The organism is Nocardia sp. NPDC056564 (assembly GCF_042793755.1).
Classification (GTDB): domain Bacteria; phylum Actinomycetota; class Actinomycetes; order Mycobacteriales; family Mycobacteriaceae; genus Nocardia.
Genome location: NZ_JBHTUR010000023.1, coordinates 1 through 53,377, shown reverse-complemented (window position 1 = coordinate 53,377; position 53,377 = coordinate 1). Strand labels below are relative to the sequence as shown.

The window sequence follows — 53,377 nt, the reverse complement described above, 5'->3', positions numbered from 1 at the left end:
CGCCGGGCAGGTTCTCGTTGAACCCGGGCAGGGTGCGAGCGGTGAAGTCACGCGCGGGCAGCCGCAGGCCGTGGAAGATGTTCTGGCTGATCTGCTCTCGGTTGATCGCCATGGACAGCGCCCGGCGCCGCAGCAGGCCCTCCTGGCCGCCGAAGTGCGGCGCGTTGGTCTGGATGCCGATGGCCGCCTTGTACGCGATCGGCTTGGTGATCGCCCGATCGCCGAGGTCCTTCTTGTAGGTGGCCATCGCGCTGTCCGGAATGACGTCGAGGGTGTCCAGGTTGCCCGCCAGCAGATCGGCGTAGGCGGTCTCGAAGGTCTGGTACATCACGAACCGCAGACCCTTGTTCTTGGCCGGGCGCCCACCCTTGTAGTCCGGGTTGGCGACCAGGTCGATCTGCACATTGTGCTGCCACGCACCGTTTTTCGCGAACTTGTACGGGCCGTTGCCGATCGGGTTCTCGCCGAACGCCTTCATGTCCTTGAACGCGGCCTCGGGCAGCGGGTAGAACGGCGCGTAACCGAGCTCGGTCTCGAAGTCGATCGACGGCTGCTTCAACGCCACGGTGAAGGTGTGGTCGTCGACCACCTTCAACCCCGACATCGTCTGCACCTTGGCGTCTTTCGCCTGCACCTCGTCGAAGCCGGCGATCGGCGCGAAGACGTAGCTCTGCAACTGGGCGTTGCTGCCGAGGGCGCCGTAGTTCCAGGCGTCGACGAAGGACTTCGCGGTCACCGCCGAGCCGTCGGAGAACTTCCAGTCCGGCTTGATGGTGATCTTGTAGTTCTTCCGGTCCGTCGTCTCGATCTTCTGCGCGAGCTCGTCGTGCGCGACACCGTTGGCGTCGTAGTACTTCAGCCCCGAATACAGCCGGTCGACGACGCGTCCGCCCATGTTCTCGTTGGTATTGGTGGGCACCAACGGATTCTGCGGCTCGCCGGCATTGGTGGTGACGATGTCGGCATCGCCGCTGTCGTCCGACGAGCATGCGGTCAGCCCCAGGCTTGTGGCCATGAGCGCCGCCGCGAGCAGCGCACCAGCTCTTGTGAATCTCACGCGTTCTCCCGATTTCGAACAGATCATCGGGACACGCAGAGACACGAACCGTGCCCCACCCCGATCACCTTGGAATGTTCTCGGACAGTAACCATTCCGAGACCCGTTGTCATGGGATCCGCCGATGATCGGACCGGCCGCAGCTCACCGCGGCCGGTAGCCCGTTATGTCCGGCTCTCCAGGCTCTCCTTGACCTTGGCGATGGCGAAGCCCCACGCCTGGTCGAAGGTCGGTTTCGGCGGGACCGAGATCTCGTCGGGGTTGGTGACCACATCGAGGAGCACGGGCCTGCGTTCGGCGAAGGCCGCCGCCACCGCCTCGTCCAGATCCTCGGGATCGGTGACCCGCCGCGATTGCAGGCCCATCGCGGCGCCGACCGCGGCCAGGTCCGGGTTGTCCAGCACGGTGCCGAACTCGGGCAGGCCACCCTCTTCCTGCTCGAGTTTGACCATGCCGAGGCGTCCGTTGTTGAACACCACCAGTGTGACCGGCAGGTCGTAGGTGACCGCGGTGCGCAGGTCCCCCAGCAGCATCATCAACCCGCCGTCGCCGCAGAAGGCGACGACCTGGCGGTCCCGATCGAGGATCTGCGCGCCCAGCGCCTGCGGCATGGCGTTGGCCATGGATCCGAAGTTGTACGAGCCGAGCAGCCGGCGCGAGCCGCGCAGGCTGAGGAACCGGGACAGCCACACCGTGGACATGCCGGTGTCCGAGGTGAAGATCGCGTCGTCGGCGGCGTGCTTGTCCACCGCGGCGGCCACCGCTTCCGGGCGGATCAGCTGGTCCGGGTTGTCCAGGTGCCGGCGGATCCGGCCGAGGAGCTTGCGGTCGTGCTTGGGTTCGGCCAGCCGCTGCTGGAGCCCGGTCCAGCGCTGATACTCGGTCTGCGCCTTCTTCAGGTGCTTGTCGGACGATTTGGTATCCAGTTTGAGCAGCAGTTCACGCAGGGTGGGGCCGGTGTGGCCGACCAGCGCGACATCGACCGGGGTGCGGCGACCGATGTGGTCGAGCCGCGAGTCCAGCTGGATGACCGTCTTGCCGGTCGGATACCAATCGCGATACGGGAAGTCGGTGCCGACCATGAACAGCACGTCGCAGTCCTCGAGCGCCGAATTGGCGGCGGGGTTACCGATCAGACCGGTCTGCCCGACCGCATACGGATTGTCGTGTTCGAGGCCCTCTTTCGCCTTGATGGTGAGCACCATCGGCGCGGAGAGCTGTTCGGCCAGCCGCAGCACCTCGTCGCGGGCTTCCCGCGCGCCGATGCCGACGAGCAGGGTGACCTTGTCCGCCTTGTTCAGCGTCTCCGCGGCCTGCGCGATCTCGGTCGCGCCGGGCACCGTCGTCCGGTCGCGTGCGACGAACCGGGGGCGGACGTCGGTGTCCAGCTTCAGGCCACCGATGTCGCCCGGAATGGTCAGCACGGAGACGCCCTGGCGCGACACCGCCGCGTTCACCGCCTGTTCGAGCAGGCGGGGCAGCTGCGCGGCGCTGGTGACCGTCGCGGTGAACTCCGAGACATCCCGGAAGACCGCGTCGTTGTCGACCTCCTGGAAGTACTCGCTGCCCATCTCGGAGGTCGGTACCTGCCCGCAGATCGCCAGCACCGGGGCGTGGGATTTCTTGGCGTCGTAGAGACCGCCCAGCAGATGGATCGAACCGGGGCCGACGGTGCCCGCGCACACCCCGATGGTGCCGGTGAGCTGGGCTTGCGCACCGGCCGCGTAGGCGGCGACCTCTTCGTGTCGCACGCCGATCCATTCGATTCGATCCTCCCGGCGGATCGCGTCGGTGATGGGGTTGAGCGCGTCGCCGACCACACCCCAGACGTGGGTGACGCCTTCGTCCGCCAGCGCACTGACGATCATTTCCGCAACCGTGGTCATCCTCGACTCCTCCGCGTCATAGTCGGTTCTGCTGGGCGGCCGTGGTCATCGAGAAACTCGGCGGCCGGTGACCAGACCGACCAGGAACAACAGGATCACGGCACCGCCGATGCAGGTGAAGAAGCTGAACCAGAGCCCGCCGCCTTCGACGTCGACGCCGAGCAGCTTCAACAGGAAGCCGCCGAGTAGACCGCCGACAATGCCGACGACGATATTCAACAGAATGCCCTGCTGAGCATCCGTCTTCATGATCTTGCTGGCAATCCACCCGGCAAGGCCGCCGATGATGATCCACCCGATAATCCCGAGACCCAGCATGATGTCCTCCTGTTGGTCGTTCGCGCCCACTGGAAAGGCGCGCTGCGGCGGTCATACCCGCCCGCGCGCGGCCCAAGCAGCCCAGCGAGGTTCACCACATCGAAACTCGCTGTCCGTTTGCCCGGGCCGCCACCGGGTAGCCGCAGGGCATGACCGACTCCCGTCCCCGCGACAGAGTCCGTATTCCGCCTGCCGATCGGCCGGACGCTGTCGATTCCTGTGCCACCGTGTCGCGGATCCTGGTTGTCGTCCCGGTACGCAACGAGGAGCGGCTGCTGCCCGCCTGCCTGTCGGCACTGGCGCGCGCGGCCGGACGGGTCGACGTTCCGGTGCGGGTCCAGTTGGTGCTCGACGCGTGCACCGACGGTTCCGCCGACGTACCCCCGTCGAATGTCGCGGTGATGAAGGTCGACGAGCGCAATGTCGGCGCCGCCCGTGCGCTGGGTTTCGCCCACGCGGGCGCGAACTGCGCGGCCGAGACCTGGTTCGCCACAACGGATGCCGACTCGGAGGTCGACGAGCGGTGGCTGCGGGCCCAGCTCGAATACGCGCACGCGGGCAACGACGTGGTCGCCGGGATCGTCGGCGTGCGCAGCTGGGCCGATCACGCCGCCGGCACCCGGCAAAGATACGAGCAGGAATACCGCACCGGAGACGGCCACATCCACGGCGCGAACCTCGGCTTCCGGGCCGACGCGTACTGGCGAATCGGCGGCTTCCGGCACCTGCGCACCGGCGAGGACGTCGATCTGGTGTCCAGGATGGCGGCCGGCGGTGCGCGCCTCGCGTGGGCCGAGGACGTCCTGGTCACCACCTCCGCGCGCCGGGTCGGCCGCGCGCCCCAGGGGTTCGCTGCGCATTTGCGGCGACTGGAGAACGCCTATCGTGCCGAGAGCAGGAGCGCCTGATGCCGCCCACCGACATCCTGAATACCGCTCCCACCGCGACCGCGAGCGCGCTCCGGCGGCTCGCGGAGGCCGGACGTCTGCAGCTGCCCTATCCCGGATCCGGACGCACCCTCGACCGCTGGCGCTCGCTCGCCGATTTCGCCTTCGGCAATGTGGTGGTCGGGCGGATGGTGGAGGCGCACGCGGATGCCGAGGCGATTCTGGCGGAGCTCGGCGGCGGAGTCGTCGAGCGCGGTCAGCTCTGGGGCGTATGGGCCGCCGAGCCGCCGAAGCCGGTACTGCAGGCGCGATTCGAGGCCGGCCGGTGGACGCTGGACGGGCGCAAGGCGTGGTGCTCCGGAGCGACCATCTGCACGCATGCCCTGGTCACCGCGCGGGCCGGGGACGAGCGCCGGTTGTTCGCCGTCGATCTCGGTCAGCCTGCCGTTCGCCCGGTGCCCGGCACCTGGCATGCCGTGGGCATGGCGGAATCCGACTCCGGCGCGGTGGATTTCACCGACGCGGCCGCCGAGCCCGTCGGCGAGCCCGGCGCGTATCTGACGCGACCGGGGTTCTGGCACGGCGCGATCGGCGTCGCCGCCTGCTGGTACGGCGGCGCCTGCGCCGTCGCCCGCACCCTGCACGATCGCGCCACCGACGAACACGCCCTCGCGCATCTCGGTGCGGTCATGAGCGGATTGCACGCCGCCGCACTGTGTTTGACGGACGCCGCGCGCCAGATCGACGCCGACCCGGACGACCGGACCGGTGCCGCGCGATTGCGCGCCAGGGCCGTGCGGGCGGTGGTCGAGGACGCGGCGTCGGCGACCATCGATCGGGTCGGGCGCGCACTCGGCGCCGGACCGCTGTGCGCGGATGCCGAGCACGCGCGCCGCGTCGCCGACCTCACCGTCTATCTCCGCCAGAGTCATGCGGAGCGAGATCTGGCCGATCTTGGCCGTGACTACGCGGAAAAGGAGTTCTCATGGTTGCCGAACCACTGATCGACCTAGCCGCCCGCGGCACTCCGGAGCGCACCTGGACCCGGTGGCGCAACCGGCGACCGGAGTTATCCCTCACCGGCTGGCGGCGTTTGATCGTCGTCGCCCCGCATCCCGACGACGAGGTGCTCAGCGTCGGCGGCCTGATCGCGCTGGCCCGCGCGCACGGGCTGCCGGTCACGGTCGTCACGGTGACCGACGGTGAAGCCTCGCACCCGGGCTCCCCCACCTGTTCGCCCGCCGAACTGGCGACTCTGCGGGTGGCGGAATCTCGCCGTGCCGCAGCGGAATTAGGGGTCGAACCACCGATTCGGCTCGGCATCGGCGACGGCAAGGTGGCCGCCGACGAGGCGGCGGTGACCGAGGCGCTGTCCCGCATCCTCACCGAGTGCGGTCACGCGGGCGCGTGGTGCGCGACCACCTGGCGGCGGGACGGTCATCCCGATCACGAGGCGGTCGGCCGGGCCGCCGCCGCGGCCTGCGCGGGCACCGCGACCCGGCTACTGGAGTTCCCGGTGTGGATGTGGCACTGGGCAACTCCGGAACATCCGGTGGTCCCCGGCAGTCGCGCCCGGACGTTGACCTTGCCCGGCCCGGCGATCGACGCCAAGCTGCGGGCCATCGCGCAATTCCAGAGCCAGATCCTGCCCATGTCGGAGGATCCCGCCGACCAGCCGATCTTGCCGCCGCACGTGCTGGACCGGTTCACCGGCAACACAGAAACGTACTTCGTATGAGCGAAACCGGGCTCGCCACCGACTATTTCGACGACATGTACGCCCGCGATCCCGATCCGTGGGGCTTCACCACCCGCTGGTACGAGCGACGCAAACGCGCACTCACCATGGCCGCGCTGCCGAAGGCCCGCTACCACAACGCCTTCGAGCCCGGCTGTTCGATCGGCACCCTCTCCGCCGAACTCACCGAGCGCTGTGATCGCCTGGTCTGCACCGACATCGCCGCCCAGGCGCTCGAGTCGGCCGGCCGACGCATCGACCGGCTGCACGAATCCGAGCGCGGCGCAGTCGAATTCCGCCGCTGGGCGCTCGGCGAGCCCTGGCCCGACGAACATTTCGACCTGATCGTGCTCAGCGAGGTCTGCTACTACCTCGACTCGGTCAGCCTGCGCACCGCCTTCACCCACGCCGTCGACCACCTCGAGCCCAACGGCGCCCTGCTCTGCGTGCACTGGCGCCGCAAGGTCCCCGAATACCCGCTCTCCGGCGACCACGTGCACGCCATCGCCCGCACCACCCACGGCCTGTCCGCCCTGGCCGGCTACCACGACGAAGACCTCCTCCTCGACGTCTTCCTCGCCGGCGCCCCCGTCTCCGTCGCCACCACCGAACACATCGAATGAGTGGCCCACCACGCCGAACCGGCCCGGCAGGCACACACCACCGAACATCGGGACCATGGACGCGGTGTGCACAGCCTGCGCCGGGAACCGAGATTCGCCATCGGGCACTGGTCGTTCCTCGCGCGGACGCCGCACGGGAATCTGCTGTGGGATCCGCCCGCCTATATCGACGACGAGATCGTCGCCCTGGTCGGCGAACTCGGCGGCGTAGCGGTCATCGCCGCCAGCCATCCGCACATGTTCGCCGCCCAGGTGAGTTTGGAGCCACGCGTTCGATAAGGCGCCGGTGCTGGTGAATGCCGCGGACCGGGAATGGATTCCGCGGCCCCGACCCGGTACTCGACTTCTGGACGGGCCGCGCCGAGCCGTTGCCCGGCGTCGACCTCATCCAGCTCGGCGGCCACCTGCCCGGCAGTTCGGTCGCGCGCACCGCCGACGGCACCCTGCTCACCGGAGACACCATCACCGGCAGCCTCGCGCCCGGCTGGGTCACGTTCCAGCGCAACTTCCCCAAGCACATCCCGCTCTCAGCGGCCGTGGTGCGCCGGATCGTCGACGGGCTCGAACCGTACTCCTAAGACCGGCTTTACACCCTCGGCGGGCACACCATCGACCAGGACGCCGCGCAGGCCGTGCGCAGGTCAGCCGAGCGGCATATCCGCTGGTTCAGCGGCGAATTCGACCACCTGACCCGATCGCTACGCCATCGCGAAGCGCAGCAGCGCCTGCTTGTCCCCCTGCTTGATCTTGCCCTTGCGGTTCAGCACCTCCAGCTGCCAGGTGCTGCCGGACCGAAAGGCGCGGGCGACGGCGTTGGCGTTGTCCGCGCCGAGCAGCGACGGCCAGATGTCGGCGACCTGCTGGCTGCTGCCGCCGCTGGCGTCGTAGACCTTGAAGCTGATGTTGTTCGCCTTCTCGAACGAGCTCCCCTTCTTGAAGGCGGCCGCGACGAAGATAATGGCGTCGATACCGCCGGGGACGTCGGCGAAGGTCACATGAACCGTCTCGTCGTCACCGGCCGCGGCACCGGTCTGCTCGTCTCCGCTGTGCAGGACCGAGCCGTTGCCCAGCGGGTCGAGGGAGTCGAGGCCGGCGAAGCGGACCGGCTCGGCACCCTGCATGAGGATGGCGATCAGGTCCAGGTCGACGCCTTTCTTCCGGCGTGCCCAACCGAGTGCCCCGCCGCTGGTCCCCGCCGAAGGATCCCAGCTCACGCCGACACTCAGCTTGGTGACGCCGGCGAGATCCGCGGCGCCGTCTTCTTTCTTGAGCGTGATCATGGGTTCAGATTAGCGGGGCTTTCGTAACTCCAAGCGCCAGAAAGATTCTCGCCGATGACCGCGGCGGGGTAGCGAAACATATTGATAGCTAACAGCTCTCGCCGCCGGTCAAGCGGTGGACGTCGCCTTCGCCAGCAGCCGGTGCAGCTGCCGCTGCTCGCGCGCGGACAGCCGGCGCAAGGGCAGATGCTGGGTCATCGCCTCGACCAATTGCTCACGTTGCGCCGCCCCGGCGGCGGTGAGGGCAACCACTTTCACCCGCTTGTCGTCCGGACCGGGTAGTCGCTCGACCGTGCCGCGTTTCTCCAGCTTGTCGATGATGAAGGTGACCGTCGACGGGTCGCTGCAGGTGCGCCGGGCCAGTTCGGACATCGACGGCAGCGCGGCCGCGGGATCGAGGTGCCAGAGCACATTCGCGGAGGGCACGGTGAGATCCAGCTCGCGCAGGACGCTCACCAATGCGGCGTCCAGCTGGTCGGATACCGTGCGGAGCTCGGCGAGCAGGCGATAACCCAGGTCCGCTTCAGGCAGGTCCGCTGTCACGGACCACAGTGTAGCCAGCTACTTGAAGTCTCCTATGAAGTTACTTTGACACTCAAATTTCGACGAGGTGATTTCGGCGGGCGCACGGTCCGGCCGAGGGCCCCAGATCAGCTGCCGCTTCGGCGTGCCGCGGTCCGGCCGGACCAATCACCTTGGCCGACTGGCTATTTACAAACAGGGCCGGGGCGCGGTTCGGTGGGGCATGGGTGATCCGCTGAACGAACAGGACCTCGCGGCGCAGGCGCTGGCCTTGGTGCACCGGGCGGCGGGGCCGTACCTGGAGAGCCTGCCCGAGCGGGTGGTCCGCGACGCCGCCGCCGACCCGCTCATCGATGAGCTCGGCGGGCCACTGCCGGAGCAGGGCGGGGGCGCGCTGGCCGCGATCGAGGAGTTGCTCGCGGTCGGGACGCGGGCGTCCGTGCACTCCACCGGACCGCGCTTCTTCCATCTCGTGGTCGGCGGGGCGACCCCCGCGGCGATGGCCGGCGACTGGGCGACCGCGCTGCTGGACCAGAACGCCGGACTGTGGGTCACCTCGCCGCTCGCGTCGCGCGTCGAGACCGTCGTGCTCGGGTGGTTGAAGGATCTGTTCGGGCTGCCGCGGGACTTCGGCGGAGTGCTCACGCCCAGTGCCACTTTCGCGAATCTGACCGGATTGGCGGCGGCGCGCTACTGGTGGGCCGATCGGCACGGAGTGGACGTGGTCGCCCAGGGGCTGCTGGGGCTGCCGCAGATGCCGGTGCTGACCAGCGGATACGTTCACGCCAGCACACGTAAGGCATTGCAGGTCATCGGCTGTGGCCGAGATACCCTGCGCACCTATGTCCGTGACGAGACCGGACGGATCGATCTGGTCGCGCTGGAGCGGGCGCTGATCGAACTCGACGGTGCGCCGGCGGTGATCGTCGGCAACCTCGGCGAGGTGAACGCCGGTGATTCCGACCCGATTCATGAGCTGGCCGATCTGGCCGAGCAGTACCGCGCCTGGCTGCACGTCGACGGCGCGTTCGGCCTGTTCGCGGCGATCTCGCCACGCACCGCGCATCTCGCCCGTGGGGTCGAACGCGCCGATTCGATTACCGCCGATGGGCACAAGTGGCTGAATGTCCCGCAGGAGAGCGGGTTTTCGTTCGTCAAGGACAGCTCGATCCTCGGCAAGACCTTCGGCGGCTGGGGCGCCGCCTATCTGCCCACCCTCGATGACGAACAGCTCAGCTACAACATGCACGGCCCCGAATCCTCCCGGCGCGCAAGGGCCTTCCCCATCTGGGCGACTTTGCGCGCATACGGTCGTGCGGGCTACCGGGATATGGTGGAGCGCCACCTCGACGTGGCCGCCCACCTGGGCCGAATCGTCGACGAGGCGCCCGACTTCGAACTACTCGCCCCGGTCCAGTTGTGCGTCACCTGTTTCCGCTACCGCCCGCCAGGCGTCCCGGACTCCGACCTGGACTCCCTCAACGCCCGCCTCGGCGCGGCCATCCTCGAAGACGGCCGCGTCTACGTCGGCACCACCACCTATCGAGGCGTGACCGCACTCCGTCCCACCTTCGTGAATTGGCGCATCACCGCCCCCGAGGCGGACCTGCTCGTCCAGGTCATCCGGGAGCTCGGGCCGCGACTCTAGACCAGGAACTGAAGCGTCGAACGTTCGCCGCGGGTCAGGGCCTCGGTGTGCGCGGCAACGTTCACCGCATCGCTCAAGGTCGCGCCCGCATCCAATTTCGCCACCACCCTGGCCTCGGCTTCCTTGGTGGCCGCGGCGGCATCGAGCAACGCCTCGACCCGCTCGGGCTCGATCACGATGATTCCCTCCTCGTCGGCGAGAATCACGTCCCCCGGCGACACCGGAACACCACCGCAGGTCACCGGAATCTGTAGCTCACCGAGCTGAGCGGTGGTACCCGCCATCGGAGTGATGAACCGGCTGTAGATCGGCAGCTCGCAGCCCCGGACATACGAGATATCCCGGTATCCCCCGTCGATGATGATTCCGCCGAGCCCCCGCGCCAGCGCCCCACGCGCGAATAGCTCGCCGGCGAAAGCGATCTCACGCCCGCCCCCGTCCACAACGATCACCTCCCCCGGCGACGCGGACTCGATCGCCCGCAGCACCCCGAAGAAGTCGCCCCGACACTGCACAGTGAACGCGGTCCCCGCGATCCGCACCGCCGCCGACCGTGCCCGAATCCCGCTGTCCAACACTCGAATCGACTTATCCGCGTCACAGATAGCAGTCGTATCGACGGAGTCGAACTTCGCGACAACCTCATCAGCCAGCATCGGCGCCATCCTCTTCACAGGCTCGGAGTATGCGGTCGGCTCGACCTTACTTCCCAGCCCGGCTCCCGCCCCGGCCTACCGGAACTACAGCGGGTCTTGAATATTGAAGGTGTAGACCTCGCCGTCGTACCAGAACAGCGCCGCCATCGACGCCTCGGGCGGATCCACCCGGCAATACTCGAGACCGGTCAGCGGAATCGATGTCTTCCCCAGGCACCGCACCTCTCGCGACTTCGGAATCGGCCCTTTCAGCTCGAATCGCTTGCCGGACACCGCGATCGTGGACGGCCCGTGCCAATACCAGTCCGGCTTGCCGAACAACCACCAGTAATAGCCGAAGACGACCGAGACCACCAGAACGACAGCGGCCAGCACAATCGCGACCACCTTTTTCCGCCTAGCAGTCATCTCTCATCCTTCACCTGGATACGTCATATGCGCGAACAGATAGTCGATGGGGACGTTCGACGAATCATACTTCGGCAGCCACCATGGTTCGTGCCGGCGATTGCTCGTGTGCATGTCGACCACGTCGCCCCACACCCGAGTTCCGTCGGGCATGGTGATCCAATCCTTGCCGACATATACGGCGACGTGATCCATGCGCCCGTCCGGCGTTTCGCCGTCGCCGTGATCGTAGAAGATCAGATCGCCCGGCTGGAGCCCCAGCTTGGACGGAAGGTTGGGATCCGGCGCGGTGTCGACGCTGTCCCGGCGGAACCCGCCCGACAGCTTCCCCCTCGGCCCGCCCTTCGACCCGTCGTTGGTGAGCAGGAATCGCAATAACGCGGGCGCATATGTCCAGGTTCGGGAATCTTCCCAATCCCGGCCGAATACATTCTCGTCGTATGCCGAGAACCACGCGTTCGGGTCGTTGTCGTTCGGGTCGTTGAAGGTGTCCCTGGACATGATCTGCGAGAAACCGCCCGCCGCCAATACCTGCGAGGCGAAATTCGCACAGTCGCTCTGCGAATCGGAGTCGTAGAACGGGTATTCGGGGTTCGGATTCATCACGTACGCTTCGGCATAATCCACGGCGGCCTGCCGCGAGGACGATAAACCGTCACGCACGAAGGTCCGGGCCGGTAGTAATGAACCGAGACCCGTCCTCGACCCGCGAGCCAACGGCGCCAGGAACGCGGCGGCACCGGTAAGGAGGAGCAGCGGGATCTTCCCGCCGGAACCTGTTCCGCCGGAATCACTTCCGCCGACCGGAACGGGTGGCGACGGCGGCACCGAGGCCACGGGCGCCGGTTCGGCGGGTACCGACGCGACCGTCTGCGGCCGCCGCGGCGCCTCGACCGGCCGGAGCGGCGGCTCATCGGGGACGGATCCCGGTGCTGGAGTCACCTGCGGTGGGCTACCGGGCAGGACGGGCGTCTGCGCGCCCGGCGCCGCGACGATGGGGGCGCCGCTGCCGGGCGGCACCGGCGGCGGTATCAACGCTCCGGCCTGGCTTCCGCCGCCGTCAGCGCTCGGAGGTTGGCCCGGCAGAGCCGGTTCCGGCAATGCCGGAGGGGTGGTGGGCGGACCCGGCGGCGGTGCCGGCGGGAGTGAGGGGGTGTCGACGCAGGGCCAGCCGGGGTGCATCTGCTGCCATTCCGCACACGGGACCGCGGACGCGGACGGTGTTGCGAAGGAAGCGAATCCGACGCCGATACCCGCCGCACCTGCCGCGACCGCGGCCACCGCGAGCCGAGCGGACGTGGTCCGGCGGTTCATCGGCCGCTCCGGCGCGCCTTTATCTGCGCGTAGACGGTGTCGAGGCCCCACCAGGTGAGGCGACCCGCGATGGACATGTAGAGGAAGAACGCCAGATAGACCAGGATCGCGCCGTAGTCGTCGGCCCAGCTCGGCATCCGGTCCAGGTGGGCGAACGCGGCGATGAGCAGGAACAGCCCGGCCAGCAGCGCAACGGGTGCCAGCGGGGCATTGTTCGGTTCGGCGGCGGTGCGGTCACCGGTCATGACTGGTGTTCTCCTTAACGCGTTGCGCTGGTGCGGGTTAGAGCCAGATGGGGTCGCCGTAGGCGGTGGTGGTGTTGTCCGCGGTAGGGGTCGACATGGTCGCGGTGGCGAACGAGCGCAGCGAGACCGGGCCCATGCAGGCGTCGACCTTCACCTCGACCTGATCCATCGCGATCGACGCGCGCCCGGAGGCCAGGGCCTTCTTGCCGAATTGGACGGTCGCGATCGACCCTGGCTTCAAGGTGGTCGAAACATTCGGCGAGACAGAGGCATTCACGCCGAGGCTGACGCTGGGCGGGTAGGAGATGTTCAATGAAGCGTTGGGACCGAACGATGCTCCGAGACTGGTGGTCAGGCCGCTGGAAACGTCGATCTGGCAACCGATTTGGTAGCCGAAGCTGACCACCGCGGCGTTGACCGGCTGAGCCCCCTTGCCGGTGACCTCGGCGATCGCTTTCAACGACACGAACCCTTCGCGGGTGAACATCGTCGCGGCCAGGTTCGGGTAGCGGTCCAGGGTCTCCGAGGTCTTGGTGACCGTCAACGTCCAGCCGTCATCGGTGTCGACCACCCGCGACTTGTCCGCGACCACGTCGGCCGACGCAATACCCTGCCCGGAGGCTAGCAATCCTGCCGTTATCGAGCCTGTGCACAGCACCGCAGCGACACCGCCGCGCTTGAACGCAACCCTTCCCATCGATTTCATCCTTGTCACGTCGAGTTCCAGCCCGAATCCAGGCAGAGGTGGCGTTCTCCCCTGCGCTAAGGAAAACCCATTCAGCTAACCTTTGGCAACATCAAGTTTGCGACGAAGCGGCCGCGTGATCACCCGTTTACCGACTGGACACCCGATCAGCCCCGGCCGGAGGGGGTTGTCGAGGATTCAACAATCGAATTGTGGTTTCCGTCACGGCGCGGCCGTTATCACCCGATGCCCGCCGCTATCCGGCCGCGCCGCCATCCCCGCTCCGTGGCGGGTGCTGGCGATCTCGGGCGGTTCCGAGGTGGTCTACCATCGTCGATGATCGCCAAATCTGTTGCCGCTGAGTCGATCTAGCGAGGGGGCCATTCTTTCCGCAGAGAGCTACTCGCCGGGTCTCGCGCACCGATGCCGACAGTAGGTCGCGCGAGCGAGAAGGCGGCGCAGAGCTAGGGGCCGCCTTGGGGAGAATTCGAGCTTTATTGCCGAGTCGGCGGCTTCGGCGAGAGTGATCAGGGCTTTGGGGGGGGCGAGAGGACGCCTACGACATCCGGGGAGTGGGCCTCTGCGGAGTCCGCCTGGCCCTGCGGCGAGGACGGGTCAGGGAAAGAGAGCCGGGGTAACGAGATCGCTGACCAGGAATGCGGTGCTGGTACGGCTCGCTTTGGCGACTCCGCCGTGGTGGTTCCTGACTAGCCGATGCTGTGAACGCACCGGTCGTAGTGGGGGGTGAGCCGATCAGCGAGGGTTGCCGGCAATGGGGACTCGAATGCGCTCGGCCTGGGCTCGGGATGCGGGTGAGTCGGCGCTGTGGGCGGCGGATTGCGGTATCGCGGGCGGTATTTCGGGTGTCGGGGCCGGTTGGTAGTCGACGAGGGTCGCGGTACCCCAGACGTACGGGTCCGCTTGAGGACTGCCGAAAGGTGACCAGGCCAGGCGGGTTTGGCCGGTCTTGTCGGCGGTGTCGGAGTCGTAGACCAGGATGTTCATCGCGAACTTGGCGGGGTCGACCGGTGCGGGCAGTTCGTTGAGCGGGATTTTCACCTCGACCGAGTAGCCGTGGTATGGCTCGGAAACGACTGCCGCCACTCGCATTCCGGGTAGCGTCGCGCCCTGATGATTGTCGGCGTCGCGCTCGGCCGCCGGGCCGGGTTGTGCCGTGTACGGCAGGATACCGGTTTTGAAAGTTGTCGAGGTGTCGTCGGAGTCGCCGCGGGGATCGATGGCGATTTCGACCGAGTCTGTGCGCCAATGCCTTTTGATGTCGTCGGCGGTCAGTTCCGCTCCCTTGCGGTCGTCGGCCACGGTGACCAGCACGTAGAGGTCATCCTCGTGCCTGGACAATTTCGCGGATGCCGAGCAGGTACCGCCGCCCTGCCACATCGCCAGTGCCAGTTCAGGTCCCGGGTACTCCCCCGGCCCCTCGACACCGTTCAGCATCGGCGCTGTCGCAACGGCGGGGATGGTGGTTTCCGGCCTCGGTGGATAGTCCGGCTGAACTCGGTTGGCCAGCCACGGTATTCCGGTTCGATCGGCCCAATCGGCGAACTCCGCGTACAGCGGTTTCAGCTCGGTTTGCCGCTGCACCGGCACCTCGACGAAGCGTCCGTCGTCCGCCAGCACGGTGAACCAATCGGAGCCGAGCTGCTGCGGGTCCGTCGGCTCGTGCGCGGGCTTCGCGGCGAAACCCTGTGTGAGGTATAGGCGAGCCGCGTCACGCTCGACCTGCGCCCAGCTCGCGTTGTGCTCGCGCGACGGAGTACCGGACCACACGCCGATCACCGGCAAACCCGAACGAGGGTCGGTGTGCGGTTGCCCCGGCGCGTCCGGCCCCAGCAGCGTGTCGAAACCGTAGTTCTGCGCCAGCAGTCGAGTGGGATGCCACGGCGCGAGCGCCTCGTCAACGATCTGCTCGGGGAAAGCGTTCGGGTCGCCGGCCAGCCGAAACGCCTCGATCCCGAGCCGCGCCGAAAGTTGATGCCCGCCATGCTGATTGAACGGCCGAGGATCCATCACCACGATGGTGTGCGGCGTGGTCCTGCGCACCAGCCGGACCAATCTCACCAAGGTGTCCCGCTCGTCCCAGATCCGCCCGGTCAACGGCGCCGAGAGCGTGTACCAGAAGTCCGGCTTATCCAGGTAGTAGATGTTCTCGATCCCCACGAGCGCAGTGGCTTTACGCTCCTCGGTCTCCCGAATCAGCCCCAACGCGGGCCCTTCCTCCAGCCCGACAGCGTTCCCACCACCCTCCCCCCGCGTAATCGTCACAACCCCCGTAGTCCACCCCAGATTCTCGCGCCATTGCCCAAAGGTGGACAGATTGCTGGATTCATCGTCCGGATGCGCCCCGATAAACAACACATCGGTATGCGCCCGATCCCCCGCAGCACTCTCCGGCTTGCCGTCCGAACCACACCCCGCAACCAGCCAAGGCACAACCAACACCGAACCAAGAACGGTACGACGACTCAGTTTGCCCCCACCCGCCTCCACCATCCACTACCTCCAGTCGCCCTCCTCACCGTCACGTCGAATCACAACACATCGCCAGTCAGAGGCCGCACCCACCGTGCCCCGTCGCGTCCGCCTATACGAGGCCTCCGCTTTGCCGATGGACCGCTGCGGTCAGGGCAGTCGATCGAGGAACTCGCGGACCTTGCCGGCTTCATTGCTTCCCCTGGTCGACAGACGTAGCAACTGGAAGCCGTAGACACGGCAGATCTCGTCTTTCAACGCGTCGCGGGCAAGCTGCACCGGGTTTGCTTCGTGGGTGCTGTAGCCGTCCACTTCGATGCCGGCCAGGTTCGCGTTGGTGATTCGGTTGTAGACGACGAAGTCGAATGATGATCGGCGCCGGGCGAATGCGCGGTGTGGATCATCGAGGCGATCCAGGCTGAGTGGAAACACGTTTCGCAACAGGACCTGCTGATGGACCCCGAGGTGACCGTAGCGAGGTTCGTCGAGCACCCCCTCCAACATGGTGAGAGCGATGTCCTCGGAATGCCAGCCTGTGCGCCCCCAGCCGATATGCGGGTGGGTGCGTAGCCGCTCCGCGTACTCGGTGTACAGCAGGTCGAAGATCGACACCACATCGCTGTCGACAATCGCGTGATTCGGGTCTCGGTACCGGATATAGCCGATCAGATCGCGCAGATGCCGACTTTTCGGCAGCTCGGATGGATGTGTGACCAGGACGAACATCCGCATCGCCCGCGAGACGGCCACATTGATCAACTTGGGATCGTCGGCGAACTGCAACGCGGCCTGGCTGCTGAGGGTGTTGTCGAGGACCGTGGTCATGACGACCGCATGCTTCTCCCGCCCTTGGAATTTGTGCACGGTGTCGGATTCGATGGACTCGATCAGCGCGTCGGTCACCCGGTCAGCCTGTCGGCGATAGGGCGTGGTGACGCCGACTTCGTGCGGCGGGATATCGGCGGAAACCCACGGCAGGACCTCGTTCTGAATCACATCGATCTCGCGCTGATTGCTGCGGCCGTTCGACCTTGGATCGTCGTCGCGGTAACCGCGCAGCATGTGATTACCCGGGGCAGTCCGCACCACCGTCATCGGCGCGAACCCCGGCGTACTACGCGTATACGGAATCAGTTTGCCGCCGTAGAACTTCCGGTTACAGAACTCGATGATGTCCGGATCGCACCGATAATGCTCGCGCAGCATCACCCGAGGTGCCTGATCGTTGAACCGCTCGATGATCGAGGACAGAACGCTGCGCCGATATTCGAAGACCGGGTCGGGTGCGGGCGGAGCCGCGGCGAGGTCCGTCGTGACCGGCGGGAGCTGCTCCAGATCGCCGACCACGATGAGGTTTCGCGCGCAGGCCAGAACCGGACTTACCGTCACCAGATCCACCTGCGATGCCTCGTCGATGATCAGGTAGTCGAGCAGAACCGATCGTCCAATGCTGTTCTGGAGCGAATGACAGGTGCTCAGGATCAAAGGATAGTCATGGGTGAACTGCCCGAACTGCTGCTTGTACTGCTGCGTGTACATCGTGCGAGGCAACGAGCCATATCGTGTGCGCAGCGCGTCTCGGAGCAATTGCTGGGAAAGCGCCTCCTGTTCGGCCACCAGCGCGGCGAACTTCTTGTTCTCCAGAGTCTTGTTCAATCGCTGGAGCTTCCCGTCGAGCTCAGCGATCTTCTTTTCGTAGTACAGGCGCTGAATGCGCAGCACCACGTCGGTGTCGCCGGCATCGACCCCACGCAGCGCCCGGTATTTGAAGTACCGGTTCATCGTGTCGACCAGTCGGCCCCAGCCGGTGTCGCGGATCCACTGGGGATCGGTGTCGGCGATGAAGTCGAGCAGTTTGCCGGCACTGTAGCGGCGCAACAGCGGCAGGTCGCCAGGCACCTCGTTACGGTCGAAGTACGCCTGGAAATGCTGTTGTCCAGCCGAAAGGCGTGCAACTGCTGGCGCACCTGAGCACGCCGGCGATCCTCTTCCAGCAGTGTCGCCAGTCGCCGGTTCACCTTGCCCAGTTCGTCAGCGGTCGCCGTGGTGGTGGGGGCACCCGCGCGCAGCAGGGCATCGACCTCGGCGTTGCGTCTCGGCTGGCCGGCGAAGAACTCGTCGCGCTTGTCGCGGCGCCCCAGATTGGCCGCCACCATCCCGAAGCCTTCCCTGGTCAGCTTCTCGAAAACATTGTCGACGGCGGAGTTGCTGAACGACACCACCCCTACCGTCGCGCCGGGGCGGCAGATCACCGAGGCGATGATGTTGAGGATCGTCTGCGTCTTCCCGGTTCCAGGTGGGCCGTCGATCACCGAGATCGGATATCGCAACGCGTTGAGTACCGCCGCACTCTGGCTGATGTTCGTGCGAAACGGGTACACCGGCAGCGGCGTCTCGTCGTCCGGCCGAACCTCGATCGGCGCCCGCTCGAGTATCAGGGATAGTGCGCTTGCGGGATGAATGAAGCTCAGGCCCTGGTGGTTACGGAGAAGGACACCGGAGTCGCCGGTCAGCCTCTCCGCCACTGTGCGCCAGTACGTCAGCACATCTCGCGCGCTGGGGGTGACCGCGGCATTCGGCAGCACCGCCACTCGATCCGCGCTGTAGACCTTCCATCCGCCATTGGTGGTCAGCACATGCCACCACGAGCCGACGTCCGGCGACCCGGTGAACACGTACGCCTCGGCCGCGTTGGTCGCAGATCCGTCCACGAGCAAAACCGCGTTCGCGCTCAAAGGCACTGGCGCAGAACCCTGGAGAATCGTCACTCGATCCCACCCGAACGAGTAGGCCTTCGCCCCGCCGAACCACACCCGGACTCGCGTCGGCTCTGGTTCGAATCGCGTGACCTCCAGCGTCTTGTCCTGCGATACCCAGTCCTCCTTCCGCCGGATGATCACCGCAAAACCCCGTGGATCGATCATTGAATCCCCCTCACCGTCGATGTCGGCGCAAGCAGCCTACAGTCCGCGATTTTCCCCGTCTTCCATTGCGGCACTTTAAATTTGGGACAACCCGCGCTGGTCGTATCAGTTGCTGGGACCACGCCCGATCTCGTTGACTGCTACACCTGCCCCGGCTATGGCTTGCGGCGCCAGCGGATGCATGTGATCGAGCGGGAACGAAAAAGGCCCGGTCCGTGTGGACCGGGCCTTGGCGGTGGAGCTGCCGGGAATCGAACCCGGGTCCTCTGCCGCGTCTCCAGGGCTTCTCCGTGTGCAGTTCGCTGTGTCTCTACTTGGATCTCTGGGTCTCGCGAACAAGCTCAGATGACGATCCCAGTCGCTGTTTGATTTTCCGTCCTGGTCCGCGACCGGCCAGGGCGGTAAGTCTCTCTAGCTGATGCCAGGATCCGGGTCGAGAGACGAACCCGGGCTGACAGACTTGCTCTGCTACTTAGGCAGCGAGAGCGAAGTCGCGCTGATTGGAATCGGCGCTTAATTGGTTGCAATGACGCTTACGGTGGTCTCTTGCCTGCACCGACACGCTTCCCCTGAATCTACGTACAAAGTCGAAACCGTTCAGCCCCGTACGTCCCGGCACCTTGCCGGGCTGTTCATGTTAACACCGGCCACAGCCCGGTTCTTCCCATTATCCGCCGGGTGTCCTCACGCTGCGGCGATGAGCGCGACGGAGACGAGGGCGAGCACCATGCCGACCTGTTGCTGCCTGCCCACCCGCTCGCCGAGCAGCACCATGGCGAGCAGGACGGTGGCGGCGGGATACAGCGACCCGATGACGCTGACCAGGGACAGCAGCGATCCGTGGAAGGCGTGCAGCAGCGCGATGTTGGCGACGACGTCGAGCGCGCCGATGTAGCAGGCCAGCCGCAACGGCTCACCGCGCAGCCGCTTGAACTGCCTGGCCGACAAGGCGGTCACCCACACCACCCCGGTGGCGGCGGCCCGCTGGGCGAGCAACGGCCACAGGCCGGACGACGCGGCGGTCTCGTGCAGGAAGACGAACATGAATCCGAAGGCGAGACCGGAGCCGACGGTCAGCAGCGCGACCTTCTTGGTGAACCGCAGCTCGCGCCCACCGGTGATCTCCTCGGTGACCGCGTCCGGCGATTCCCGGCTGACCAGCAGCACGGCGACCAACGCGAACGCGATCCCGATGAACGCGAGCAACCCGGGCCGTTCCCCGATCACCAGCCCGACCAGCACGGGCACACCCGCGACCAGCACCGCGGTCAGCGGCGACACCACGGCCATCGGACCGCTGGCGAGCGCGGCATAGAACCACCAGACCGCGACACCGCTGGCCACACCGGCAGCCAGACCCCAGCCGATAGACGCCGCGTCCGGGGTCCCGTCGACGAACGGCAGGAGCAGCAGCACGAGCAGGACCGAGAACGGATACGAGTAGATGACGACCCGTAGCGCGGTCACCTTTCGGGCAGCGACTCCGCCGTAGAAGTCGCTCACGCCGTAGCCGAGGGCGGCTACCAGCGCCAAGAGGACGGCGGTCAGCGCATGCCTTTGATACGCCGGCCTAGCTCGCGGGTGACTTCACGCTCGGCGTCACGCTTGGCCAGATCCTGACGCTTGTCGTAGTCCTGCTTGCCCTTGGCGAGGGCCAGTTCGACCTTGACCTTGCCGTCGGAGAAGTACATGGACAGCGGGACCAGCGTCTGGTTGCCCTCGCGCGACTTGCCGACCAGGCGGTCGATCTCGCGCTTGTGCAGCAACAGTTTCCGGACGCGCCGCGGCGAGTGGTTGGTCCAGGTGCCGTGGCTGAACTCCGGGATGTGCAGCCCACGCAGCCACACCTCACCGTTGTCGACCGTCGCGAACGCGTCCACCAGCGAGGCCTTGCCCTCACGCAGGCTCTTGACCTCGGTGCCGACCAGCGCGATCCCGGCCTCGTAGACGTCCAGGATCGTGTAGTTGTGCCGCGCCCGGCGGTTGGTCGCGATGACCTTGCGCCCCTGTTCCTTCATAACGATCAACCTTAAGTGACGCGGCAACCGGATTATTCCCAGGTCGAGCGCGGCACGGACGGAACTAGCCGCCGGGGTGCAGGACGACCCAGAGGGTGAGCAGCGCAATGAAGGCGAGAACGAGCAATACCGTGGAGAACCGGGGCCTGCCCGGCCGGGGCGGTGGGCGGTGCCGCAACCACACACTCTCTACGGTCGGGTCGATCCCCCGGCGGGTGTTCGGCGGCGCGTCCGGAACCTCGGAGTTGGGAGAACTGCCGGACGAGTCGCCCCCATCGTCCGGGCCATCACCGGTAGCCATAGCCAGCACGGTAGCCCGCTCGGCCGCGACGCGCCGCGATTGCCGCGCGCCGCAACAGAGTTGGTACTCAGGCGAGACGGCGGGCGAAGGCCTGGGTGGCGGCGGAGGTCGCGAGGTCGACGGTGAACACGCGCAGGTCGACGGCGGTCGGGGTGAGATCCAGCACCATGAAACCGAGCTCGTGGTAGTTCTCGAACAGCGCGGGGTGCCCGGCGCGCGGCGTGACGGCGGGCTCGGCGCCGACGGTCTTGGCCGCGGCGCCGGAGATGATCTGGCGGGTGCTCTTGGATTCGACGGTCGGTTCGAGCACCTGGAGCGAATGATCGTGCCCGGAGAACAGGAACTGACACGCGCCCGCGACATGGTCCTCGATGAACCGCTTGACGTGGATGCCGTTGATCGGCTCGATGGGCAGGCCCTCGTAGTGTCCGGCGTCGCCGTGCGGGCCGTTATTGAGGTACGGGTGGTGCGTGCAGGCGATCTTCCAGGTGGCGCGGGAACCGGCGATGGCCTGATCGAGCCAGGCGCGCTGCTCGTTCATGAACGGGCCGTCGACCGCCCAGTACGGGGACAGGATCGGCGGGATGTAGGCGGCGAGCGGGTTGAGGTCGAGGACGAAGAACTCGACTACCGGGTTCTGCTCGGGCACCCGCACGGAGTAGTACCGGCTAGGCATCCACCAGCGCGGCGAGTTCGCGTGGTACTCGACCTCGTGGTTGCCGCGCGCCAGCCAGCCGCCGTCGCCGGGCAGCACCGAACTCGTGTCGTGGTTGCCGAGCACCATCAACCACGGGAAATCCATTCCGGCGTTGGGGTTTTCGAACTTCGCGTCGAACTGGGGATCGGTGCCGCTGTTCGGACCGGATTCGTAGATGTTGTCGCCGAGGCCGACGGCGAGCGAGACCGGTTCGCGGCGGTGGAATTCGCGCATGGCGTTGGCCACGGCCCACTGGGTGCGGGTCCCGGTGCCGGCGTCGCCGGTCATCAGCACCCGCAAGGAACGCCCGGTCGGGAAGCCGAACTTGGTGACACCGGGCGCGACCGGCACCGCCTGCGCGGGCGAGAGCCCGACCAGCGACGCGACGCCCGCCGCGCCGGCCAGGAAGCCCCGGCGACCAAAGCTGTTGTCAGGCATGCGATGTCCTCTGCAGTCCGGTGTCCCACCCGGCGACCATCTTCACCCATCGGGCGCGCGATGGCGATGCCGGGTGGGACCGGATCGACTGGGGAGACCTACTTCGCCGCGGCGGCCGGCTTCTTGCTCCGGTCCAGGCCGAGCGCGTCGGACATGGTGAAGAACAGGTCGGTCTGATCGGTGAGGCCGACCACATTGGCCGCGTGCGGGCCGTAGGCGGCGACGCGCAGCTGCGTGCCGGTGTGTTCCTGCGAACCGCCGGCCTCGGCATTGCCGTAGGAGACACCCATCTCGGCGCCGTCCTTGGTGACGACCTTGCTGGTCAGCGACTGCGACTTGGTCTCGAGCGGGACGATCTGGCTGCTGTGCGCGTGGTCGGCGGTGACGATCACCAGGGTGTTGCCGTCGTTCTTGGCGAATTCGAGCGCGGCTTGCACGGCCTCGTCGAGGTCGACGGTCTCACCGACCTGACCACACGGGTTGGCGTTGTGGTCCTGCTTGTCGATCGAGGCGCCCTCGACCTGCAGGAAGAAGCCGTCCTTGCGCGGCTTGAGCAGGTCGATCGCCTTGCGGGTCATGGTCGCGAGGTCGGGCTGGGTGGCGGCCCGCTCCGGGTTGGGCTTGCAGGTCTGCGCGGGCAGGTTCAGGCCGTTCTGCACGGCGAGGTCGCCGGTCCAGCGGACCGGCATGTTGCCGGGGCTGAACAGGCCGAGCACCGGCGCGTCCTGGTCGGCCTTGGTCACGCCGTCCAGGCCGGCCTTGTCCGCGACGATGTTGTAGCCGCGCGCCTTGGCCTGGTCACGCAGGGACTGGCCCTGCCACTGGCCGCCGGCCGCCTTCTGCTCGAAGCTCTTCGAACCGCCGCCGAGGGTGACGTCGGCGCGGGTGTTGAGCAGCTGCTCGCTGATCGAGCCGAGGCCGCCCTTCTCCAGCGCGTTGGTCGGGCACTTCAGCGCCGTCTCCTCCGGGCCATAACACTTGCGTTCGGTGACGTGCGCGCCGAGGACGGCCGGGGTGGCGTCCTGGATTTCGGCGGTGGTCACGTTGCCGGTGGCCTTGCCGTTCGCCTTGGCGATCTCCAGCAGGTTGGTCTGCGGGGCACCCTTGAGGTCGACGCCGATGGCGCCGTTGTAGGTCTTGGTGCCGGTTGCCCACGCACTGCCGCTGGCCGCGGAATCGGTGACGTAATCCGGCTTTCCGGTGTTCTTGTCCAGCGAGTAGTGCGTGTAGGAACCGGTGAGCGGCAGCGCGTCGATGCCCTTGAAGTAGCCACCCGCGCCCTCGGCGACGTTGCGCGCCACGGTGATCTCGGAATCGCCCATGCCGTCACCGATCAGCAGGATGACGTTCTTGGCCTGGTTGCCGTTGAGCGAGGCGCGCAGCGCGTCGGTGCGATCGCCGGTGGTGCGGCGGGCGCCACCGTTTTCGGTGAGCGCGCCCTTGGCGTTGGGCGTGAGGAGATCGCCGTTGCCCTGCTTCGTGGAATCGGACGAACCGCAGGCTGCCAGGGCCCCGACGAGAACGGCGGCGCCCAGGATGGCGCCGGCCCGGAACCGGCGGGGCATGGAACGCGACGAGACAGGGGGCATGAGCGAAAACTCCATTGTTCGTAGAAACATCGGTTGGCTGAAGCCTTACGAGGCGTTCTGAACAAAAAGGGCATACTGGGCAACCGGGCGGTTACCGGACGATTTCTCATTCTCATGTTCGCATACGTCGACTAGCCATGCGGCAGCCCAATAGCGTTGCTGCGCAGCGTCTTTCACCGGATTTCGGGGACGAACCAGGCTTTCCGGCCGAGCGGCCGAAAGGTGCAGAATCTCACTCCGCGCCCAGTACCTCCAGCACTCCTTCGCCGTACTTGGCCAGCTTGTTCTCGCCGACGCCGCCGACCTTGCCGAGCTCGGCCAGGCTGGTCGGCTTGCGTGCCACGATCTCGCGCAGGGTGGCGTCGTGGAAGACGACGTACGCGGGAACGCCCTGCTCCTTGGCAGTCGCGGCCCGCCACTCGCGCAGCCGCTCGAACAGCGGAACATCGGCGGGCGCCAGATCGGCGGCGGCCGCGGCCTTGCCCGACTTGGCGGTGCGCGCCGGTTTCGTCGGCCGTTCGCGCTCGCGGCGCAGCAGCACCCGACGGCCCTCGAAGAGCACCTCGTTGCTCGCCTCGGTGAGGGTGAGCACGCCGTAGTCGCCGTGCACCGCGAGCAGCCCGCCGGCCAGCAATTGCCGCACCACACCGCGCCATTCGATGTCGCGCAGGTCGGTGCCGATCCCGAACACCGTCAGCTCGTGATGGTCGTGCTGTAGCACCTTCGGGTTCTTCTTGCCGAGCAGGATCTCGATGATGTGCCCCGCGCCGAAGCTCTGGCCGCGCTCGCGTTTGAGCCGCAGCACGGTGGACAGCAGCTTCTGCGCGGGCACGGTGCCGTCCCAAGATTCGGCCGGGGTGAGGCAGGTGTCGCAGTTACCGCACGGCTGCTGATCGTGCTGACCGAAGTAGTTGAGCAGTTGCACGCGCCGGCAGGCCACCGTCTCGCACAGCGCGAGCATGGCGTCCAGGTGCAGTTGCAACTGCCTGCGGTGGGCGGCGTCGCCCTCCGAGGAGTCGATCATCTTGCGTTGCTGCACGACGTCGTTGAGGCCGTACACCATCCACGCGGTGGAGGGTTGTCCGTCGCGGCCGGCGCGGCCGGTCTCCTGGTAGTAGCCCTCCACCGACTTCGGCAGGTCCAGGTGGGCGACGAAGCGCACGTCCGGCTTGTCGATGCCCATGCCGAAGGCGATGGTCGCGACCACCACCAGGCCGTCCTCGCGGAGGAACCTGGTCTGGTTCTCCGCGCGGGTGCGGTTGTCCAGCCCCGCGTGATACGGCACCGCGCTGACGCCGTTCTCGGTGAGGAACGCGGCGGTCTTCTCCACCGAGTTGCGGGACAGGCAGTAGACGATGCCCGCGTCCCCGGCGTGCTCGGTGCGGATGAATTCCAGCAGCTGCCGATCGGGCTTGTTCTTCGGCTCGATCCGGTACTGGATGTTCGGCCGATCGAAGCTGGCGATGAAGCGGCGGGCCGCGCCCAGGTCGAGACGCTGCACGATCTCGTCGCTGGTCTTGGCGGTCGCGGTGGCGGTCAACGCGATGCGCGGCACCTCGGGCCAGCGCTCGTGCAGCATGGACAGCCCGAGGTAGTCGGGCCGGAAATCGTGGCCCCACTGCGAAACACAGTGCGCCTCGTCGATGGCGAACAGCCCCACCTTGCCGCGATCGAACAACTGCGCCGTCGACTCCAGCCGCAATCGCTCCGGCGCCAGATACAACAGGTCCAATTCCCCCGCGACGAACTGCGCCTCGACGGTGCGGCGCTCGTCCGGGAACTGCGTCGAATTCAGGAAGCCCGCGCGCACGCCGAGCGCGCTGAGCGCGTCCACCTGGTTCTGCATCAGGGCGATCAGCGGGGAGATCACCACGCCGACCCCGGGCCGCACCAGCGCAGGCACCTGGTAGCACAGCGACTTACCGCCGCCGGTGGGCATGAGCACCAGCGCGTCACCACCGGCGACCACGTGGTTCACGATCTCGCGCTGATCACCGCGGAAGCTGTCGTAACCGAAGACCCGGCGTAGAACCTCTTGCGCCGCACCGGATTCGGCGTCCGCACCGGGATCGGTGTCGGTCGCAGTGGTCGCGAATGCATCGGTGGGAGTCACCCGGCCCATCCTACGAGCGCTCGCTCGCGGCGCTACCGGTACGTCGCCAGATCGCCCAGGTCGGATGTCGAGTGATCCACATGTGGATAAACCCCGCACCACCGAACCGGGCCGAGTCCCTGACCTGCTCCACCTCCGATCGGCCGGAATTCGCCGGCCTACCGGCGCCCGGAGCTGCTGTTAGATTGACGCGCATGGCCACCGGGATGGGGAGAAAACGAATGCCGCGCAACGCAATCGGGTTGAGAAGCAATCGAATTCGCGCAGCGCTGCTCACCACCGCGGTCGCGGCAGGAATCCTCGCCGGAGCACCGCCGTCGACCGCGGGCCCCGGGCCTGCCATGTGTGCGGACGGCTGGGAGGCAACCACGCTGGTCGAGGGGGTGGGCAATCTGGAAAACCTCGACTCCGACGGCAACGGCGGGTTCTTCGTCACCGGCCTGCTCGACGGGTTCCTCGCGCACGTGGACGGCGCGGGCCGATTCGAAAAGCTGTTGACCGGACTGGACCATCCGGCGGGTGTGCGGGTCGCGGGCCGCTACATCTATTTCTTGACCGGCGACGGGTTGACCGAGGCCCCCGGCACGCTGCGACGGTACGAGCGGGCGACCGGCGCGGTGACGACCCTGCTCACCGGCCTGAACGGCCCCAACGGGCTGCTGCTTCTACCCGACGGTGATCTGCTGTTCACCACCATCGGCACCACCGCGACGCCGACCGGTATCGCCCGCTATCGGCCATCCACCGGCGAATACACGCGCACCTGGGCCGACCTGCCGCTGTCCAACGGCATCGCGCTGGCCGCCGATGGAAAGTCCGTCTACGCCGACAACCTGACCATGCGAATCTTCCGCATTCCGCTGGACGCCCCGGATCGACCGGTCGTCGTCGCCGGAATCCCGAACCTGATCTCGCTACCGGACGACATGGAAGCCACTCGCGCGGACACCCTGTACGTCGCCGACCACGCGTTCGGCTCGATCAATCAGGTGAACCCGGAGACCGGCGCCGCCTGCGCGATCATCACCGGCTTGATCAAGCCGGGCGCGACGCGCAACCCACCGGACGGGACCACCTCCGTCCGGATCGCCCGCGACGGGGACGGCTGGGCGTTGTACATCACCGCGATGGACGGAACCCTGCGCCGGCTACGCCCGCCGGCGGGCATCGACCTCACCCCGGCCACGCCGGGGAGGTAGAAACGAAGAGTCTCGTGGAAAGGAACCAACCATGCCGGAATCGGCTCCCATGATCGCGGCCACCCCGGACGATGCCGAGGACATCGCCAAGCTGCGTGACCGGCTCGCGCAGTGGATGGTCGACCACGGCATCGTGCAGTGGGTGCCCGGCGAGTACCCCGCCGCGACGGTCGCCGAGGAGGTGGCGCGCGGCGAGTGGCACGTCTGGCGCGACGAGTCCCGCACGCTGATCGCCGTGGTGCGGCTGATCTGGCGCGACCCGGAGTTCTGGGGCGCCGACGATGCCGAGGCGGGCTACATCCACGGGCTGATGGTGGCCCCCGAGTGGCGCGGACACGGACTCGGTGACCGGATCATCCGGTTCTGCGCCGAACAAACCCTGGCCAACGGCATCACCCGGCAGCGCCTCGACTTCGCCGCCAACAACTCGGTGCTCCGGAAGTACTACACCGCACAGGGCTTCACCGCGCTTCGCGAGGCGCCGCTCCCGCCCCGGTTCCACTCGCACGGCACGACGAACGTCGTACTGATGGAGAAGACGCTGGCCTGATGACCGCGATGGCCACCAGGTATCTCTACCTCGCCCGGCACGGCGAGGCGACACCGGACGAGAGCACGCTGAGCGAACGCGGTCGCAGCCAGGCCTGGCTGCTCGGTGAGCGGCTGCGGCACAGCCCGCTCACGCAGGTCCATCACGGCCCGCTGCCCAGGGTGACGGAGACGGCGCAGCTGATCGCGGAGCGCTTGGACGGCGTGCCCACGCGGGCCGCGGAGCCAGCCGGCGACTACCTGCCCTACTTGCCCAGGAAGGACGAACTGCCCACGGAATCCGCGGATGCCCTGCTCGGCTTCCTCGCACAGTTCCCGGCCGAGCAGCGCGACCACGGGCCGCGGCTGGCCCAGGCGGCCGTGGAACAGTTCACCGGCCCGGTCGAGGGCGATGAACCGCGGCACGAACTGGTGGTCACGCACGCCTTCCTCATCGGCTGGCTGGTGCGGGCCGCGCTGGACGCGCCGAAGTGGCGCTGGATGGGTTTCAGTCCGGCCAATGCCGCGCTCACCGTGATCCGTTACGCGCCGGGCAGACCCGACTCGGTGCTGTTCTTCAACGACACCGGGCACCTACCACCGGATTTGCGCTGGACCGGACTACCGCCGGAGCTGCACATCTGAGGCGGGGTCAGTCAGGACCGCAGACGACGCAATGTCTCGTCGTGCAGCAGACCGTTCGTCGCCACCGCGTCACCTCCATGCGGCCCCGGCCGCCCGTCGAGCGAGGTGAACCGTCCGCCCGCCGCACGCACCAGAATGTCGAGAGCGGCCAGATCCCACAGGGACACTTTGGGTTCGGTGGCGATATCGAGCGCACCCTCCGCGAGCAGGCAGTAGGTGAAGAAGTCGCCGTACCCGCGAACCCGCCACACCTCGTCGGTCAGCGCGAGGAAGTTCTCCCGCAGGCCACGATCGCGCCACCCGGACAAACTGGAGAACCCCAGGCTCGCCGAGCTGAGCTCACCGACCGCGGACACCGAGATGGGCTTCGGCGCCCCGGCATCGAAGCTCGCCCAGGCACCCGACCCCGCCGCCGCCCACCAGCGCCGGGACAGCGCGGGCGCGCTCACCACACCGACCACCGGCACACCGTCGTCCAGCAGTGCGATCAACGTGGCCCAGATCGGCACGCCGCGGACGAAGTTCTTCGTCCCGTCGATCGGATCGATCACCCACTGCCGCCCGGTGAACTCGGCGTCCCCGCCGAATTCCTCGCCGAGCACCGAATCATCGGGCCGCTGCTCCGAAAGCACCTGCCGAATCGCCTGCTCCACCGCGAGATCGGCATCCGACACCGGGGTCAGATCCGGCTTCGCATCCACCTTCAGGTCGAGCGCGCCGAACCGGTCCCGGGTAATGCCGTCGGCCGCATCGGCCAATCGCAGCGCGAGTTCGAGGTCAGAAGAGTCCACAGCCACGCCCGCACCCTATCGGGTCACCCCGCCACCGGATCCGCGCGGCACGACTCCGCGCGACCCACCGTCTCTCTCGCCCGCGAGCCGTAGAGCACGGCAGAAAGACGGCCCGCAATCCCATCACGCCACAGCGGAAACCGCGCGCGCCGCGGCCAAAGCATCGGCCCACCATCGCAATTGATCGAGCATCGCCAGCGCCGCCGCGGCGGGCTCGTCCGGTTCCCGAAGGCGCCCTTCCGCGTCGAAGAGCAGGTAGTAGCGCGGAAACGACACGTAGTTACGCACCGTGTGCGCATTCAGCTCGTTGAAGATCTGCCGCAGATGCTCGATGGCCAGCAACCCACCGCTCGCGCCGCTGTAGCCGACGAACCCGATGGCCTTGGCATCCCACTGGACGAAATGCCAATCGATCGCGGCCTTCAACGCGGCCGGAATGCTGCGGTTGTAATCGGGGGTGACGATCACGAACGCGTCCGCGGCCGCGAGCCGCTCGGTGAGATCGAGCATCCCGTCCGGCCGCACCGGATTCGGGTCCATCGCCGGTGAAACGGCGGGCAACGCCAATGGCAGGTGCGCCTCCGCCAGGTCGATGACGTCCACCACGAACGCCCCGTGCGCCCTGGCGTGCTCGGTGAACCATTCGGCGACCACCGGCCCGAAGCGTCCCTCCCGGACGCTGCCGATGATCACCGCGAGTTTCAATGCCGACATCGAGTTCCTCCCACAGATTTCCGCGACCGGTTCGGCCGCGCTTTCCAATCTGCTGGCCGCCGTGAAGACCAGGAAGACCGCCGTGAGAGTGGTAGTGGCAGGGACACCCTCCGGCCGCCGTCGCTTGTTAGGTTCGAAGGGTGAGCGACAACGAGCTGGGACTGTTCCTCCGCACCCGGCGCGAGGCAGTCAGCCCGGCCCAGGTCGGCCTGGCCACCGGCCCACGCCGCCGCACTCCCGGCCTGCGCCGCTCGGAGCTGGCGACGTTGGCCGGGGTGAGCGTCGAGTACATCACCCGGCTGGAGCAAGGCCGCGATCGCCGGCCGTCACCGCCGGTGCTGTCCGCGCTCGCCGACGCGTTGCGCCTCGCTGCGAGCGAACGGGTTCACCTGCATCGGCTGACCAAGTCCGCCGACGCCGGCTTCAACTGCATGGGCGGCGCACAGCCGCCGCGCGCGGTGCGGCCCGCGGTCCGCGCCATCCTCGATCGCCTGGAACCCGCGCCCGCGGTGGTGGTGAACCGGCTCACCGAGGTCCTCGCCTACACCGACGCCTACCAGCACCTGATGGCGCCGTTCGGGTTCTTCGCGACCACTCCCCCGAACCTGGCCCGCTTCGCCTTCACCGATCCGCGCGCCCGCACGGCCTATCCGGACTGGGACCACCTCGCCGACCACACGGTCGCCACCCTCAAACACGGTCCGTTCCGCAAGGACCCGCACATCGCGGCGCTCGCCGACGAACTCACCGTCACCGCCGGCCCCGAATTCACCGACCGCGTCGAGACCGTCCCCAGCCTGCCCGCCGCCACCGGCATCATCCGCCTCATCCACCCCGACGCGGGTCCGCTGCGCCTGGCCTACGAAATACTCGACCTCTCCGCCGACGACGACCAGCACCTGATCGTCCATCTCCCCGCCGACGATGCGACGGCAACCGCCCTCGACAAACTCGCAGGCGTCCGTCCCGGCGCACTCCGCGCGGTCTAGCTTCATCTGCGTCTCCACCCGAGCCCGCCGCAACCGGCCGGCCTGGTGCTTGCCCTCCGGGATGCGACGACGACCTGCTCCGCGAGTCCCTCTCCTCGCAGACGATGCCACCGCAACCGCCCTGGACAAGCTGACCAGCACCCGACTCGCCGCCTGCGTTCGAGCCCACCCTGGGGCCCGCTTCGCCCGATGCCGACTCCGCTTTGACGAGCTCGAACTCCCGTGCCGCGAGTGAAGCTCTCCTGACGAGCAGTTGAAGACAGCCTGCACAGCGCACAGTCCGCGAGACATTCGCCCTGCGCAGACGCAATTCCCGCACCCACCAGACCCGTCCACGCGAACGCCCTCGACCACCGAACGCCGAACGCAACCCCTTCGAGCCCCACTGCCGCCACCCCACCTTCGCGATACCAGTAGGCTTGACCATCGTGCATCCTGACGTTTCCGCTGATCTCGCCGAACTCGACGCCACCCTCAAAACGGTCGAATCGGTCCTCGACATCGAGGAGCTGCGCCGACGCATCGACGAGCTCGAGCACCAAGCCGCAGATCCCGATCTGTGGAATGACCAGGACCACGCGCAGCAGGTGACCAGCGAGCTCTCGCACGCGCAGGGCGAGTTGCGGCGAGTCGAGGAATTGCGGCAGCGACTCGACGACCTGCCGGTGCTGTACGAACTGGCCGAGGGCGAAGAGGGCGAGTCGCAGCAGGCCGCGCTCGCCGACGCCGATGCCGAACGTGCCGCACTGCACGGCGATGTGGAGGCGCTCGAGGTCCGCACCCTGCTGTCCGGCGAATACGACAAGCGCGACGCGCTGGTCAACATCCGCTCCGGCGCCGGTGGCGTGGATGCCGCCGACTGGGCCGAGATGCTGATGCGCATGTACATCCGCTGGGCCGACCGGCACAAGTACGGCGTCGAGGTCTACGACACCTCCTACGCCGAAGAGGCGGGCATCAAGAGCGCCACCTTCGCGGTGAAGTCGCCCTACGCCTACGGCACGCTGTCGGTGGAGATGGGCACGCACCGCCTGGTCCGGATCAGCCCGTTCGACAACCAGGGCCGCCGCCAGACCTCGTTCGCCGAGGTCGAGGTGCTGCCGGTGGTCGAGACCACCGATCACATCGAGATCCCCGAGGGCGACATCCGGGTCGACGTCTACCGCTCGTCGGGTCCCGGTGGACAGAGCGTCAACACGACCGACTCGGCGGTGCGCCTGACGCACATCCCGACCGGCATCGTGGTCACCTGCCAGAACGAGAAATCCCAGCTGCAGAACAAGATTTCGGCCATGCGCGTGTTGCAGGCCAAGCTGCTGGAACGCAAGCGGCAGGAGGAGCGGGCCGAGATGGACGCGCTCAAGACCAACGAGGGCGCGTCCTGGGGCAACCAGATGCGCTCCTATGTGCTGCACCCGTACCAGATGGTCAAGGACCTGCGGACGAACTACGAGGTGAACAACCCGTCTGCGGTGCTGGACGGCGACATCGACGGCTTCATCGAGTCCGGAATCCGCTGGCGCATGCGGGAGCAGACGAACTAAACACCGCGATTAGCGCGGCCCGCTCGCGCGGAATGGTAGGACGTACGGCGGTAATCTGTCTGGCGTGCGTCCAGTTGGGAGTTCAGTCGAGGTGTTGACCATGTCACTCGCAACGACTTCGGAAACCACGAACTGGCTACGTTCCAACGGGCTGGAGATCGTCCTGTTGATCCTCGGCGCGATGCTGTTCAGCCGGTTCGCCACGTTCCTCCGGGATCGGATCACCCGCAAGATCGACGCCGAATTCCGCGGCGGCGACGCGCTGGTGCGCACCGAGGCGGCCAAGCACCGGCACGCGCTGGCGCAGGTGGTCACCTGGGTGGTGCTGACCATCGTCTACGTGCTGATCGGCATGGAAGTGCTGCGCCGCCTCGGCTTCGCGGTCACCGGGCTGGTCGCCCCGGCTGCGGTGCTCGGCGCCGCCCTCGGCTTCGGCGCGCAGCGCATCGTCCAGGACATCCTGGCCGGATTCTTCCTGATCACCGAACGTCAGTACGGCTTCGGTGACGTAGTTCGCATCGCCGTGACTGGAGCCTCGGAGATGGCGGAGGGTACGGTCGAGGACGTCACGTTGCGGATCACCACACTGCGCAATTCCGACGGTGAAGTGATCACCGTGCCCAACGGCCAGATCGTGAAAGTGACGAACCTGTCGAAGGATTGGGCACGCGCGGCGATCGACGTACCGGTGTCCGCCAGCGCGGACATCACCAGGGTCAACGAGATCCTGCACGAGGTCGGTACAAGGGCGTACGAAGATCCTCGACTCAAACCACTGCTACTCGACGAACCCACCGTGATGGGCGTCGAGGATCTGACCGTTGACCAGATGAACATCCGGATGGTTGCCCGCACCTTGCCGGGCAAGCAATTCGAAGTCGGACGCGAACTGCGGGTGCGAGTAGCCGCGGCGTTGCGCCGGGAGGGAATCAGTGAGACCACGTAGAACCATCTCGCTCCTGAAGGAATCGGTGCGCCCCACCGCGCTCCTGCGGGAATCACGACCACGCCGATCCACCGCGATCCTGATCGCCACCTGGCTCGCGACGTTCGTGCTCTACCTGTTCGTCAAGCCGGATCAACCGTATACGCCGGGCTCCGCGCCGAGCCTGAACACCGTTCCCGCAGCGGTGAATCCGGCAGAAGCGCCACGCTGAGCTCGGTGGACTCGCCGAGCGTCGGCGATCGGCAACACGGCGGACACAGGGTTGCTGGTTACACTGGCTCCCCGTGATCACCATGCGGAACGTCACCAAGTCGTATAAGACCTCGACGCGGCCCGCGCTGGACAACATCACCGTCGATGTCGACAAGGGCGAGTTCGTCTTCATCATCGGACCGTCCGGCTCGGGCAAGTCCACCTTCATGAGACTGCTGCTGAAAGAGGAGAGCCCCACCGCGGGGCAGATCCAGGTCGCGGACTTCCGGGTGGACAAGCTGCCCGGCCGGCGGGTGCCGAAGCTGCGTCAGCGGATGGGGTGCGTGTTCCAGGATTTCCGGCTGTTGCAGCAGAAGTCGGTGCACGACAACGTCGCGTTCGCGCTGGAGGTGATCGGCAAGCGCCGCCAGTTCATCGAACGCACGGTGCCCGAGGTGCTCGACATGGTCGGCCTCGGCGGCAAGTCCGATCGACTACCGTCCGAGCTCTCCGGTGGTGAACAGCAGCGCGTGGCGATCGCCCGTGCCTTCGTGAACCGGCCGCTGGTGCTGCTGGCCGACGAACCGACCGGCAACCTCGACCCGGATACCAGCGGCGACATCATGATGCTGCTGGAGCGGATCAACCGGATCGGCACCACGGTGCTGATGGCCACCCACGACAACCACATCGTCGACGCGATGCGCCGGCGCGTGATCGAACTCGATCGCGGCCGCCTGGTGCGCGACGAGGCGACCGGTGTCTACGGGGTGGATCGCTGATGCGCGCGAGTTTTCTGTTCAGCGAGGTCTTCGCCGGTCTGCGGCGCAATGTCACGATGACCATCGCGATGATCCTGACCGTCGCGGTCTCGCTCACGATGCTCGGCGGCGGTCTGCTCGCGGTGCGGATCGCAGACAAGACCGAGCAGTACTTCCTGGATCGGCTCGAGGTGCGGCTATACCTCACCGAGGACGTCTCGGCCAACGACCCGGACTGTTCCGTCGATCCGTGCAAGGCGCTGATGGCGGATCTCAAGGCGACCAAGGACGTCGAATCGGTCCAGTACCTCAGCCGCAACGACGCCGTCCGCGAGGCCAAGGAGAAGACGTTCAAGGACCAGCCGGAGCTGGCCAAGTACGTCAGCGAGACGCCGTTGCCCGCGTCGCTGCGGGTGAAGATGAAGAACGCGGAGCTCTATCCGCAGATCTACGAGAAGTTCTACCAGCGGCCCGGCGTCGGCATGGTGCGCAACGACAAGGACATCGTGGACCGGTTGGTCAGCCTGTTCGACGGGTTGCGCAACGCGGCGTTCGGTTTGGCCGTGTTGCAGGCGCTCGCGGCGTTGCTGCTGATCGCGAACATGGTGCAGATCGCCGCGTTCACCCGGCGAACCGAGGTCGGCATCATGCGGTTGGTGGGCGCGACGCGCTGGTATACGCAGTTGCCGTTCCTGTTGGAGGCGGTGGTCGCCGCGTTGGCCGGCTCGGTGGTCGCGGTGGTCGGGTTGTTGCTCGCGCGGCCATTGGTGATCGACCGGGCGCTCGGGGATCTGTTCGCCAGCAAGGTCTTTCCGCGGATTACCGGGGACGATATCGCGATGGTCGCGTTGGTGATCGCGCCCGTCGGCATCGTGTTCGCCGCGCTGACCGCGTATGGGACATTGCGGTACTACGTGCGCGAATAGGCGCGGTGGTGGTCGGCCTGTCCGGACAATGTCCGCGCCGTCGAGCACGATTCCGCTGCTCGGCACCGGAGATTGTCCGGCAGGGCCGGTCACCGGGCGGCCGGCTCTACCGCTCTGATCGAAGCGCGCTGCACGGCAAGCAATTCGCGCTGGCGTTCGAGTGCGGCGATCCGGTGGTCCAGGTCGCTCTGCCGGCTCTCGACCACGCCCACGGACTTGTCGCAGGCCTGAATCCACTTGTCGGCGTGGTCGATCGCACAGGGCAGCAAGCTGCGGATGTCTTCGGTGGACAGGCCCGCGGCCAGCATGTCGCGGATGCGGCCCACCCGTTCCGGTGCGTCCTCGGCATACGAGCGATAGCCGAGCGAATCGCGCTGCGGTTGCAGCAGCCCCTGCTCCTCGTAGTACCTGAGCAGCCGGGTGCTCACCGACGTGCGGCGGGCCAGTTCGCCGATCAGCATATGACCTGCCTCACCCTCGCCTTGCCTTCACACTCATGTGAATTCCTAACTTGGCGGGCATGACAGCAATTCCCCTGCGGACCACCGTGCACGGCACCGGCCCCGGTCTCGTCCTCGCTCACGGTGCGAGCGGCACCATCGAGACCAACTTCGGCGCCCTTATCCCGGAGCTCGCCGCGACGCACACCGTGGTCGCCTCCGACTATCCGGACAACGACCACCCGCTCACCCTCGATGGTCTGGCCGACGCGCTGGTCGCGGCGGCGGTCGCGGCCGGGGTCGAGACCTTCACCATGCTCGGCTACTCACTCGGCTCGGCGGTCGCGGTCCGTGCCGCGGTGCGGCATCCGGAGCGCGTCGGCGGTTTGCTGCTGGCGGCGGGATTCGCCAAGCCGGACAATCGAGCTCGGCTCGCCGTGCAGAACTGGCAGGCCCTGATCGATCGGGGGGACACCGCAGGCTTCGCGCGCCTCGGCCTTTCGCTGGCGTTCAGTACCGGCTATCTGAACAGTCTGCCCGCCGAACTCGTCGACGAACTCGTCCGCGCCGGTGCGACATCCATTCCCGGCGGCACGCGGCAGCAGGCCGCCCTGGTCGACATCGTGGACACCACCGCCGATCTGGCTCGCGTCGCCGTGCCGACCCTGGTCGTCAACGCGACCGAGGATCTGCTGATCGACCCGGCGAACTCGAGGTTCCTCGCCGAGTCCATCCCCGGTGCGGAGTACGCGGAGATCCCCGCCGGGCACGTCCTCATGCTGGAACAGCCCGACCAGTGGCGAAAGACCGTCGAAGAATTCCTCACCCGCCATCAGCTCTGACCTCGACGCATCGACGAACGGGACATGGTGGCGGCATTCGTCGAGTGGATGCTCAGCCATGTCCCGTTCGATGGCGGGTTTAGGCGGGGGGGGTTCAGCCTAGGTGTTTGGTCTGTGGCAGGCGAGCGCCAACAGCGGTCCGATCAGCCCGAACTGCAAGAGCACGAACATGATCGGCGAATCCGGGGTACCCGAGGAACCGCCCGCGATCGCGCGGCTCATCTGCCACTGCGGCCATCCGTTGCGCGCCTGCCACATCAGATACGGCACCAGGATCCCGGTGCCGGTCGGCCTCGTCGGATGTGCCGATCGCCCGGATCAGCTTCAACACAACCAGCGACAGCACAGACCACGCGGCCAGATCGAACACCGCGGTGCTCAACAGGTGGCCGGTCCCATGAGCACCGCCGCACTCGCCGTCGCGGCGGCGGCCAGTGCCTGCGCGCCCCGACCGCCGCCGAACTCCCGCGCCATCAGCTCCGCGCACACCACCACCAGGGTGGCCGCGAGCACCGCGGGCAGTCGCAGCAGGAATAACGAATCGGGATCGATCATCGCCATCGCCTCGGCGACGAGCGGCGTTAGTGGGGGCTGATCCGGGTACCCCCACGAGAGGTGGCGACCGGCCGCCAGGAAGTACAACTCGTCGCGGTGATACCCATAGCGGGGCGCACAGGCGACCAGGGCAACGGCAAAGAGCACCGCGACAATGGGCACCCGTCCAGCCTGGCGCGGATACGCGGCGTATGCTGCACCTCGACGCGGTTCTTACTCTGGAGTAAGATAGTCTTACTCAGGAGTAAGATAGCCGGGGCCAAGACCTCACCCCACCCACCCGAGAAAACAGGTGATGATGAGCACTCGAGACAGCGCAACGAAGCGAAGTCCAGACACGTCCGCAGTCGGCCTCAGCCACCCCAAGCGGGACTGGATGGGCGCGGCCATGCGGGTGATGACGACCATTACCGGGTCGGAGCTCGCCGAGAAGTACAACCTGCGCAAGCCGATCGAGCGAGTCACCTACGAAGGCACCAAGACCGGTTTCCGCACGCTCGGCGCCGCGACCCGGGCCTTCGCCAAGGTCACCGGAAACGGTCAGCCGAAGCGGCTCGCGCCGAACGAGTCGAAGACGAAGGACTTCTTCGACCTCACGCCGAGCGACGAGCAGCAGATGATCGTCGAGACGGTGCGGGAGTTCTCCGAGGAGATCCTGCGCCCGGCCGCCTACGACGCCGATGCCGCCGCGAAGGCCCCGCGCGACCTGCTCGAGCGCGCCGCCCAGCTCGGCATCACGCTGATCAACGTCCCCGAGGAGCTGGAAGGCGCGGCCGCCGAGCGCGGCGCGGTCACCAACTCGCTTGTGGCCGAGGCGCTTGCGCACGGTGACATGGGCCTGGCGCTGCCGATCCTCGCGCCGAGCGGGGTCGCGGTCGCGCTGTCGCAGTGGGGCACCGACGCCCAGCAGAAGACCTACCTGCCCGCCTTCACCGGCGAGAACGTGCCGCAGGCCTCCGTGGTGATCAGCGAGCCGCGCGCGCTGTTCGATCCGTTCGCGTTGCAGACCAAGGCCGTTCGCTCGCCCAGCGGCTACCGGATCTCCGGTGTGAAGAGCCTGGTGCCCGCCGCCGCGGATGCCGAGCTGTTCCTGATCGCCGCCGAACTCGACGGCCGCCCTTCGCTTTTCATCGTTCCGTCGGACACCCCCGGGCTGGTGGTCGAGGCCGACCCGAGCATGGGCCTGCGCGCCGCCGGTCTCGGCCGGCTGCTGCTCGACAACGTCGCGGTCGGCGCCGAGGCGATCCTGGGCGACGGTGACGCCAAGCAGCGCGCCGAGGACTACGCCGACGCCGTGCGGCTGGCCCGCCTCGGCTGGGCCTCGCTCGCCGTCGGCACCGGTCAGGCCGTGCTGGACTACGTGATTCCGTACGTGAACGAGCGCGAAGCGTTCGGCGAGCCGATCTCGCACCGGCAGGCGGTCGCCTTCATGGTCGCCAACATCGCGATCGAGCTCGACGGCCTGCGGCTGGTCACGCTGCGCGGCGCCTCGCGCGCGGAGCAGGGTCTGTCCTTCGCCAGGGAGGCCTCGCTGGCCCGGAAGCTGGCCACGGACAAGGGGATGCAGATCGGCCTGGACGGCGTGCAGCTGCTCGGCGGCCACGGCTTCACCAAGGAACACCCGGTCGAGCGCTGGTACCGCGATCTGCGGAGCATCGGCGTCGCCGAGGGTGTCGTGCTCATCTAACCGGCCTGTTCCTTACTTTCCGCGGTGTGAGCGTCAGGCCCGGAGGAGGCCGCGCAGCATAACCACGTAGGGCCAGCGAGCACCGCCATTCCACGCAGGAGACCCCCATGATCAATCTCGAACTCCCCAAGAAGCTGCGGGCCAGCGCAAACCAGGCCCATCAGGTCGCGACCGAGATCTTCCGGCCGATCTCGCGCAAGTACGACCTCGCCGAGCACGAGTACCCGGTCGAGCTGGACACCATGGCCGCCATGGTGGAGGGCCTCGCCGACTCCGGCACTCAGAAGATCGGCGGCGCGGCCGGCGGCCGCGAGGACGACAGCGAGTCGGACGCGCACGCCACCGAGCTGCTCGGAAACAGCAACGGCGGCAACATGTCCGCGCTGCTGAACGCCCTGGAGACGTCCTGGGGCGACGTCGGCCTGATGCTGTCCATCCCCTACCAGGGCCTGGGCAACGCGGCCATCGCGGCCGTCGCCACCGACGAGCAGCTGAAGCGGTTCGGCAAGGTGTGGGCCTCGATGGCGATCACCGAGCCGTCGTTCGGTTCCGACTCCGCCGCCGTCTCCACCACCGCCGTGCTGGACGGCGACGAGTGGGTGCTCAACGGCGAGAAGATCTTCGTCACCGCCGGTCAGCGGTCCACCCACATCGTGGTGTGGGCGTCGGTGGACAAGAGCCTCGGCCGCGCGGCGATCAAGTCGTTCGTCGTGCCGCGCGACGCTCCGGGTCTGTCGGTGGCCCGGCTCGAGCACAAGCTCGGCATCAAGGCCTCCGACACCGCCGTGCTGCTGCTGCAGGACTGCCGGATCCCGAAGGACAACATCCTCGGCAGCCCGGAAGTCAACGTGGAGAAGGGTTTTGCCGGGGTCATGCAGACCTTCGACAACACCCGTCCGCTGGTGGCCGCGATGGCGGTCGGCGTGGCCCGCGCCGCGCTCGAGGAGCTGCGCGCCATCCTGACCGACGCCGGTGTGGAGATCTCCTACGACACCCCGCCGAACAACCAGCACGCCGCGGCCGCCGAATTCCTGCGCATGGAAGCCGATTACGAGGCCGCCTACCTGCTGTCGCTGCGCGCCGCGTGGATGGCCGACAACAAGAAGCCGAACTCGCTCGAGGCATCGATGTCCAAGGCCAAGGCCGGCCGCACCGGCACCGACGTCTCGCTCAAGGCCGTCGAACTGGCCGGCACCATCGGCTACTCGCAGCGCACCCTGCTGGAGAAGTGGGGCCGCGACTCGAAGATCCTGGACATCTTCGAAGGCACCCAGCAGATCCAGCAGCTCATCGTCGCTCGCCGGATCCTCGGCAAGACCAGCGCCGAGCTGAAATAGTCTGGTAGACAACGGAAAACCGGTGTCGGACCGTTTAAGGTCTGGCACCGGTTTTCTGTTCTCCGCCGTGGTTTGCATCTAGATCATCTCTTGCTGGGCCGTCACTGGGCCGTCATCAGTTCGAAGCGACCACTGGGCCGATGCTGCGTCGACGGCTTGGCGGGCACGCTCATTGCTGCTCGGGAGCAAGTGCGTGTAGACGCGCAGTGTGAACCCTGGGTCTTCATGTCCGAGGTACTCGGCCAACTCGGTGACCGACACACCGCGTTCGAGGAGCTTCGATGCGTAGTAGTGGCGCAGGCCGGTGTGCATGCCGTCAGCGCGGGTTCGATAGGTCAAGCCTGCCTTGGCGAACGCCGGTTTCCACACCACCTTGTTGAACAGGTCGCCGCTCATGGTTCCGCCGGCATCGTTGGTGATCAGCAGCGGCACCGTGACCAGTTCACCATCCGCAGTCGCCCATGGCAGTGTGACGGGCATAGGCGGAAATTCTTCCATGTGCTGATCGATGGAGTCCAAGACCGATTGCGACAGCGGAACATAGCGTGTCTTCTCCCGCTTGGGCAGTGCGAACATGAGCGCACCTTTGACGTATTTCACCTGTCGCTGAATATGTATCGTCATCGCCTCCCGATCGATGTCGTCGGGAGAGAACGCGAGCAGCTCACCTTGTCGCGGACCGAGGCCGGCGCCGACGGGAACGACGATCGAGTACCGGTCGCCTATTTTGGTCAGACCCTGCCGGACCGACGCCACACGATCATCGGGCCAGATAACAACTTTCGGGCTTCGTGCCACCGGCCTACGAACGGTTTTGGCCTGGCACGGATTTACCCGGATGAGCTTGTCATCAACTGCCGAATCCAGGACGCCGGACACCATGCCGAACAACACGTACATGTAGTTGTCCGCGTACTTCTTTTCCTCCAGTTCAGCTACCCAATCGCGGATGGTCGACGGAGATATCCGGCCTACCGGCTTGTTGCCGAACGTCGGGTAGATGCGAGATTCCAGGCGACTTCGCAGTGTCTCCCGTGTTGCCGGGTCGGGTGATTGTGCCTTGTACCAGCTCTCCGCTTGTTGCCGAAAGGTCTTCCGCGAGGCCCGTGGGTCGATGTACTTGCCGTCGAGCTTGTCGGATTCAACTTCGATAATGAAGTTGTCGGCCTTCGCTTTTTGCCGGTCCGGGAATGACTTCGAGCGCTCTACGCCATCCGGATCGATGTAGCGAACCCGGTACCGCAGGCCACGCCCGAATCGCTCGGTCTTCTCCATGACGGGCTTGCCACGACCATTCACGATCACCTGGCCTTTCTCGTCACGTTTAGGTTGCCACCAGCGGTCATCTACGTGCCCCATCAGGCAGCCTCTTCCAGGTCGGCCCAGGCACGCAATCGTGCAGGGTTGTAGCGCAGATGCCGGCCAACCTTGCGGACCGGCGGCCCCTCCCCCGTCCATTTCCATTGGTACAGCGTCTTCACCGGCACCCCGAGGAAATACGACACCTCCTCAACCGTCCACAGCCGATTCTCTGGCAGCTCCATTACTCCCCCCTCTCATGCTGCTTGCTGATTTGGCGACGGTTCTTGCGGTCCTGGCGGATTGGCAGCAAGCAGGGCCATGGTGTATTCGGCGCGCCAGGTAGTGCGTTGCCCGATGGCGGCGAGGATCAGGTGTTCACGTGGCGGTACTTGCTGGTCTCCGGGTTCGACCGGCGTGACGCGCAGGTGGGAGGTGTCAGGCTTCTCGATGCCGACATCGGCGAGCAGTTGCCGAACGAATTCGGCACGGTCGGCTTTGTGGTCGGGCAGGGTCTTGCCGGTCCAGCGACGTGAGACCAGTACGCGCCGACCGGGAAGTCCGAGGGTGTCTCGGCGGTGGGCTTTGCCTCGACAGCGACCCGGAATCGTCTTGGCGGTGGCGCCTTTGGGGATGATGCCGTATCGCAGCCACACCGGGCACCGGGGCGAGCACGGGGTATGGCGGAGTTCGGCATGGAGCCGGTCGTAATGGACGGCAGCGCGAACCGATTGGGGTTCAACGATTTCGGCGATGGACTTGGTCAGGTACTTGGTGACGTAGGCGATGGTGCGGTCGGCCTTCTCGCCGGGAACAAGTCCTTGGATGTGCCGAGGGTCGACCTGCACGCCGAAGCGCATCGTGTGTGCCGGCGCGAGGTCATCGACAGCATCCATGGTGTCGAGTGCCTGATCCCAGCTGGTCAACGGCCGTCGGGTACGCGGATCGAGGAAGGTGGCTTTGTCCTGGTCCCAGACAGGCATGCTGTCGCCCGTGTAGACCTCGTGGTCGAAGTGCGGCCACCACACTTGGTGGTAGGTGGCTTCAGTGACTTTGATGACCAGCTCACGCGGCAGGTCGGTGCGCACGAGAACGTGTACGTGTGGTGCGCCGCGTTTCTGGGGTTCGACCACGGTGAAGTACTGCAAGTCCCTACCGACGGCGCGGCGCATGTTCTGTACCCAGCGGTCGAACAGCTTGCCGAAGTGCACGATGTCGCGGGCGGCGCGGGTGTAGTCGTAGTCATCGGGTCGGCGCGGTGAACCATCCGAGCAGGTCTTGCCGGCCACGTCCTTGGCACCCTCGCGGTTGATCGCACCGTAGGAGGGCAGAGTGAGGGTGATCAGCATGCCAGGTCGATGCTTGCCCGCGTAGGCATCACGAATCGTGTTGCGCGACACCTTTTTCCGGGGAAGACTCGGCGCATCATGCAACCGGCGAGTCGAGCGCGTCCGACGTTTACGCAGCTGAGGTTCCAGCGCAGGCAACGGGCCACGCAACCCGGTATCACGCAGATCGCTATCCACGACAGCCACGGCAGCGGCGATATCAGCCATCCGTTCTTCGTCACCGTCAGCCTTGGCCGCCTGATAGTCGTTGAACAGATCTGCTCGCGCGGCAAGAATTTTGCGCTGCCAGTCGGTGGTTTCGCGTCGTTCATCGACCGGTTCGTGATCGAGGTGCCAACCCTCGCGGCACTGTGCCATGCGCAAGTGGCGAGCCTGTTTCGCACACGCCGGGCACACCGACTCCACCGTCGATTTGCACGGAGCGGCGATGTAAGACACCGTCCACGTACGTGGATCTTCCACCCGCATCGGGATCGGCCGCTTGCACACCCCGAAGTTCTCGGCGGTGGCTTGAGCGACCTCCAGGAACGACGGTTTCGCGCGCCGTTGAGCAGCCGTCTCCCGGACCGGAGCGGCTTGCTCGGTGTTGGTGTCGGTCACCATAGCTCTAGTCCTTTCTGGAGTGAATCAGCGTGGTAGAAGAGCAGTTCGACGGTGGCGGGTCCGACCAGTTCAGCCCGGCAGTGATCGGCACCGAATGCCGCGGCGAGGTCGAGGGTGCGGCAGTGCCAGTCGGCGGGACACTGACCAGGCAGCATCCGCGCCAGCACGGAATCGATATCGGTGCCGACATCGACGCGTAACCGCTCCGGAATGGCGATCACGTCGGCGGTGCGGGTGACAAGGTGGCAGGCGGTGAGTTCACGTGCCCAGCAACGGCCGTAGCGCCACCAGCCCAGCAACCAGTCTTGTGGACGCGTGGTGAGTGTGGTCATCGGTTCCCCCTGGGTGTGTCGAACAGCGACAGTTGATCAGCGTCAACGGGCTTGGGCCGCTTGGGTGTTCGCCGTGGCTTGGCCGCGGCGGCAGCGACTATCGGATTGATCCGGCGAGCTGATGCGGTCCGGCCGATCCTGAGCCGGGTGTCGGCGTCGACGAAGCGGGAGAACCGGGACGAGGTCGGTACCAGTTCCCAGCCCTCGCGAGTGCGGGTCCTGGCATCGGCCGGCGTGTGACGGACCTGCCGGATTGCCATCGGCCCACCACGTACGGGCCGGTCGTTGATCTCGTAGAGGACATCACCGGGCTGCACACGCCCGGCGGTGAGCACGTAGAAGAACATCGGTTCAGGTGCGGTAACGGTCATGACGGAACCTCGCTATCCAGGACACCGCAACGGCTGCAAGCCCGAGCCGGAGCCGAGCCGTCGAGAAGCCGCTTCAGCGACGGGCGAACCTCGGGGAAGCGATGTCCGTTGCGGTCGCAGAAGTCCGCGGCGATGCAGCCGTCGCACCAGATCCGGTCACCGTCATAGACCCAGCCAACCCGGCGAGCGGCACCGGTCATCAGGTACGACGCTGCTTGCTGTTCGGAGTCGAAACAGATTGATTCCGAACCGTTCTCGGTGTAGATCTCTCCGCACAAGTCGCAGTGAACGACGGTGTGGTTCTCGGTCACGAATCCGCGCTTCATGCCGCCACCGCCTTCCCGGCGTCCAGGTGGCTCAGCAGCTGAGCGCCGAGGAAGCGGGTGTAGGCCGGCGGAATTGCTTCACGCAGGCCCTCGCGGCTCATCCACGATGCGCCCATGGCTTGGCGGGCTTGAGCGACACCGGAGAAGTTCCCGACGACATGCATGAACTCCCCGGGTTGGGGTGGGCGGCCCATCTTCGTCAACGGCAGCTCGTGAGCGGGATGAGCCGGGACCGTCAGCTGGACATTCGATTCGAACAACCGGTGCCGGTAGGTGCGCAATCCTTCGAACATGGCCCCGCACAGGGTGATCGGGTTGAGCAGGGGCGCATCTTCGACGTTCTCGATCACATACGGCCGGCCACTCGCGACGAGCACATCCCTGATCTGGGTGATCAGGTCCGGGTGCGTGCGGTTGTAGATCCGCTGGGCCTTGCTGTGTGCTTGGCACGGCGGGGACGCGTGCACGATATCGAAGGCCCAGCCATGGCGTGCGGCGTAGTCCACCGCGTCGGCCTGGATGAACCGGAACGGGTACCGCGGCTGTGCTTCGATATCGACACCTACGACGTCGAAATCGGCCAGGTGATAGCCCATGCCGGCACCACCCTGCTTGCAGAACAGATCCAGCAGGATCGGACGCGTGGTAGTCATGCCGCCACCGATCCATCTCCGAGGTCATCGGGATCGAAGGTCGACGGATCGAAGTCGTCATCAGGTTCGGCTGCGGCACTGATGTTTTCGTGCCGGGGCGCGAACTGGTCGACCATGGCGGCGATGTCATCGTCGGTGACCAGGTAGAACCGGACACGGGTCAACTCGCGCGAGCCGTCTTGCTCGATGTAGCCGACACCGGGTGTGTAGGAGGAGATTTCGTCGCACTCCGCGCCACGATCACGAGCCCCAGCACCGAAGACCATGCCGATCTGGGTGGGTTCGGCCAGCCGCAGGCCCATCCGCAGCGGGAACAGCTGCCGTTGGGGCATGTTCTCCTTGGACGGGTCCTGGATGAACGCGAACACCGAAATCGCGGTTGCGCGAGCCTGCGTCAGCAGCAACCCGAGCAGCTCATCCAAGCGTGTCTTGGTTTTGGGATCGGCGTAGGCCGACAAGGCCGCGAACTCATCGATGATCAGGAAGATCAACGGTTCATCGGTGGTCGGGATATGTTTGCGCAGTTTGGCTTTCATCAGCTTGGCTTGCCGTTCCCGCATCACCGCCACGGCTTCTTCCAGCAACGCGAGGATGTCTTCGGCGTTCTGGTAGGCGAAGCGGACGAACAATTCCTTGCCGGGGCTGAACTCGACACCGCCCTTGGGATCGATGCCCCACAAGTCCACGAACCCGGCACGGATAGCGGGAGCCAGGCCGGCGACCAGCGACCAGATGATCGAGCCCTTGCCCGAGCCAGTGAGCCCGGCACCGATGCCGTGGGTGTAGAGCACCGGGATACCGACCCGTTCACCGTCTTCGGTGATGCCGGCGGGGACCGCCTTCAGGTCTACGTCGTTGGAGACCCAACCCGGCAACGCTGCCGGGGCCGCGAGCGTGTCGAACACCCGCAGCTGAAGACGGACCACCCCCGGAGCAGGCAACGACACTGTCACCTTCTCCACACCGAGCACCTGAGCGAACGCATCACGGGTCTCCTCGTTCGACCACTTCTTGCGCGACTGGCCGGCCAGCATCACGAACACGGCGTCGATGCCGTGGCGGGTGTAGTCGTAGCGCTCCAACGGTGGAAACCCCGTCTCGACCGAACCGAGCTTGAGCGCTTGAAGCATCAGGTTGGTTTGCAGCGGATCAGCCAGCACCGACACAGCCGGCCGCAACGGTGGCGGGGCGCTGTCGATGATCTGTTGCAGGGTCAGCAGCTTCGGTGCGTGGATGGTGACGCAGGACCGCAGGAAGGTCCCGATGGCGACCGCACTACCGGTGGCGAGGAACAGGGGCAGGATCGTGCTCACATCAGCCCCCGCAACGGCTCGAACGACAGCGATACCGAATGCTCAGCGAGGACGTTGGGCAGCACGTAGGTCAGGGTGCGGGCGTCTTCGAGGCTGAGCTGGATTTCGGTTCCGCCGACGAGGAACGACATACGCGCCGCCGACTCGACCGGCTGAAATGGTGATGCTGCAACGTATTTCACGTTCCGCAGGTCTCCACTGATCGGAGTAGTCATTGCGGTTCACCCCACGCAGGCTCATCGCAGAACATCACGCAGCCACGCGCAACGGCTATGGGCTTCGGCTTGGGCTGCGGTGCACGGGGTGACTCGCACTTCCAGAGTCGGATGTTGATCCCGGGAGGCGGCTCGGCGCAGTTCGCGTCGTTGAACGAGGGCTTCGGGACGTCTTCGCAGAACATCACGCACCCGCCAGGAGCACCGCTCTGATACGACACTGGCTGCGGGGTCCGGTCTGCGGTCAGCAGGATCGCGGTAGCCAGCGCGGCCGTGGCCGGAACCCCGAGCACGACGGCCAGGAATGACGGGCTGGAAGAGAAGTTGAAGGTGATCATCGGTTGCCCCCCAGGGCGGGAATCGCGAGCGGCAACATCGGCTGCACCGGACGCTCAGGTCGAGCAGATTGGACAGGTGTGGGTGTCGACGGGCGCGGTTGCCCGGTCTGTTCCACCACAGGCTTCGGTGCGTACTTCGCCGCAGTAGCAGGCGAGATCCTTAGCGCCGCACCGATTTCGGCGTAGGTGGCTCCCTCGGCACGCAGTTCGACCGCGCGGGCGACCTTCGCCGGATCGCGACGAGTGGTTCGCCGCTTCGCTGGCACCGGTCGCGACACGGGCACCGGGACTACCTCGGTAGCCGGAACCGCCTCGGCCGCAACGGGTTCGGTGAGGTCGTTGTCGCGGGTGATCATGTGAGCGAGGGTTGCGCCCATGCCGAGAACGGCCGGCGGGACGCACGCCACCAGCACGACTACCGGCCACGGAGCCGTAGCCCAGCGCGCAGCCTGCATCAAGTGGTAAGCGACCTGACCGACGCCACCGAGGATCAACGCACCCAGGGCACTCCACTTGGCGTAAGCGCGAGTGCCAGGATTGGCGATAGTGCCGTTCAGCCATACGTGCAGGGCGTAGGAGGCGTAGGTTTCCATGCCGATCGGCAGCGTGATCGCGGTATTGATCGTGAAGTTGTCGGCGATACCCGGAAGCGGTTGTACCTCACCGAAACCGGTCATCGTGCCGAGCCCGACCCAGCCGGACCAGATCGCAACGAACGCCGGAAGCGCCAGCAACAGCACGGGCCACGAACGAATTCGCTTCTCCGGCTTGCCATTCTGATCCGGCTTGGGTCGGTAGAACATCAGGCCACCGCCCTCGGCTCATCCTCGGACAGGTACTCGGCGTAGTCGTGCTGAGCCAGCACGTTCGGCAGCGCCTCCGCCAGATCGTGCGCATCGGCGATATCGAGCACGATCCGGACCGAGCCGAGCTGGAACACCACCTGAGGCGGAAGGCTCCCGAGCTTGCGACCGTGGGACCGCTCGTACCGCAGCCCATGCAGCTCACCGCCCACCGTCGCGGGGGTCATGACGAACGAGGTCATCACGCAGCCGCCTTCCGGTCACGCGGAGCCGACGCCGAATGATCGCCAGGCGCAACAGTTCCCGAGTTATCGCCCTTGAACCCGGTCGCCCGGATCGACCAGCCGATGCTCTTGAACTCACCCGAGCCGGCCATCTTCGGCTTGATCTGCAAGCCCTCCAGCTCGACCAGCATCACGTTCTCCGAGAACTGTGTACCGACCGGAACCGGCTGCACATCCGCCAGGAAGATCACGTCGAACGACGAGTCCTTCGAACCCATCCCCGAGGGATCGGCCACCGTCCCCTTCCACAACCGCTTGCCCGTGCCGTTGCCGTCGTCATCCAGATCGACCTTCTGACGCTTACGCGCATTGCGGTCCCGGTTGAACTCGGTCATCGGTTCCACGGTGCCCATGAACAGCAACTTCGACGGGAACGCCTCATTGAAATCGGGGCGGAACCACACATCCTTCAAAGCCATCTCATCTCCTAGTGTCGTCATGTCCTCTATAGGACTGATCTAAATACATCATGAGGACATACCTGCATGAAGTCAAGACCTAATGAGGACTTAAGATGGAGGGATGGATGAACATGGAGGCAGATCCGATGCCAGCTAAATACGAGCTAATTGCCGACGCCCTGCGTCAGCAGATCCACGCGGGAGAGCTAAGTCCTGGCGATCGCGTTCCAGGGGAAGCGGCCCTGACGGAGCAGTACCGTGTCAGCGTGCCGACCGTTCGCCAGGCGCTGGCCGTTCTGCGTCACGAAGGATTGATCGAGGCGAAGCATGGGGTTGGAACCTACGTGCGAGCGCCTCGCATCAAGGTCCGTCGCACCGACGAGAGGCACCAGTGGGAGAAGAACCGCGTGCGAGAGCCTGAATCGGTCCGAAGGTCGACTGGCGCAACCGAATACGACACAGGTCTATCGATGCCAGATCTAAGCTTCAGTGCTCGCTACTCGACATCAGAAGCGACTGATGATCTTGCCGATGCGTTTGCCGTACCGGCCGGCACCAAACTTCTCCAACGCGACTACCGAACCCAATATCGTAGTGAAGACTCACCTTTCAGCTTGGTTCGCTCGTACTTGATCTACGAGGTCGCTGAAGCGAACCCAGATCTTCTCGATGGCGACAACGAGCCTTGGCCTGGCGGTACACAACACCAGTTGTCCACGATCGGCATCGAACTTGCGAGCATTACCGAAGAAGTCCACGCACGGATGCCGACTCAGGCTGAAGCCGAGGAGCTCGGTATCCCGACGACCGGTGTCGCGATATTCGATCTACGTAGAATCGCGATCGACGTGAACGGGCGTGTAGTTGAGGTGGCTGACATCGTCCTGCCCGGGGATCGTAGCGAACTCGTGTACACCACCAAATTGAGTCGATGGAGCTGAAATGGAACGCCTGATTTCAGTCATAACACCGGTCTACAATCCGGACCCTGCCCACTTGAAAGCAGCATGTGACTCCGTCCTATCGCAGCAGCTTCCTCCCGGATGGTCTCTGGAGTGGGTACTCCAGGAAGACGGCAACTCCGGTGTTGTAGGCGAACTTCTGCGCGGCGTCGACAACCGCATTCGAGTGCACACGGGTCGACGGGGCGGAGTCGCACTCACTAGGAATATGGCACTCGCCAACTCCGGCGGTGAACTCGTCAAGAATCTTGATGCTGACGATATTCTCACACCGGGGGTCCTCACGAGAGACATCGAGACTCTGACATCCGACGACGAAATCGCCTGGACCACATCACGATTGCTTGACCTGCTTCCTGACGGGTCGACCGTCGGATTCGACAACGACCCTCCGCACGGCAAGCTAATTCCCGGCTCAGTGTTGGAGCATTGGCGCAGCCACAACTTCAGACTCCCGGTTCATCCAACGACGATCTGCATTCGCCGCCCCTTAGTTGTCGCACTGGGTGGTTGGATGGGTGTCCCAGGCTCAGATGACACGGGCATGCTTATTGCAGCGAGCATTCTGGCAACAGGCTTCTTCAACAGTGAGATCGGGCTCCTTTATCGGAAGTGGCCAGGTCAGGAGACCGCCAAGCAGGAGCATCAGCACCAAGACGAATGGAATGCTCGCATGGCGCTGATCAACGAGCGAGCGGACGGGCTCCTAGCGATGGTCGCGGCTAACGGCCCGTACCCTGCCGCAAGGTAATTCGGCAACGATCCGCTCAATACCGTTCACGGGTTGTTGCCGAATTTGGCCATACAGGATCAAGAGCGGCGGCCCTACGGGCCGCCGCCGCCGCGCTCGCGCCGCACACAGCCGGGCACCTCGTCGTACCTCCTCGGCACCCGGAGCGTCGACCGCGTCGGCGGCAGCCCTTCAGGCCATCCGCAACCTGATGCCTAACGGCTCACTTCTTCAAGATCCCCGAATCTGCCAGCCGAGGAAGCCGCGGTTACGTCTACAGATCGACGTGGTTGCGCTGGGTGCCCGCCTCCTCATGGCCCCATGATCTGACTTCGCACCGGGAGAGTAAAGGGCGCTTCGCGTCGCTACGCGATGCCTACGGCACCCTTGACTATCCCTCCCTCAGCACAGGATGGCCGGTATGAGGAAGCGGGTGATCTAGGTGGCGGATAGACAACCTATCCGCAGAAGAGCTGGGCCGTCTCTGGGCCGTGGGACGCCCGAAATACGCCAGAACCGCCGAGAAGTGGTGAGATGACCGACCGCAGCTCAGGACCGGTTTTCATGGTCTTTCCCCATAACGCCATATGCCGGCCGGAAGATCCTGGACATCTTCGAAGGCACCCAGCAGATCCAGCAGCTCATCGTGGCCCGCCGGATCCTCGGCAAGACCAGTGCCGAGCTGAAGTAGCAAGGTAGACAACGGAAATCCGGTGCGAGTCAGGTTCACGACTCGCACCGGATTTTCTTTTCGCCGATGTACCTTCGCCACAGTGACGTACGGCCGGAGGCCTGTGTGCGTAGCGGCCGGCCTATGTGGTGGCGAGCAGGAAGTCCTCGCCGCTCGACGGGCGGAGGCCGTCGGTTCGGTTCGCGAAGTAGCGGTCGGCCAGGTCGGTTCCTGAAACATGGTGCGCGTCAGAGAAACCGGCTTCCTTGGCGGTGTCCAGCATTTCCTGTGGGGCGTAGAAGCTGATGAAGGGGGTGCCGGCGGCGCGGGCGCCCTTTTCGGACATTTGGAGGCCGGCGCGGTCTGCTTCGGCGAGGTGGTCGGGTGGCAGCAGGAAGGTCATTGCCACTGTTGATCCGGGGGCGAGCCGCGCCAGCTGACGCAGGGTGGACGCGTTGGTTTCTTTGGTGAGGTACATGGTCACGCCGGTGGAGGCCACGACTGCGGGGCGGTCGGGATCGAAACCAGCCGCCCTCAATTGCTCCCACCAGGATTGGTTCGCTTCGAAATCGACTGGCACCAAACGCAACCGGTCGGAGATTCCGTAACCGAGCTCGATCAGGCGCTGCCGCTTCCAGGCTTGGGTGGCGGGCTGTTCGATCTCGAAAAGTGTCAGGCGGGAGGCGATCTCGGGCCTGCGCTGAGCGAAGGTATCCAAACCCGCTCCCAAGATGACGTATTGGGTGACGCCGTGGCCCACCTGCTCGACCACCAGGTCCTCGACGAAACGGGCGCGCGAGACCATCGACGCCCGAAACCTGCTGGTGCCAACGGGATCCATGTCCGGACGGCTGCGCCAGTCATCTTCGGGGGCGATGAGTCGCACGCCGATTTCGTCCACCAGAACATGCGGCGGCGGGTCGACCCGGACATGCATCGCCCGCCACAGCGCGACTCGTACCGCGGTGTTGTCCGGCACCCGCTCGTCTGTCATGAGATGTCCCTCTTTCCGATCACTTCCCGGCCTGCACGCTCCACAGCCGCCCATCCGGGTCGCGGACGGTCATTTCCCTTGTCCCGTAGTGAGTTTCCGCCAGCGGCGTGACCACCTCGACGGCCGCGTCGGAGGCAAGCGCGTCCGTATCGGCCGCCTTCAGCACGAGTTGCATTCCGGGCTCCTTGGCCTCGGGGACCTCGGCGATGAAAATGTATGGGCCGTCGCCATTTCGGAGCTGGCCGGAACTGTGATCGGTCTCGAATTCCAGTTCGTAGCCCAGCGCCTGGAAGAACTTGGCCGCCTTGCCCCAGTTGTGCGTCTCCAGGAACACGGCCTCAATGCCATTGGTCGTCATCAGGATTCCTTGTCTGTCGAGTGCCGCTATTCGTCGGCGTCGTCGAGGTAGGCACGCAGCGCCGCGGCGACCAGCGCCGACAGCGAGAGCCCCGACTCGATGGAGTGGTGCTTGACCTGCTTGATCAGCCCGACCGGCAGGTACACGTTGAACTGCTTGATCTCCTCGTCGCCCACGCTAGGATGCTAGCATCCTAGAAAGCTAAGCGCTACGGCTCGTTTTCGCCGAGGAAGACACACCACAGGACGCCCGGAACTACCTGCACACAGGCGCGAAGGCTTGGTAAGATCGGCTCATCACGAGAGTGATGCCGAGCGGTAGGACCGCTGCGCGAACAGCGGCCCTACCTGGTGGGTTATCTAGCCAGCCAAACTCGGCGGACCAGGATGAGCGCCCCGGCGATTACGACAGCAGCTGCAAGCGTGATGCCGTAATCGACCGGGGCCTTGCTCTTCCTTCGGCGATGTTTCGCCATCCCCCACCACCTCCTCCCTGGGCGCGATGTTTGGACCGTGTCCATCGCCCCTCGGGAGGAAGTGGCACCACAATACCTGGGTCCAGCAACAACTTTCGGCGCGATTCGCAAACTAGTGCGAATGCCTGTGTTTCACTTTTCGGCCTTTCGTGCACCGGTCGATAGTCGGCCGTTACGTCACTGCCAATCTTTCGTCGAAGACACGCAACTCTCCGAGATCCCCTTGGCCCGAACGGGACACGTTCGGGCGGATAGTGGACCGGGCAGGAAAACGCTGGCAACGTAATGGCCTGCGAAATTCTTTCGAGCTATACCAGACCTTCGAGGAGCAACTGGATATGGAACGACTGAGTGTGACGCGTCGTCTGGCTACCGTTTTCGCCGCGACCGCGGTGGTAGCGAGTGTTTTCGCGGGGAATGCCGGTGCGGAACCGGCGGCCGTGGATTTGGCTGGGGCCGCGCAGAAGCTGCGGGCGGCGGCCGCGGGGAATCCGGCGGCCGAGCAGGCGGTGGATCGGCTGATGACCTCCGGGCAGGTGATCAAGGCGGGACGGGTGGCTTTGCCCGCGCAGCCGTTCCAGATTCCGGCGCAATCGGATATCGGACGCGGTGACGGGCCGGGCGTGTACGGCTCCGGTATCGCACTGGGCCTGGACGGGTTCCGGTTCGGATTCTTCGGCGGGCCGGGCACTATCGCGCCGAATCAGAGTGGCGCGAAACTGGAAGTGCTGTGGATCAATCTTTCCAATGGACGCAGCGGTACCGAGGTGCTCAACGAGCACGTCGACATTCCGGTGGACACCACGATCCGCACCCGCCCGCTCGACACCGGCGGCGGCATGATCGTGGCCGCGGTGTACGGCAGCCTGTGGCACCGCTGGTCGGTACCGGTGAGCGATGCGAACCCGGACGGATACCAGTACCAGCTCGGCACGATCTCGGTGCCTTCGTTCGGCGCCGTCTACAAC

The 53,377-nt window shown here is 66.1% G+C and carries 63 protein-coding genes and 1 other RNA gene (1 of these 64 cut by a window edge); 22 read left to right on the top strand and 42 right to left on the bottom strand.

The window, feature by feature from the left end:
• The 3 genes from ACFQ9K_RS38160 to ACFQ9K_RS38150 form a co-directional block, all read right to left on the bottom strand.
• A protein-coding gene (locus tag ACFQ9K_RS38160; protein ID WP_378717792.1) for an ABC transporter substrate-binding protein crosses the window boundary here: on the bottom strand, positions 1-1,015 show its 5' portion. It extends 551 nt beyond the left edge of the window; only the first 1,015 of its 1,566 coding nucleotides appear in the window; it begins with the start codon at positions 1,013-1,015; its stop codon lies off the left edge, out of view.
• A 206-nt stretch (positions 1,016-1,221) separates the two neighbouring features.
• Positions 1,222-2,943, bottom strand: coding sequence for a thiamine pyrophosphate-dependent enzyme (locus ACFQ9K_RS38155; protein ID WP_378717724.1), 1,722 nt, complete (start codon positions 2,941-2,943; stop codon positions 1,222-1,224).
• A 45-nt stretch (positions 2,944-2,988) separates the two neighbouring features.
• Positions 2,989-3,261, bottom strand: coding sequence for a GlsB/YeaQ/YmgE family stress response membrane protein (locus ACFQ9K_RS38150; protein ID WP_150402629.1), 273 nt, complete (start codon positions 3,259-3,261; stop codon positions 2,989-2,991).
• Positions 3,262-3,410: 149 nt separating this feature from the next.
• On the opposite strand from ACFQ9K_RS38150, the gene ACFQ9K_RS38145 reads away from it, so the two are divergent.
• The 6 genes from ACFQ9K_RS38145 to ACFQ9K_RS38120 are packed head-to-tail and all read left to right on the top strand — an operon-like array spanning position 3,411 to position 7,087.
• On the top strand, positions 3,411-4,169 hold the full coding sequence (locus ACFQ9K_RS38145) for a glycosyltransferase (RefSeq protein ID WP_378717726.1): 759 nt from the start codon (positions 3,411-3,413) through the stop codon (positions 4,167-4,169).
• Complete coding sequence (locus tag ACFQ9K_RS38140; RefSeq protein WP_378717728.1) at positions 4,169-5,152, top strand: acyl-CoA dehydrogenase family protein; 984 nt, start codon at positions 4,169-4,171, stop codon at positions 5,150-5,152. Before ACFQ9K_RS38145 ends, ACFQ9K_RS38140 begins: the two co-directional genes overlap by 1 nt.
• Complete coding sequence (locus ACFQ9K_RS38135; protein WP_378717729.1) at positions 5,134-5,886, top strand: PIG-L deacetylase family protein; 753 nt, start codon at positions 5,134-5,136, stop codon at positions 5,884-5,886. Before ACFQ9K_RS38140 ends, ACFQ9K_RS38135 begins: the two co-directional genes overlap by 19 nt.
• Entirely contained in the window at positions 5,883-6,509 is a 627-nt protein-coding gene (locus ACFQ9K_RS38130) for a class I SAM-dependent DNA methyltransferase (RefSeq protein ID WP_378717731.1), read from the top strand. The genes ACFQ9K_RS38135 and ACFQ9K_RS38130 overlap by 4 nt, the downstream gene beginning before the upstream one ends.
• Complete coding sequence (locus ACFQ9K_RS38125) at positions 6,510-6,788, top strand: hypothetical protein (protein ID WP_378717733.1); 279 nt, start codon at positions 6,510-6,512, stop codon at positions 6,786-6,788.
• A gap of 17 nt (positions 6,789-6,805) precedes the next feature.
• On the top strand, positions 6,806-7,087 hold the full coding sequence (locus ACFQ9K_RS38120) for a hypothetical protein (RefSeq protein WP_378717735.1): 282 nt from the start codon (positions 6,806-6,808) through the stop codon (positions 7,085-7,087).
• A 120-nt stretch (positions 7,088-7,207) separates the two neighbouring features.
• Here ACFQ9K_RS38120 and ACFQ9K_RS38115 read toward each other — a convergent pair whose 3' ends face one another.
• Together ACFQ9K_RS38115 and ACFQ9K_RS38110 are read right to left on the bottom strand one after the other, a co-directional pair.
• The gene (locus tag ACFQ9K_RS38115; RefSeq protein WP_378717736.1) at positions 7,208-7,789 is read right to left on the bottom strand and encodes a TerD family protein; all 582 of its coding nucleotides are present in this window, start codon (positions 7,787-7,789) and stop codon (positions 7,208-7,210) included.
• A gap of 108 nt (positions 7,790-7,897) precedes the next feature.
• Complete coding sequence (locus ACFQ9K_RS38110) at positions 7,898-8,332, bottom strand: MarR family winged helix-turn-helix transcriptional regulator (RefSeq protein ID WP_378717737.1); 435 nt, start codon at positions 8,330-8,332, stop codon at positions 7,898-7,900.
• A gap of 202 nt (positions 8,333-8,534) precedes the next feature.
• Between ACFQ9K_RS38110 and ACFQ9K_RS38105 the strand changes: the two genes are divergently transcribed.
• Positions 8,535-9,959, top strand: a complete 1,425-nt coding sequence (locus ACFQ9K_RS38105) for a pyridoxal phosphate-dependent decarboxylase family protein (protein WP_378717738.1) — start codon at positions 8,535-8,537, stop codon at positions 9,957-9,959.
• On the opposite strand, the gene ACFQ9K_RS38100 is transcribed toward ACFQ9K_RS38105, so the two are convergent.
• The 15 genes from ACFQ9K_RS38100 to recQ form a co-directional block, all read right to left on the bottom strand.
• A complete protein-coding gene (locus ACFQ9K_RS38100; RefSeq protein WP_378717739.1) occupies positions 9,956-10,615 on the bottom strand; it encodes an RraA family protein in 660 nt (219 codons plus the stop codon). The two genes, ACFQ9K_RS38105 and ACFQ9K_RS38100, sit on opposite strands and share 4 nt — an antisense overlap.
• A gap of 84 nt (positions 10,616-10,699) precedes the next feature.
• Positions 10,700-11,023, bottom strand: coding sequence for a hypothetical protein (locus tag ACFQ9K_RS38095; RefSeq protein WP_378717741.1), 324 nt, complete (start codon positions 11,021-11,023; stop codon positions 10,700-10,702).
• Between the two features lie 3 nt (positions 11,024-11,026).
• Positions 11,027-12,337: an amidase domain-containing protein gene (locus ACFQ9K_RS38090; protein WP_378717742.1), complete on the bottom strand. Its 1,311-nt coding sequence runs from the start codon at positions 12,335-12,337 to the stop codon at positions 11,027-11,029.
• Positions 12,334-12,582, bottom strand: coding sequence for a hypothetical protein (locus ACFQ9K_RS38085; RefSeq protein WP_378717744.1), 249 nt, complete (start codon positions 12,580-12,582; stop codon positions 12,334-12,336). The genes ACFQ9K_RS38090 and ACFQ9K_RS38085 overlap by 4 nt, the downstream gene beginning before the upstream one ends.
• 37 nt (positions 12,583-12,619) lie before the next feature.
• Complete coding sequence (locus tag ACFQ9K_RS38080; protein WP_378717745.1) at positions 12,620-13,279, bottom strand: MspA family porin; 660 nt, start codon at positions 13,277-13,279, stop codon at positions 12,620-12,622.
• Positions 13,280-14,020: 741 nt separating this feature from the next.
• Positions 14,021-15,778 (bottom strand): sugar-binding protein, encoded by a 1,758-nt coding sequence (locus ACFQ9K_RS38075; protein WP_378717747.1) that lies wholly within the window; start codon positions 15,776-15,778, stop codon positions 14,021-14,023.
• Positions 15,779-15,907: 129 nt separating this feature from the next.
• Complete coding sequence (locus tag ACFQ9K_RS38070) at positions 15,908-17,539, bottom strand: AAA domain-containing protein (RefSeq protein ID WP_378717794.1); 1,632 nt, start codon at positions 17,537-17,539, stop codon at positions 15,908-15,910.
• Entirely contained in the window at positions 17,536-18,348 is an 813-nt protein-coding gene (locus ACFQ9K_RS38065) for an AAA domain-containing protein (protein WP_378717749.1), read from the bottom strand. The genes ACFQ9K_RS38070 and ACFQ9K_RS38065 overlap by 4 nt, the downstream gene beginning before the upstream one ends.
• Before the next feature lie 566 nt (positions 18,349-18,914).
• Positions 18,915-19,286, bottom strand: a transfer-messenger RNA (tmRNA) gene (gene ssrA / locus ACFQ9K_RS38060).
• Between the two features lie 79 nt (positions 19,287-19,365).
• Positions 19,366-20,229 (bottom strand): EamA family transporter, encoded by an 864-nt coding sequence (locus tag ACFQ9K_RS38055; RefSeq protein ID WP_378717795.1) that lies wholly within the window; start codon positions 20,227-20,229, stop codon positions 19,366-19,368.
• Positions 20,226-20,699 carry an SsrA-binding protein SmpB gene (gene smpB / locus ACFQ9K_RS38050; protein ID WP_150402613.1) on the bottom strand — a complete coding sequence of 158 codons (474 nt, stop codon included), beginning with the start codon at positions 20,697-20,699 and terminating at the stop codon, positions 20,226-20,228. Before smpB ends, ACFQ9K_RS38055 begins: the two co-directional genes overlap by 4 nt.
• A 64-nt stretch (positions 20,700-20,763) precedes the next feature.
• Positions 20,764-21,000 carry a hypothetical protein gene (locus ACFQ9K_RS38045; protein ID WP_378717750.1) on the bottom strand — a complete coding sequence of 79 codons (237 nt, stop codon included), beginning with the start codon at positions 20,998-21,000 and terminating at the stop codon, positions 20,764-20,766.
• 67 nt (positions 21,001-21,067) lie between these two features.
• The gene (locus ACFQ9K_RS38040) at positions 21,068-22,135 is read right to left on the bottom strand and encodes a metallophosphoesterase (RefSeq protein WP_378717751.1); all 1,068 of its coding nucleotides are present in this window, start codon (positions 22,133-22,135) and stop codon (positions 21,068-21,070) included.
• A gap of 98 nt (positions 22,136-22,233) precedes the next feature.
• On the bottom strand, positions 22,234-23,700 hold the full coding sequence (gene phoA / locus ACFQ9K_RS38035) for an alkaline phosphatase (RefSeq protein ID WP_378717753.1): 1,467 nt from the start codon (positions 23,698-23,700) through the stop codon (positions 22,234-22,236).
• A gap of 256 nt (positions 23,701-23,956) precedes the next feature.
• Positions 23,957-25,846: a DNA helicase RecQ gene (recQ, locus tag ACFQ9K_RS38030; RefSeq protein WP_378984293.1), complete on the bottom strand. Its 1,890-nt coding sequence runs from the start codon at positions 25,844-25,846 to the stop codon at positions 23,957-23,959.
• Positions 25,847-26,058: 212 nt separating this feature from the next.
• On the opposite strand from recQ, the gene ACFQ9K_RS38025 reads away from it, so the two are divergent.
• The 3 genes from ACFQ9K_RS38025 to ACFQ9K_RS38015 are packed head-to-tail and all read left to right on the top strand — an operon-like array spanning position 26,059 to position 28,209.
• Positions 26,059-27,036 (top strand): SMP-30/gluconolactonase/LRE family protein, encoded by a 978-nt coding sequence (locus tag ACFQ9K_RS38025; protein WP_378717756.1) that lies wholly within the window; start codon positions 26,059-26,061, stop codon positions 27,034-27,036.
• Positions 27,037-27,067: 31 nt separating this feature from the next.
• Positions 27,068-27,586: a GNAT family N-acetyltransferase gene (locus ACFQ9K_RS38020; RefSeq protein WP_378717758.1), complete on the top strand. Its 519-nt coding sequence runs from the start codon at positions 27,068-27,070 to the stop codon at positions 27,584-27,586.
• Complete coding sequence (locus tag ACFQ9K_RS38015; RefSeq protein ID WP_378717759.1) at positions 27,586-28,209, top strand: histidine phosphatase family protein; 624 nt, start codon at positions 27,586-27,588, stop codon at positions 28,207-28,209. Before ACFQ9K_RS38020 ends, ACFQ9K_RS38015 begins: the two co-directional genes overlap by 1 nt.
• 11 nt (positions 28,210-28,220) lie before the next feature.
• On the opposite strand, the gene hisN is transcribed toward ACFQ9K_RS38015, so the two are convergent.
• Positions 28,221-29,006, bottom strand: coding sequence for a histidinol-phosphatase (gene hisN, locus ACFQ9K_RS38010; protein WP_378717761.1), 786 nt, complete (start codon positions 29,004-29,006; stop codon positions 28,221-28,223).
• A 117-nt stretch (positions 29,007-29,123) separates the two neighbouring features.
• Positions 29,124-29,714, bottom strand: a complete 591-nt coding sequence (locus ACFQ9K_RS38005; RefSeq protein ID WP_378717762.1) for an NADPH-dependent FMN reductase — start codon at positions 29,712-29,714, stop codon at positions 29,124-29,126.
• 140 nt (positions 29,715-29,854) lie between these two features.
• Between ACFQ9K_RS38005 and ACFQ9K_RS38000 the strand changes: the two genes are divergently transcribed.
• From ACFQ9K_RS38000 to ftsX, 6 genes are all read left to right on the top strand, one after another.
• Positions 29,855-30,703, top strand: coding sequence for a helix-turn-helix transcriptional regulator (locus ACFQ9K_RS38000; RefSeq protein ID WP_378717763.1), 849 nt, complete (start codon positions 29,855-29,857; stop codon positions 30,701-30,703).
• Positions 30,704-31,131: 428 nt separating this feature from the next.
• Positions 31,132-32,247, top strand: a complete 1,116-nt coding sequence (prfB, locus tag ACFQ9K_RS37995; protein WP_378717764.1) for a peptide chain release factor 2 — start codon at positions 31,132-31,134, stop codon at positions 32,245-32,247.
• A gap of 100 nt (positions 32,248-32,347) precedes the next feature.
• The gene (locus tag ACFQ9K_RS37990; RefSeq protein ID WP_378717766.1) at positions 32,348-33,193 is read left to right on the top strand and encodes a mechanosensitive ion channel family protein; all 846 of its coding nucleotides are present in this window, start codon (positions 32,348-32,350) and stop codon (positions 33,191-33,193) included.
• Positions 33,180-33,404 carry a hypothetical protein gene (locus ACFQ9K_RS37985; RefSeq protein ID WP_378717768.1) on the top strand — a complete coding sequence of 75 codons (225 nt, stop codon included), beginning with the start codon at positions 33,180-33,182 and terminating at the stop codon, positions 33,402-33,404. Before ACFQ9K_RS37990 ends, ACFQ9K_RS37985 begins: the two co-directional genes overlap by 14 nt.
• Positions 33,405-33,477: 73 nt before the next feature.
• Positions 33,478-34,167: a cell division ATP-binding protein FtsE gene (ftsE, locus tag ACFQ9K_RS37980; RefSeq protein ID WP_378717769.1), complete on the top strand. Its 690-nt coding sequence runs from the start codon at positions 33,478-33,480 to the stop codon at positions 34,165-34,167.
• Entirely contained in the window at positions 34,167-35,072 is a 906-nt protein-coding gene (gene ftsX / locus ACFQ9K_RS37975) for a permease-like cell division protein FtsX (protein ID WP_378717771.1), read from the top strand. Before ftsE ends, ftsX begins: the two co-directional genes overlap by 1 nt.
• An 89-nt stretch (positions 35,073-35,161) precedes the next feature.
• On the opposite strand, the gene ACFQ9K_RS37970 is transcribed toward ftsX, so the two are convergent.
• Complete coding sequence (locus tag ACFQ9K_RS37970; RefSeq protein ID WP_378717773.1) at positions 35,162-35,533, bottom strand: MerR family transcriptional regulator; 372 nt, start codon at positions 35,531-35,533, stop codon at positions 35,162-35,164.
• Between the two features lie 59 nt (positions 35,534-35,592).
• On the opposite strand from ACFQ9K_RS37970, the gene ACFQ9K_RS37965 reads away from it, so the two are divergent.
• Entirely contained in the window at positions 35,593-36,354 is a 762-nt protein-coding gene (locus ACFQ9K_RS37965) for an alpha/beta fold hydrolase (RefSeq protein ID WP_378717775.1), read from the top strand.
• Positions 36,355-36,453: 99 nt separating this feature from the next.
• Here ACFQ9K_RS37965 and ACFQ9K_RS37960 read toward each other — a convergent pair whose 3' ends face one another.
• The gene (locus tag ACFQ9K_RS37960; protein WP_378717776.1) at positions 36,454-36,624 is read right to left on the bottom strand and encodes a hypothetical protein; all 171 of its coding nucleotides are present in this window, start codon (positions 36,622-36,624) and stop codon (positions 36,454-36,456) included.
• Between the two features lie 108 nt (positions 36,625-36,732).
• Positions 36,733-37,071 carry a hypothetical protein gene (locus ACFQ9K_RS37955; RefSeq protein ID WP_378717777.1) on the bottom strand — a complete coding sequence of 113 codons (339 nt, stop codon included), beginning with the start codon at positions 37,069-37,071 and terminating at the stop codon, positions 36,733-36,735.
• Between the two features lie 130 nt (positions 37,072-37,201).
• Here ACFQ9K_RS37955 and ACFQ9K_RS37950 point away from each other — a divergent pair, with 130 nt between their 5' ends.
• Both ACFQ9K_RS37950 and ACFQ9K_RS37945 read left to right on the top strand, forming a co-directional pair.
• On the top strand, positions 37,202-38,596 hold the full coding sequence (locus tag ACFQ9K_RS37950; protein ID WP_378717778.1) for an acyl-CoA dehydrogenase family protein: 1,395 nt from the start codon (positions 37,202-37,204) through the stop codon (positions 38,594-38,596).
• Between the two features lie 107 nt (positions 38,597-38,703).
• Complete coding sequence (locus ACFQ9K_RS37945) at positions 38,704-39,933, top strand: acyl-CoA dehydrogenase family protein (protein WP_378717781.1); 1,230 nt, start codon at positions 38,704-38,706, stop codon at positions 39,931-39,933.
• Between the two features lie 78 nt (positions 39,934-40,011).
• Here ACFQ9K_RS37945 and ACFQ9K_RS37940 read toward each other — a convergent pair whose 3' ends face one another.
• The 13 genes from ACFQ9K_RS37940 to ACFQ9K_RS37880 are packed head-to-tail and all read right to left on the bottom strand — an operon-like array spanning position 40,012 to position 48,154.
• Positions 40,012-41,292, bottom strand: a complete 1,281-nt coding sequence (locus ACFQ9K_RS37940; RefSeq protein WP_378717782.1) for a tyrosine-type recombinase/integrase — start codon at positions 41,290-41,292, stop codon at positions 40,012-40,014.
• Positions 41,292-41,477 (bottom strand): helix-turn-helix transcriptional regulator, encoded by a 186-nt coding sequence (locus ACFQ9K_RS37935; RefSeq protein ID WP_378717783.1) that lies wholly within the window; start codon positions 41,475-41,477, stop codon positions 41,292-41,294. The genes ACFQ9K_RS37940 and ACFQ9K_RS37935 overlap by 1 nt, the downstream gene beginning before the upstream one ends.
• A 12-nt stretch (positions 41,478-41,489) precedes the next feature.
• A complete protein-coding gene (locus ACFQ9K_RS37930; RefSeq protein ID WP_378717785.1) occupies positions 41,490-43,184 on the bottom strand; it encodes a replication initiator in 1,695 nt (564 codons plus the stop codon).
• Complete coding sequence (locus ACFQ9K_RS37925) at positions 43,178-43,516, bottom strand: hypothetical protein (protein ID WP_378717786.1); 339 nt, start codon at positions 43,514-43,516, stop codon at positions 43,178-43,180. Before ACFQ9K_RS37925 ends, ACFQ9K_RS37930 begins: the two co-directional genes overlap by 7 nt.
• Positions 43,513-43,887 (bottom strand): hypothetical protein, encoded by a 375-nt coding sequence (locus tag ACFQ9K_RS37920; RefSeq protein ID WP_378717788.1) that lies wholly within the window; start codon positions 43,885-43,887, stop codon positions 43,513-43,515. Before ACFQ9K_RS37920 ends, ACFQ9K_RS37925 begins: the two co-directional genes overlap by 4 nt.
• Complete coding sequence (locus ACFQ9K_RS37915; RefSeq protein WP_378717789.1) at positions 43,884-44,213, bottom strand: hypothetical protein; 330 nt, start codon at positions 44,211-44,213, stop codon at positions 43,884-43,886. Before ACFQ9K_RS37915 ends, ACFQ9K_RS37920 begins: the two co-directional genes overlap by 4 nt.
• Positions 44,210-44,866 carry a DNA methylase gene (locus tag ACFQ9K_RS37910; protein ID WP_378717790.1) on the bottom strand — a complete coding sequence of 219 codons (657 nt, stop codon included), beginning with the start codon at positions 44,864-44,866 and terminating at the stop codon, positions 44,210-44,212. Before ACFQ9K_RS37910 ends, ACFQ9K_RS37915 begins: the two co-directional genes overlap by 4 nt.
• Entirely contained in the window at positions 44,863-46,179 is a 1,317-nt protein-coding gene (locus tag ACFQ9K_RS37905; RefSeq protein ID WP_378984289.1) for an FtsK/SpoIIIE domain-containing protein, read from the bottom strand. The genes ACFQ9K_RS37910 and ACFQ9K_RS37905 overlap by 4 nt, the downstream gene beginning before the upstream one ends.
• Positions 46,176-46,394 (bottom strand): hypothetical protein, encoded by a 219-nt coding sequence (locus ACFQ9K_RS37900; protein WP_378720590.1) that lies wholly within the window; start codon positions 46,392-46,394, stop codon positions 46,176-46,178. Before ACFQ9K_RS37900 ends, ACFQ9K_RS37905 begins: the two co-directional genes overlap by 4 nt.
• Positions 46,391-46,732 (bottom strand): hypothetical protein, encoded by a 342-nt coding sequence (locus tag ACFQ9K_RS37895; RefSeq protein ID WP_378984286.1) that lies wholly within the window; start codon positions 46,730-46,732, stop codon positions 46,391-46,393. Before ACFQ9K_RS37895 ends, ACFQ9K_RS37900 begins: the two co-directional genes overlap by 4 nt.
• A complete protein-coding gene (locus tag ACFQ9K_RS37890; RefSeq protein ID WP_378984283.1) occupies positions 46,729-47,535 on the bottom strand; it encodes a hypothetical protein in 807 nt (268 codons plus the stop codon). The genes ACFQ9K_RS37895 and ACFQ9K_RS37890 overlap by 4 nt, the downstream gene beginning before the upstream one ends.
• The gene (locus tag ACFQ9K_RS37885) at positions 47,535-47,777 is read right to left on the bottom strand and encodes a hypothetical protein (RefSeq protein WP_378720593.1); all 243 of its coding nucleotides are present in this window, start codon (positions 47,775-47,777) and stop codon (positions 47,535-47,537) included. The genes ACFQ9K_RS37890 and ACFQ9K_RS37885 overlap by 1 nt, the downstream gene beginning before the upstream one ends.
• Positions 47,777-48,154: a hypothetical protein gene (locus tag ACFQ9K_RS37880; protein ID WP_378984281.1), complete on the bottom strand. Its 378-nt coding sequence runs from the start codon at positions 48,152-48,154 to the stop codon at positions 47,777-47,779. The genes ACFQ9K_RS37885 and ACFQ9K_RS37880 overlap by 1 nt, the downstream gene beginning before the upstream one ends.
• A 191-nt stretch (positions 48,155-48,345) precedes the next feature.
• Between ACFQ9K_RS37880 and ACFQ9K_RS37875 the strand changes: the two genes are divergently transcribed.
• Positions 48,346-49,161, top strand: coding sequence for a GntR family transcriptional regulator (locus tag ACFQ9K_RS37875; RefSeq protein WP_378727210.1), 816 nt, complete (start codon positions 48,346-48,348; stop codon positions 49,159-49,161).
• 1 nt (position 49,162) lies between these two features.
• Entirely contained in the window at positions 49,163-49,933 is a 771-nt protein-coding gene (locus ACFQ9K_RS37870) for a glycosyltransferase (protein WP_378727209.1), read from the top strand.
• A 541-nt stretch (positions 49,934-50,474) separates the two neighbouring features.
• Here the strand turns inward: ACFQ9K_RS37870 and ACFQ9K_RS37865 are convergent.
• From ACFQ9K_RS37865 to ACFQ9K_RS37850, 4 genes are all read right to left on the bottom strand, one after another.
• Entirely contained in the window at positions 50,475-50,642 is a 168-nt protein-coding gene (locus ACFQ9K_RS37865) for a hypothetical protein (protein WP_378727091.1), read from the bottom strand.
• A gap of 82 nt (positions 50,643-50,724) precedes the next feature.
• The gene (locus ACFQ9K_RS37860; RefSeq protein ID WP_378727093.1) at positions 50,725-51,576 is read right to left on the bottom strand and encodes a class I SAM-dependent methyltransferase; all 852 of its coding nucleotides are present in this window, start codon (positions 51,574-51,576) and stop codon (positions 50,725-50,727) included.
• Between the two features lie 19 nt (positions 51,577-51,595).
• Positions 51,596-51,934, bottom strand: coding sequence for a VOC family protein (locus ACFQ9K_RS37855; RefSeq protein ID WP_378727095.1), 339 nt, complete (start codon positions 51,932-51,934; stop codon positions 51,596-51,598).
• A gap of 26 nt (positions 51,935-51,960) precedes the next feature.
• On the bottom strand, positions 51,961-52,110 hold the full coding sequence (locus tag ACFQ9K_RS37850; RefSeq protein WP_378727097.1) for a ribbon-helix-helix protein, CopG family: 150 nt from the start codon (positions 52,108-52,110) through the stop codon (positions 51,961-51,963).
• Between the two features lie 637 nt (positions 52,111-52,747).
• On the opposite strand from ACFQ9K_RS37850, the gene ACFQ9K_RS37845 reads away from it, so the two are divergent.
• Positions 52,748-53,377: hypothetical protein (locus ACFQ9K_RS37845; RefSeq protein ID WP_378727099.1), on the top strand; the 630-nt coding region annotated here is incomplete at its 3' end.

Excerpts from the sequence above, each read along its gene's own strand:
- smpB (WP_150402613.1), bottom strand. The coding sequence starts at position 20,699 with ATGAAGGAACAGGGGCGCAAGGTCATCGCGACCAACCGCCGGGCGCGG.
- ACFQ9K_RS37945 (WP_378717781.1), top strand. The coding sequence starts at position 38,704 with ATGATCAATCTCGAACTCCCCAAGAAGCTGCGGGCCAGCGCAAACCAG.
- ACFQ9K_RS37935 (WP_378717783.1), bottom strand. The coding sequence starts at position 41,477 with ATGGAGCTGCCAGAGAATCGGCTGTGGACGGTTGAGGAGGTGTCGTAT.
- ACFQ9K_RS37970 (WP_378717773.1), bottom strand. The coding sequence starts at position 35,533 with ATGCTGATCGGCGAACTGGCCCGCCGCACGTCGGTGAGCACCCGGCTG.
- ftsX (WP_378717771.1), top strand. The coding sequence starts at position 34,167 with ATGCGCGCGAGTTTTCTGTTCAGCGAGGTCTTCGCCGGTCTGCGGCGC.
- ACFQ9K_RS38015 (WP_378717759.1), top strand. The coding sequence starts at position 27,586 with ATGACCGCGATGGCCACCAGGTATCTCTACCTCGCCCGGCACGGCGAG.
- ACFQ9K_RS37860 (WP_378727093.1), bottom strand. The coding sequence starts at position 51,576 with ATGACAGACGAGCGGGTGCCGGACAACACCGCGGTACGAGTCGCGCTG.
- ACFQ9K_RS38095 (WP_378717741.1), bottom strand. The coding sequence starts at position 11,023 with ATGACTGCTAGGCGGAAAAAGGTGGTCGCGATTGTGCTGGCCGCTGTC.
- ACFQ9K_RS38045 (WP_378717750.1), bottom strand. The coding sequence starts at position 21,000 with ATGGCTACCGGTGATGGCCCGGACGATGGGGGCGACTCGTCCGGCAGT.
- ACFQ9K_RS38130 (WP_378717731.1), top strand. The coding sequence starts at position 5,883 with ATGAGCGAAACCGGGCTCGCCACCGACTATTTCGACGACATGTACGCC.
- ACFQ9K_RS38140 (WP_378717728.1), top strand. The coding sequence starts at position 4,169 with ATGCCGCCCACCGACATCCTGAATACCGCTCCCACCGCGACCGCGAGC.
- ACFQ9K_RS37990 (WP_378717766.1), top strand. The coding sequence starts at position 32,348 with ATGTCACTCGCAACGACTTCGGAAACCACGAACTGGCTACGTTCCAAC.
- recQ (WP_378984293.1), bottom strand. The coding sequence starts at position 25,846 with ATGGGCCGGGTGACTCCCACCGATGCATTCGCGACCACTGCGACCGAC.
- ACFQ9K_RS38005 (WP_378717762.1), bottom strand. The coding sequence starts at position 29,714 with ATGTCGGCATTGAAACTCGCGGTGATCATCGGCAGCGTCCGGGAGGGA.
- ACFQ9K_RS38155 (WP_378717724.1), bottom strand. The coding sequence starts at position 2,943 with ATGACCACGGTTGCGGAAATGATCGTCAGTGCGCTGGCGGACGAAGGC.
- ACFQ9K_RS38150 (WP_150402629.1), bottom strand. The coding sequence starts at position 3,261 with ATGCTGGGTCTCGGGATTATCGGGTGGATCATCATCGGCGGCCTTGCC.
- ACFQ9K_RS38070 (WP_378717794.1), bottom strand. The coding sequence starts at position 17,539 with ATGAACCGGTACTTCAAATACCGGGCGCTGCGTGGGGTCGATGCCGGC.
- ACFQ9K_RS37875 (WP_378727210.1), top strand. The coding sequence starts at position 48,346 with ATGAACATGGAGGCAGATCCGATGCCAGCTAAATACGAGCTAATTGCC.
- ACFQ9K_RS38100 (WP_378717739.1), bottom strand. The coding sequence starts at position 10,615 with ATGCTGGCTGATGAGGTTGTCGCGAAGTTCGACTCCGTCGATACGACT.
- ACFQ9K_RS38080 (WP_378717745.1), bottom strand. The coding sequence starts at position 13,279 with ATGGGAAGGGTTGCGTTCAAGCGCGGCGGTGTCGCTGCGGTGCTGTGC.
- ACFQ9K_RS37880 (WP_378984281.1), bottom strand. The coding sequence starts at position 48,154 with ATGACCGAGTTCAACCGGGACCGCAATGCGCGTAAGCGTCAGAAGGTC.
- ACFQ9K_RS38090 (WP_378717742.1), bottom strand. The coding sequence starts at position 12,337 with ATGAACCGCCGGACCACGTCCGCTCGGCTCGCGGTGGCCGCGGTCGCG.
- ACFQ9K_RS38115 (WP_378717736.1), bottom strand. The coding sequence starts at position 7,789 with ATGATCACGCTCAAGAAAGAAGACGGCGCCGCGGATCTCGCCGGCGTC.
- ACFQ9K_RS38120 (WP_378717735.1), top strand. The coding sequence starts at position 6,806 with ATGCCGCGGACCGGGAATGGATTCCGCGGCCCCGACCCGGTACTCGAC.
- phoA (WP_378717753.1), bottom strand. The coding sequence starts at position 23,700 with ATGCCCCGCCGGTTCCGGGCCGGCGCCATCCTGGGCGCCGCCGTTCTC.
- ACFQ9K_RS37890 (WP_378984283.1), bottom strand. The coding sequence starts at position 47,535 with ATGTTCTACCGACCCAAGCCGGATCAGAATGGCAAGCCGGAGAAGCGA.
- ACFQ9K_RS38085 (WP_378717744.1), bottom strand. The coding sequence starts at position 12,582 with ATGACCGGTGACCGCACCGCCGCCGAACCGAACAATGCCCCGCTGGCA.
- ACFQ9K_RS38020 (WP_378717758.1), top strand. The coding sequence starts at position 27,068 with ATGCCGGAATCGGCTCCCATGATCGCGGCCACCCCGGACGATGCCGAG.
- ACFQ9K_RS38040 (WP_378717751.1), bottom strand. The coding sequence starts at position 22,135 with ATGCCTGACAACAGCTTTGGTCGCCGGGGCTTCCTGGCCGGCGCGGCG.
- ACFQ9K_RS38025 (WP_378717756.1), top strand. The coding sequence starts at position 26,059 with ATGCCGCGCAACGCAATCGGGTTGAGAAGCAATCGAATTCGCGCAGCG.
- ACFQ9K_RS37855 (WP_378727095.1), bottom strand. The coding sequence starts at position 51,934 with ATGACGACCAATGGCATTGAGGCCGTGTTCCTGGAGACGCACAACTGG.
- ACFQ9K_RS38145 (WP_378717726.1), top strand. The coding sequence starts at position 3,411 with ATGACCGACTCCCGTCCCCGCGACAGAGTCCGTATTCCGCCTGCCGAT.
- ACFQ9K_RS37930 (WP_378717785.1), bottom strand. The coding sequence starts at position 43,184 with ATGGTGACCGACACCAACACCGAGCAAGCCGCTCCGGTCCGGGAGACG.
- ACFQ9K_RS37925 (WP_378717786.1), bottom strand. The coding sequence starts at position 43,516 with ATGACCACACTCACCACGCGTCCACAAGACTGGTTGCTGGGCTGGTGG.
- ACFQ9K_RS37895 (WP_378984286.1), bottom strand. The coding sequence starts at position 46,732 with ATGATCACCTTCAACTTCTCTTCCAGCCCGTCATTCCTGGCCGTCGTG.
- ACFQ9K_RS37910 (WP_378717790.1), bottom strand. The coding sequence starts at position 44,866 with ATGACTACCACGCGTCCGATCCTGCTGGATCTGTTCTGCAAGCAGGGT.
- ACFQ9K_RS38135 (WP_378717729.1), top strand. The coding sequence starts at position 5,134 with ATGGTTGCCGAACCACTGATCGACCTAGCCGCCCGCGGCACTCCGGAG.
- ACFQ9K_RS37965 (WP_378717775.1), top strand. The coding sequence starts at position 35,593 with ATGACAGCAATTCCCCTGCGGACCACCGTGCACGGCACCGGCCCCGGT.
- ACFQ9K_RS38105 (WP_378717738.1), top strand. The coding sequence starts at position 8,535 with ATGGGTGATCCGCTGAACGAACAGGACCTCGCGGCGCAGGCGCTGGCC.
- ACFQ9K_RS37915 (WP_378717789.1), bottom strand. The coding sequence starts at position 44,213 with ATGAAGCGCGGATTCGTGACCGAGAACCACACCGTCGTTCACTGCGAC.
- ACFQ9K_RS37920 (WP_378717788.1), bottom strand. The coding sequence starts at position 43,887 with ATGACCGTTACCGCACCTGAACCGATGTTCTTCTACGTGCTCACCGCC.
- ACFQ9K_RS37870 (WP_378727209.1), top strand. The coding sequence starts at position 49,163 with ATGGAACGCCTGATTTCAGTCATAACACCGGTCTACAATCCGGACCCT.
- ACFQ9K_RS37940 (WP_378717782.1), bottom strand. The coding sequence starts at position 41,292 with ATGGGGCACGTAGATGACCGCTGGTGGCAACCTAAACGTGACGAGAAA.
- ACFQ9K_RS38075 (WP_378717747.1), bottom strand. The coding sequence starts at position 15,778 with ATGGTGGAGGCGGGTGGGGGCAAACTGAGTCGTCGTACCGTTCTTGGT.
- ACFQ9K_RS37900 (WP_378720590.1), bottom strand. The coding sequence starts at position 46,394 with ATGACTACTCCGATCAGTGGAGACCTGCGGAACGTGAAATACGTTGCA.
- ACFQ9K_RS37885 (WP_378720593.1), bottom strand. The coding sequence starts at position 47,777 with ATGACCTCGTTCGTCATGACCCCCGCGACGGTGGGCGGTGAGCTGCAT.